This window comes from Streptomyces sp. NPDC023723 (assembly GCF_040639815.1).
Classification (GTDB): Bacteria; Actinomycetota; Actinomycetes; order Streptomycetales; family Streptomycetaceae; genus Streptomyces.
The window spans coordinates 1-56,436 of record NZ_JBFAAP010000028.1 but is presented as its reverse complement, the minus strand read 5'-3'; the positions used below and the strand labels follow the sequence as shown (position 1 = coordinate 56,436).

Annotated in this window: 47 protein-coding genes and 3 pseudogenes (1 of these 50 only partly in view); 24 read left to right on the top strand and 26 right to left on the bottom strand. The window is 73.3% G+C overall.

Annotated elements, in window-relative coordinates:
* The 3 genes from AB0G32_RS25785 to AB0G32_RS25775 all read right to left on the bottom strand — a co-directional run.
* Window positions 1-433: the 5' portion of a SpoIIE family protein phosphatase gene (locus AB0G32_RS25785; protein ID WP_361167761.1), read on the bottom strand. Its footprint begins 1,973 nt before the window's first position; 433 of the gene's 2,406 nt are visible here — the first part of the coding sequence; the start codon lies at window positions 431-433; its stop codon lies beyond the left edge, outside the window.
* Between the two features lie 155 nt (window positions 434-588).
* A complete protein-coding gene (locus AB0G32_RS25780; RefSeq protein WP_361167758.1) occupies window positions 589-3,018 on the bottom strand; it encodes an MFS transporter in 2,430 nt (809 codons plus the stop codon).
* Between the two features lie 162 nt (window positions 3,019-3,180).
* Window positions 3,181-3,624, bottom strand: a complete 444-nt coding sequence (locus AB0G32_RS25775; protein ID WP_361167755.1) for an SRPBCC family protein — start codon at window positions 3,622-3,624, stop codon at window positions 3,181-3,183.
* 171 nt (window positions 3,625-3,795) lie between these two features.
* Here AB0G32_RS25775 and AB0G32_RS25770 point away from each other — a divergent pair, with 171 nt between their 5' ends.
* The 3 genes from AB0G32_RS25770 (at window position 3,796) to AB0G32_RS25760 (ending at window position 7,016) form a co-directional block, all read left to right on the top strand.
* Window positions 3,796-4,827 carry an Rv2578c family radical SAM protein gene (locus AB0G32_RS25770; protein WP_361167753.1) on the top strand — a complete coding sequence of 344 codons (1,032 nt, stop codon included), beginning with the start codon at window positions 3,796-3,798 and terminating at the stop codon, window positions 4,825-4,827.
* Between the two features lie 170 nt (window positions 4,828-4,997).
* Entirely contained in the window at window positions 4,998-6,557 is a 1,560-nt protein-coding gene (locus tag AB0G32_RS25765; protein WP_361167751.1) for an alpha/beta hydrolase, read from the top strand.
* Window positions 6,558-6,617: 60 nt separating this feature from the next.
* Window positions 6,618-7,016, top strand: coding sequence for a RidA family protein (locus AB0G32_RS25760; RefSeq protein ID WP_361167748.1), 399 nt, complete (start codon window positions 6,618-6,620; stop codon window positions 7,014-7,016).
* Window positions 7,017-7,076: 60 nt separating this feature from the next.
* Here AB0G32_RS25760 and AB0G32_RS25755 read toward each other — a convergent pair whose 3' ends face one another.
* The gene (locus AB0G32_RS25755) at window positions 7,077-7,646 is read right to left on the bottom strand and encodes an adenylosuccinate lyase (RefSeq protein ID WP_361167745.1); all 570 of its coding nucleotides are present in this window, start codon (window positions 7,644-7,646) and stop codon (window positions 7,077-7,079) included.
* Window positions 7,647-7,999: 353 nt separating this feature from the next.
* On the opposite strand from AB0G32_RS25755, the gene AB0G32_RS25750 reads away from it, so the two are divergent.
* The 11 genes from AB0G32_RS25750 (at window position 8,000) to AB0G32_RS25700 (ending at window position 21,180) form a co-directional block, all read left to right on the top strand.
* Window positions 8,000-9,802: a 3-hydroxyacyl-CoA dehydrogenase family protein gene (locus AB0G32_RS25750; protein ID WP_361167742.1), complete on the top strand. Its 1,803-nt coding sequence runs from the start codon at window positions 8,000-8,002 to the stop codon at window positions 9,800-9,802.
* A gap of 86 nt (window positions 9,803-9,888) precedes the next feature.
* On the top strand, window positions 9,889-10,689 hold the full coding sequence (locus AB0G32_RS25745; RefSeq protein ID WP_361167739.1) for a TetR family transcriptional regulator: 801 nt from the start codon (window positions 9,889-9,891) through the stop codon (window positions 10,687-10,689).
* Between the two features lie 299 nt (window positions 10,690-10,988).
* Window positions 10,989-12,326 (top strand): crotonyl-CoA carboxylase/reductase, encoded by a 1,338-nt coding sequence (gene ccrA, locus AB0G32_RS25740; protein WP_361167898.1) that lies wholly within the window; start codon window positions 10,989-10,991, stop codon window positions 12,324-12,326.
* 10 nt (window positions 12,327-12,336) lie between these two features.
* The gene (locus AB0G32_RS25735; protein WP_361167736.1) at window positions 12,337-14,364 is read left to right on the top strand and encodes a protein meaA; all 2,028 of its coding nucleotides are present in this window, start codon (window positions 12,337-12,339) and stop codon (window positions 14,362-14,364) included.
* On the top strand, window positions 14,361-15,323 hold the full coding sequence (locus AB0G32_RS25730; protein WP_361167733.1) for a CoA ester lyase: 963 nt from the start codon (window positions 14,361-14,363) through the stop codon (window positions 15,321-15,323). The genes AB0G32_RS25735 and AB0G32_RS25730 overlap by 4 nt, the downstream gene beginning before the upstream one ends.
* A 4-nt stretch (window positions 15,324-15,327) precedes the next feature.
* Window positions 15,328-15,843 carry a MaoC family dehydratase gene (locus tag AB0G32_RS25725; protein WP_361167730.1) on the top strand — a complete coding sequence of 172 codons (516 nt, stop codon included), beginning with the start codon at window positions 15,328-15,330 and terminating at the stop codon, window positions 15,841-15,843.
* A complete protein-coding gene (locus AB0G32_RS25720; RefSeq protein WP_361167727.1) occupies window positions 15,843-17,048 on the top strand; it encodes an acyl-CoA dehydrogenase family protein in 1,206 nt (401 codons plus the stop codon). Before AB0G32_RS25725 ends, AB0G32_RS25720 begins: the two co-directional genes overlap by 1 nt.
* A 173-nt stretch (window positions 17,049-17,221) precedes the next feature.
* Window positions 17,222-17,878 (top strand): phosphatidylserine decarboxylase, encoded by a 657-nt coding sequence (locus tag AB0G32_RS25715; protein WP_361167724.1) that lies wholly within the window; start codon window positions 17,222-17,224, stop codon window positions 17,876-17,878.
* A 70-nt stretch (window positions 17,879-17,948) separates the two neighbouring features.
* The gene (pssA, locus tag AB0G32_RS25710) at window positions 17,949-18,731 is read left to right on the top strand and encodes a CDP-diacylglycerol--serine O-phosphatidyltransferase (protein WP_189418541.1); all 783 of its coding nucleotides are present in this window, start codon (window positions 17,949-17,951) and stop codon (window positions 18,729-18,731) included.
* A gap of 314 nt (window positions 18,732-19,045) precedes the next feature.
* Complete coding sequence (locus tag AB0G32_RS25705) at window positions 19,046-20,956, top strand: hypothetical protein (protein WP_361167721.1); 1,911 nt, start codon at window positions 19,046-19,048, stop codon at window positions 20,954-20,956.
* Window positions 20,953-21,180 (top strand): hypothetical protein, encoded by a 228-nt coding sequence (locus AB0G32_RS25700; RefSeq protein WP_361167718.1) that lies wholly within the window; start codon window positions 20,953-20,955, stop codon window positions 21,178-21,180. The genes AB0G32_RS25705 and AB0G32_RS25700 overlap by 4 nt, the downstream gene beginning before the upstream one ends.
* 53 nt (window positions 21,181-21,233) lie before the next feature.
* Here the strand turns inward: AB0G32_RS25700 and AB0G32_RS25695 are convergent, their stop codons facing one another.
* Window positions 21,234-22,388, bottom strand: coding sequence for a glycerate kinase (locus tag AB0G32_RS25695; RefSeq protein ID WP_361167715.1), 1,155 nt, complete (start codon window positions 22,386-22,388; stop codon window positions 21,234-21,236).
* Between the two features lie 133 nt (window positions 22,389-22,521).
* Between AB0G32_RS25695 and AB0G32_RS25690 the strand changes: the two genes are divergently transcribed.
* From AB0G32_RS25690 to AB0G32_RS25680, 3 genes are read left to right on the top strand one after another with little or no spacing between them, the layout of a single operon-like run.
* A complete protein-coding gene (locus AB0G32_RS25690) occupies window positions 22,522-23,016 on the top strand; it encodes an NUDIX hydrolase (protein ID WP_361167712.1) in 495 nt (164 codons plus the stop codon).
* Between the two features lie 40 nt (window positions 23,017-23,056).
* Window positions 23,057-23,785: a Sir2 family NAD-dependent protein deacetylase gene (locus tag AB0G32_RS25685; RefSeq protein WP_361167709.1), complete on the top strand. Its 729-nt coding sequence runs from the start codon at window positions 23,057-23,059 to the stop codon at window positions 23,783-23,785.
* A gap of 14 nt (window positions 23,786-23,799) precedes the next feature.
* The gene (locus AB0G32_RS25680; RefSeq protein WP_361167706.1) at window positions 23,800-24,165 is read left to right on the top strand and encodes a VOC family protein; all 366 of its coding nucleotides are present in this window, start codon (window positions 23,800-23,802) and stop codon (window positions 24,163-24,165) included.
* Here AB0G32_RS25680 and AB0G32_RS25675 read toward each other — a convergent pair.
* From AB0G32_RS25675 to AB0G32_RS25665, 3 genes are all read right to left on the bottom strand, one after another.
* A complete protein-coding gene (locus tag AB0G32_RS25675; RefSeq protein WP_361167703.1) occupies window positions 24,162-24,644 on the bottom strand; it encodes a methylated-DNA--[protein]-cysteine S-methyltransferase in 483 nt (160 codons plus the stop codon). The two genes, AB0G32_RS25680 and AB0G32_RS25675, sit on opposite strands and share 4 nt — an antisense overlap.
* An 11-nt stretch (window positions 24,645-24,655) precedes the next feature.
* Window positions 24,656-26,128: an AlkA N-terminal domain-containing protein gene (locus AB0G32_RS25670; protein WP_361167895.1), complete on the bottom strand. Its 1,473-nt coding sequence runs from the start codon at window positions 26,126-26,128 to the stop codon at window positions 24,656-24,658.
* Window positions 26,129-26,195: 67 nt separating this feature from the next.
* Complete coding sequence (locus tag AB0G32_RS25665) at window positions 26,196-28,127, bottom strand: heavy metal translocating P-type ATPase (protein ID WP_361167892.1); 1,932 nt, start codon at window positions 28,125-28,127, stop codon at window positions 26,196-26,198.
* Between the two features lie 117 nt (window positions 28,128-28,244).
* Between AB0G32_RS25665 and AB0G32_RS25660 the strand changes: the two genes are divergently transcribed.
* A complete protein-coding gene (locus AB0G32_RS25660) occupies window positions 28,245-28,610 on the top strand; it encodes a metalloregulator ArsR/SmtB family transcription factor (protein ID WP_361167700.1) in 366 nt (121 codons plus the stop codon).
* Here the strand turns inward: AB0G32_RS25660 and AB0G32_RS25655 are convergent.
* The 7 genes and pseudogenes from AB0G32_RS25655 to AB0G32_RS25625 form a co-directional block, all read right to left on the bottom strand.
* Window positions 28,585-29,445 (bottom strand): DUF72 domain-containing protein, encoded by an 861-nt coding sequence (locus tag AB0G32_RS25655; RefSeq protein WP_361167697.1) that lies wholly within the window; start codon window positions 29,443-29,445, stop codon window positions 28,585-28,587. The genes AB0G32_RS25660 and AB0G32_RS25655 overlap by 26 nt on opposite strands.
* 30 nt (window positions 29,446-29,475) lie before the next feature.
* Complete coding sequence (locus AB0G32_RS25650) at window positions 29,476-33,357, bottom strand: glycoside hydrolase family 2 TIM barrel-domain containing protein (RefSeq protein WP_361167694.1); 3,882 nt, start codon at window positions 33,355-33,357, stop codon at window positions 29,476-29,478.
* A 143-nt stretch (window positions 33,358-33,500) separates the two neighbouring features.
* Window positions 33,501-33,905 (bottom strand): annotated as a pseudogene (locus tag AB0G32_RS25645) (ABC transporter ATP-binding protein); the annotation flags it as partial.
* Between the two features lie 322 nt (window positions 33,906-34,227).
* Window positions 34,228-36,006 carry an FtsX-like permease family protein gene (locus AB0G32_RS25640; RefSeq protein ID WP_361167691.1) on the bottom strand — a complete coding sequence of 593 codons (1,779 nt, stop codon included), beginning with the start codon at window positions 36,004-36,006 and terminating at the stop codon, window positions 34,228-34,230.
* A gap of 1 nt (window position 36,007) precedes the next feature.
* Window positions 36,008-36,850 carry an ABC transporter ATP-binding protein gene (locus tag AB0G32_RS25635; protein WP_361167688.1) on the bottom strand — a complete coding sequence of 281 codons (843 nt, stop codon included), beginning with the start codon at window positions 36,848-36,850 and terminating at the stop codon, window positions 36,008-36,010.
* 68 nt (window positions 36,851-36,918) lie between these two features.
* Window positions 36,919-37,461 (bottom strand): PadR family transcriptional regulator, encoded by a 543-nt coding sequence (locus AB0G32_RS25630; protein ID WP_361167685.1) that lies wholly within the window; start codon window positions 37,459-37,461, stop codon window positions 36,919-36,921.
* 96 nt (window positions 37,462-37,557) lie between these two features.
* Window positions 37,558-39,012 carry a glycosyltransferase family 39 protein gene (locus AB0G32_RS25625; protein ID WP_361167682.1) on the bottom strand — a complete coding sequence of 485 codons (1,455 nt, stop codon included), beginning with the start codon at window positions 39,010-39,012 and terminating at the stop codon, window positions 37,558-37,560.
* 155 nt (window positions 39,013-39,167) lie between these two features.
* On the opposite strand from AB0G32_RS25625, the gene AB0G32_RS25620 reads away from it, so the two are divergent.
* Together AB0G32_RS25620 and AB0G32_RS25615 are read left to right on the top strand one after the other, a co-directional pair.
* Window positions 39,168-39,848 (top strand): response regulator transcription factor, encoded by a 681-nt coding sequence (locus AB0G32_RS25620; protein ID WP_361167679.1) that lies wholly within the window; start codon window positions 39,168-39,170, stop codon window positions 39,846-39,848.
* A complete protein-coding gene (locus AB0G32_RS25615; protein ID WP_361167676.1) occupies window positions 39,835-41,304 on the top strand; it encodes a HAMP domain-containing sensor histidine kinase in 1,470 nt (489 codons plus the stop codon). Before AB0G32_RS25620 ends, AB0G32_RS25615 begins: the two co-directional genes overlap by 14 nt.
* Here the strand turns inward: AB0G32_RS25615 and AB0G32_RS25610 are convergent.
* The 3 genes and pseudogenes from AB0G32_RS25610 to AB0G32_RS25600 form a co-directional block, all read right to left on the bottom strand.
* Window positions 41,275-41,823, bottom strand: coding sequence for an O-acetyl-ADP-ribose deacetylase (locus tag AB0G32_RS25610; RefSeq protein WP_361167673.1), 549 nt, complete (start codon window positions 41,821-41,823; stop codon window positions 41,275-41,277). The genes AB0G32_RS25615 and AB0G32_RS25610 overlap by 30 nt on opposite strands.
* A pseudogene (locus AB0G32_RS25605) lies at window positions 41,820-43,229 on the bottom strand (NAD(P)/FAD-dependent oxidoreductase). The gene AB0G32_RS25610 and the pseudogene AB0G32_RS25605 overlap by 4 nt, the downstream one beginning before the upstream one ends.
* A 182-nt stretch (window positions 43,230-43,411) precedes the next feature.
* Window positions 43,412-44,260, bottom strand: coding sequence for an inositol monophosphatase family protein (locus AB0G32_RS25600; RefSeq protein WP_361167670.1), 849 nt, complete (start codon window positions 44,258-44,260; stop codon window positions 43,412-43,414).
* Between the two features lie 159 nt (window positions 44,261-44,419).
* Here AB0G32_RS25600 and AB0G32_RS25595 point away from each other — a divergent pair, with 159 nt between their 5' ends.
* A complete protein-coding gene (locus AB0G32_RS25595; RefSeq protein WP_361167667.1) occupies window positions 44,420-45,484 on the top strand; it encodes a biotin/lipoate A/B protein ligase family protein in 1,065 nt (354 codons plus the stop codon).
* An 11-nt stretch (window positions 45,485-45,495) separates the two neighbouring features.
* Here AB0G32_RS25595 and AB0G32_RS25590 read toward each other — a convergent pair whose 3' ends face one another.
* On the bottom strand, window positions 45,496-46,086 hold the full coding sequence (locus AB0G32_RS25590) for a TetR/AcrR family transcriptional regulator (RefSeq protein ID WP_361167664.1): 591 nt from the start codon (window positions 46,084-46,086) through the stop codon (window positions 45,496-45,498).
* A 227-nt stretch (window positions 46,087-46,313) separates the two neighbouring features.
* Here AB0G32_RS25590 and AB0G32_RS25585 point away from each other — a divergent pair, with 227 nt between their 5' ends.
* Window positions 46,314-47,252: an alpha/beta hydrolase gene (locus tag AB0G32_RS25585; protein ID WP_361167661.1), complete on the top strand. Its 939-nt coding sequence runs from the start codon at window positions 46,314-46,316 to the stop codon at window positions 47,250-47,252.
* Window positions 47,253-47,272: 20 nt separating this feature from the next.
* On the opposite strand, the gene AB0G32_RS25580 is transcribed toward AB0G32_RS25585, so the two are convergent.
* The gene (locus tag AB0G32_RS25580) at window positions 47,273-48,133 is read right to left on the bottom strand and encodes an alpha/beta fold hydrolase (protein ID WP_361167658.1); all 861 of its coding nucleotides are present in this window, start codon (window positions 48,131-48,133) and stop codon (window positions 47,273-47,275) included.
* Window positions 48,134-48,248: 115 nt separating this feature from the next.
* On the opposite strand from AB0G32_RS25580, the gene AB0G32_RS25575 reads away from it, so the two are divergent.
* The gene (locus tag AB0G32_RS25575) at window positions 48,249-48,650 is read left to right on the top strand and encodes a helix-turn-helix domain-containing protein (RefSeq protein ID WP_361167655.1); all 402 of its coding nucleotides are present in this window, start codon (window positions 48,249-48,251) and stop codon (window positions 48,648-48,650) included.
* Window positions 48,651-48,819: 169 nt separating this feature from the next.
* Window positions 48,820-49,485: a hypothetical protein gene (locus AB0G32_RS25570; protein ID WP_361167652.1), complete on the top strand. Its 666-nt coding sequence runs from the start codon at window positions 48,820-48,822 to the stop codon at window positions 49,483-49,485.
* On the opposite strand, the gene AB0G32_RS25565 is transcribed toward AB0G32_RS25570, so the two are convergent.
* The 6 genes and pseudogenes from AB0G32_RS25565 to AB0G32_RS25540 form a co-directional block, all read right to left on the bottom strand.
* Window positions 49,476-51,008 (bottom strand): NCS1 family nucleobase:cation symporter-1, encoded by a 1,533-nt coding sequence (locus AB0G32_RS25565; RefSeq protein WP_361167649.1) that lies wholly within the window; start codon window positions 51,006-51,008, stop codon window positions 49,476-49,478. The genes AB0G32_RS25570 and AB0G32_RS25565 overlap by 10 nt on opposite strands.
* Window positions 51,009-51,075: 67 nt before the next feature.
* Entirely contained in the window at window positions 51,076-52,098 is a 1,023-nt protein-coding gene (locus AB0G32_RS25560; protein ID WP_361167646.1) for a TIGR03842 family LLM class F420-dependent oxidoreductase, read from the bottom strand.
* Between the two features lie 11 nt (window positions 52,099-52,109).
* Window positions 52,110-53,519, bottom strand: a complete 1,410-nt coding sequence (hydA, locus tag AB0G32_RS25555) for a dihydropyrimidinase (RefSeq protein WP_361167643.1) — start codon at window positions 53,517-53,519, stop codon at window positions 52,110-52,112.
* A 27-nt stretch (window positions 53,520-53,546) separates the two neighbouring features.
* The gene (locus AB0G32_RS25550) at window positions 53,547-54,830 is read right to left on the bottom strand and encodes an aspartate aminotransferase family protein (protein WP_361167640.1); all 1,284 of its coding nucleotides are present in this window, start codon (window positions 54,828-54,830) and stop codon (window positions 53,547-53,549) included.
* Window positions 54,827-55,669: a nitrilase-related carbon-nitrogen hydrolase gene (locus AB0G32_RS25545; RefSeq protein WP_361167637.1), complete on the bottom strand. Its 843-nt coding sequence runs from the start codon at window positions 55,667-55,669 to the stop codon at window positions 54,827-54,829. Before AB0G32_RS25545 ends, AB0G32_RS25550 begins: the two co-directional genes overlap by 4 nt.
* 171 nt (window positions 55,670-55,840) lie before the next feature.
* Window positions 55,841-56,436: pseudogene (locus AB0G32_RS25540) on the bottom strand (hypothetical protein); the annotation flags it as partial.

The window sequence follows — 56,436 nt, the reverse complement described above, 5'->3', positions numbered from 1 at the left end:
GCTCCGCCGCGGTCGCCGCGCCGCCGTCCGCCCGCCGCAGCGCGCCCGCGTCGGCGGCGAGCACCAGCAGCCGCTCCGGCCCGGGGCCCACCAGGGGGTACGCCCACCACAGGATGTCGATGCGGCCCTGCTCGGGGACGGTGAGCCGGGCCCGGCCGCAGGACGGGTAGGACAGCCGTCCGCCGAGGGCGGCGGACTCCAGGTCGGGGCCCAGGGAGTCGTAGGAGCCGAGCGGGAAGGGGTCGTCCGTCTCGGGCAGGGCGCCGGAGACGGGCAGCAGGTCGAGGGCCGGGCGGCCGATGGCCGCGTCCTTCGGGAGCGTGAACAGTCGCCGCGCGCCCCGGCTCCAGTGGGAGACCAGTCCGTCCCGGTCCACCACGGCCACGGCCAGCGGGATCCGGCCGGGCGCGGGCTGCTCGGTGCCACGGTCCATGGCGTCAGGCCCTCTCTCCCCGCGGCTCGGCAAGATCTGTGCCGCCCTCACCACCGTAGAGCCGCGGCCTTGCGCGATGTGCGGGGAACCGGAAATCGGCGGCGCGGAAAAGCACCGGCGCGCGCCCCGCGCGCCGGTGGCACGGCACGGTCGGCTCAGTCCTCGTGGCCGAGCTGGAGGTCGCGTTCGGTACGGCCGCCGCCGGCCACCTGGAGCACGGTGGCGACCGGCGGGTAACCGGCGGCGATGACGGTGTACTCGCCGGACGACAGGTCGACGAACCGGAAGGTGCCGTCGGCGCCGGTGGTGAGCGTGTCGACGACGTTCCCGGCGGCGTCCAGCAGGGTCACCCGGGCGTCCTCGACGGGCCGTCCGCCGCCGGCCCGGACGGTGCCCTTGAGCACGGCGCCGCCCGCGAGTTCGATGTCCTGCCGGGTCTCCCGGGACGCCTGGACGGTGACCGGCAGCGCGGCCGGGCGAAAGGCCGGGGCGCTGCCGGCCAGGGTGTATTCGCCGGCGACCAGTTCGGTGATGACGTAGCCGCCCTCGCGGCCGCTGCGGGTCGAGGCGACCACCTCGCCGTGCACGTTGGTGAGGGTGACCATGGCGTCCCGCACCGGGGTGCCGTCGGCGGTGGTGACCGCGCCCGCGAGGCGTCCGGCGCCGCCGAGGACGACGTCGAGTTCGACCGGGCGCTCGCCGACGGTGACGGAGACGGCCTGCGGCTGGTGGCCGCCGGCCGCGGCGATCAGGACGTAGGACCCGGTGCCGGGGGTGGCCAGCGCGTACCGTCCGTCGCCGCCGCTGGCGCCGCGCCCGATCTGCTGCCCGGCGGCGTCGATGAGGGTGAGCGCCGCGCGGGGCACGACGGTGCCGTCGGGGTGCTGCACCGTGCCGCAGACCGGGACGCCGCCGGGGTAGGGCGAGCGGTGCGGGGTGGGGTTCCCCCCGCCCGAGGGGTGGGGGACGGTGGGCGGGACCGCGGCGGGGGGCGGTGCGGTCTCCGTCTCGGTCACGGGCGTGTGGTGGGACACGAGCGGTTTCTCCTTGAGGAAGAAGGCGAGGAACAGGCCGAGGACGAGCACCGGCACGAGGTACAGGAAGATCCGCGGCATGGCGTCGGCGTACGCCTGGATGTAGGCGTCGCGCAGCGCGGGCGGCAGCGAGTGGACGAGTTGCGGGGTGATGGCGTCGGCGTCGGGCAGCCCGGCTCCGGCCGGCAGCCGCTCGGCGAGGGCGTCGGTGAGCCGGCCCGCGAACAGCGTCCCGAAGACCGCCGCGCCGACGCTGCCGCCGATCTGCCGGAAGTAGTTGTTGGCGCTGGTGGCGGTGCCCAGGTCGGCGGGGCGCACGGAGTTCTGCACGGCGAGCACCAGGACCGGCATCACCATGCCGATGCCGGCGCCGAGGACGAACATCCAGACGCTGTACTGGAGCCGGGGCGTGTCCGTGTCGAGGCGGGAGAGCAGCCACATGCCGACGACGGAGAGGGCGCCGCCGAGGATCGGGTGGATCCGGTAGTGCCCGGTACGGCTGATCAGCTGTCCGGAGACGACCGAGGCGCCGACGATGCCGCCCATCATCGGCAGCATCAGCAGCCCGGACTCGGTGGCGGAGGCGCCGTCGACCATCTGGAGGAAGGTCGGCAGATAGCTGGCGGCGCCGAACAGGGCGACGCCCACCACCAGCCCGACCAGGCCGGTGACGTTGAAGACGGAGTCGCGGAACAGCCGCAGCGGGATGAGGGGTTCGGCGGCGAACCGCTCGGCGGCCAGGAAGAGCAGGGTGGCCGCGAGCGCCCCCGCGCCGAGCCCGAGGATGACCTCGGAGTCCCAGTCGTACTCGATCCCGCCCCAGCTGGTCAGCAGCACCACGCAGGTGGAGGCGGCGGCCAGCAGCAGCGCGCCGAGGACGTCGAGCCGGGCCCGGACGCGCGGCTTGGGCAGTTTCAGGACGACGGCGACGACAGCCATGGTGAGCAGGCCGAAGGGGACGTTGATGTAGAAGCACCAGCGCCAGGAGAGGTGGTCGGTGAAGTAGCCGCCGAGCAGCGGTCCGGCGACCGAGGCGAGGCCGAAGGCGGCGCCGATCAGGCCCATGAACCGGGCGCGCTCGCGGGGCGGCACGATGTCCGCGATGATCGCCTGCACGCCGATCATCAGGCCGCCCGCACCGACGCCCTGCACCGCGCGGTAGGCGATCAGCTGGTCCATGGTCTGGGCCCGGCCGGCCAGCGCCGAGCCGACGACGAAGACCAGGATGGCGAACTGGAAGACGCCCTTGCGGCCGAAGAGGTCGCCGAGCTTGCCGTAGATGGGCAGGCCCACGGTGGAGGTGAGCAGGTAGGCGGTGATCGCCCAGGACATCTTGTCCAGGCCGTGCAGCTCACCGACGATCTTCGGGAGCGCGGTGGCGACGATCATCTGCTCCAGCGCGGCGAGCAGCAGCGCGAGCATCAGGCCGATGAAGACCAGCCGGACCCGGCGCGGGCTGAGCGCGGCGGCCGGTGGCGGGGCGGGCGGCCCGGGAGGGTCGGGGGGCGCGACGACGGCCGGCTCGTCCTGCACCAGAGTGATCCCGCCCACGTACCGCTCCCCTTAGTCGCAATTCGTCGCCTGAGCGCACCATTTCCGCTCAGGCGACAACTGCGAACACATGCAAGGGGTTACGGCGTCCGGCGCGGCCGCGCGCAGATCACTCGAACCGGTGAGGCGGCCGCCAACGGCCGCCGCACGCGCGGCTCTTGGCTACTTCTCCACCTCGGCGGCGAGCTTGGCGAGCTCCGCGTCGTAGATCCGGGCCAGGCCCTTGGGGGCGAAGGTCTTCTCGAAGAAGCCGCCGATGCCGCCCGCGCCGTTCCACACCGTGGTGACGACGACGCGTGAGCGGCCCTCGCCGGACGGGGTGACCCGCCAGGTGGTGACCATCGAGGAGTTGCGGTCCTTCTCGACCAGTTCGCCGTCGGAGGGCTCGGTGACCTCCAGCAGGCAGTCGCGGATCCGCTTGCTGGTGGCCTGGAGCTTCCAGTGCACGAGGGTGCCCTCGCCGTCACCGCCCTCGCGGACCTCGTACTCGCTGAACTGCTCGGGCAGCAGTTTCGCGCGGGTGCCGCTGTAGTCGGCGAGCGCGTCGAACACCGTCTCCGCGTCGGCGGCGACGATCCGCTCGGTGGTGGCCTCGACCTGCGCCATCGGGTTCCTCCAGGGCCTGGTGCTGAGGGGTCGGGGCAAGCCAACCACCCCGCCGCCCGGCCACCAAATCGAAGGGCGTTTGACGGCCCGGGGCGACCGCCCGGACCTCGGACCACACGATCAAGGGAACGTATGTTCTATTCTGTGCTCCTGCACTACCGAGGAGGCACCATGCGCTGGGAGAACCTCTCCGAGCCCGGTCATGGCCGGGCGGCGGACGCCGCGCTGTTCGACGCGGACGCGGTCACCACCCGCACCTTCGAGGCGCCGGAATTCCGGGGGATCACCTTCCACGAGGTGCGGGCCCGCTCGATCGTGAACCGGGTGCCGGGGGCCTCCCGAATGCCGTTCGAATGGACGGTGAACCCCTACCGGGGCTGCACGCACGCGTGCGTCTACTGCTTCGCGCGCAAGACGCACAGCTATCTGGACCTCGACACCGGCCTGGGTTTCGACAGCCAGATCGTGGTGAAGGTGAACGCGCCCGAACTGCTGCGCCGCGCCCTGTCCTCGCCCTCCTGGCGGGGCGAGCACATCGCGATGGGCACCAACGTCGACTGCTACCAGCGGGCGGAGGGCCGCTACCGGCTGATGCCGGGCATCATCGACGCGCTGACCGAGCGCGCCAACCCGTTCTCGATCCTCACCAAGGGCACGCTGATCCTGCGCGACCTGGACCGGCTGGAGCGGGCCGCCCGGGTGACGGACGTGGGCATCTCGGTCTCGGTGGGCTTCACCGACCCGGAGCTGTGGCGCACCGTGGAGCCGGGCACGCCCGCGCCGCAGCGGCGCCTGGACGTCGTACGGGCGCTCGGGGCGCGCGGCATCGGCTGCGGGGTGCTGATGGCGCCGGTGGTCCCGTTCCTCGGCGACGACCCCGGCCAACTGCGGGCGACGGTCCGGGCGATCGCGGCGGCCGGGGCGACCTCCGTGACGCCCCTGGTGCTGCATCTGCGGCCCGGCGCCCGGGAGTGGTTCATGGCCTGGCTCGGGCGGCTCCACCCGCACCTGGTGCGCCGCTACGAGCGGCTGTACGCGGAGGGCGCCTACGCCCCGAAGTGGTACCAGCGCCGGATCACCCGGCAGGTGCACGACCTGGCCCGGGAGTACGGCATCGGACCGGCCCGCGCGGGAGCCTCCCGACAGCTCGCGCAACCGGCCACTCCGGTACCACCCGGGCCGACCCAGCTCACCCTGCTGTGAGCTCTCGCTCCGAGATCACCCGAGATCACTGGAGGGCACTGGAGGGCAATAAGCGACCCAATTGGGTCAACTATTGACAGAACATGTTCTTTCGGGAGTGCTCTCCGGGACGATGCGGCGAGGATCGCGGCTTTCGCGCTCCACCGCCGCTCCGTCTCCCGGAGGACCCCATGAGTCATCGCGCAGCCGTGCTGTGCGCCACCGCCGCGCTGCTGGCCGGCGCCCTGACCGCGGCCCCCGCCGCGACGGCCGCCCCCGCACCGGAGCTGGACTGGAGGAAGTGCGGCACGGCCGGCCACCCGACGCTCCAGTGCGCGTCCCTGTCGGTGCCGCTGGACCACACCCGTCCGCGCGGCGAGCGGATCACCCTGGCGCTCTCCCGCGTCCCGCACACCGCGCGCGGGTATCAGGGCCCGCTGCTGGTCAATCCCGGCGGCCCCGGCGGCAGCGGACTGACGCTGGCCGGCTTCGTCGCGGCCACGCTGCCGAAGAAGGTGGCCGCGCAGTACGACGTCATCGGCTTCGACCCGCGCGGGGTGGGCGCCAGTGAGCCCGCCCTGGACTGCCGGCCGGGCCACTTCGACCCGGTGCGGCCCGACTCGCTGCCGGCCACGCCGGCGGTGGAGCGGGCCAACCTCGCCCGCGCGAAGTCCTTCGCCGCCGCCTGCGGCAGGAAGTACGCGCGCGTACTGCCGCATCTCGACACGGTGAGCGCCGCGCACGACCTCGACGCGGTCCGCGCGGCGCTGGGCGCGCGGCGCCTGAGCTACTTCGGCTACTCGTACGGCACCTACCTCGGCGCGGTCTACGCCCGGCTGCACCCGGACCGGGTGCGCCGCCTGGTGCTGGACTCGGTGGTCGACCCCGACGACGTCTGGTACGACGCCAACCTCCGCCAGGACCTCGCCTTCAACGACCGGCACCGCGCGTTCCTCGCCTGGGTCGCCGAGCACGACACCACGTACCGGCTGGGCACCGATCCGGAGCGGGTCGAGACCGCGTGGTACGCGATGCGGGCGGCGCTGGCGAAGCGGCCGGCCGGCGGCACGGTGGGCGCCGCCGAACTGGAGGACACCTATCTGCCGGGCGGCTACTTCAACGGCTACTGGCCGTATCTGGCGCAGGCGTTCGCGGCCTACGTCCACGGCGGGGACGCCGGTCCGCTGGTCGAGGCGTACGAGGACTTCGGCGCCGTGGACGCCGAGGGCGACAACGGGTACAGCGTCTACACCTCGGTGCAGTGCCGCGACGCGAAGTGGCCGCGGGACTGGGCGAAGTGGCGCGCGGACAACTGGCAGGTGCACGCGAAGGCGCCGTTCATGACCTGGAACAACGCCTGGTACAACGCGCCGTGCGCGTTCTGGCCGGCCGGTTCGTCGCGGCCGGTGGACGTGGCCAACGCCGAACTGCCGCCGACGCTGCTGTTCCAGGCCACCGGCGACGCCGCCACCCCCTACGCGGGCGCCGTCACCGCCCACCGGCTGCTGCGCGGCTCCCGCCTGGTCGTCGAGGACGGCGGCGGCAACCACGGCATCACGCTGAGCGGCAACGCCTGCCTCGACGCGCACCTCGCCGCGTACCTGGCCGACGGGACGGTGCCGCGCGGCGCGGGCGGCGAGGCCGACGCGGTCTGCCCGGCACTGCCCGACCCGGAGCCGCTGACGTCGAAGGCGGCGGCGTCCTCCGCACGGGGCGCGACACTGCACGGACTGCTGGGCTTCCGACGCTGAACACCCTGGACGGCCCGGGGGCGGGGGGCTGTTGTCAGACCCCTGGTCCATGATGGACGCATGAGCGAGCCGACCAGGATCCCCGCCCCCGCTGGTGTCTTCCCCGCGGCCCAGTACAGCCATGTGGTGACGGCCACGGGCCGGCTCGTGGCCGTCTCCGGCCAGCTGCCGCTGGACGAGGCCGGCCGGATCGTCGGCGCGGGCGACCCAGGGGCCCAGGCCCGCCAGGTCTTCGAGAACCTGCGCCGCTGCCTGGCCGCCGCCGGCGCCGGCTTCGACGACGTGCTGAAACTGACCTACTTCGTCACGGACATGGCCCACCTGCCGGCCATCCGCGAGGCCCGCGCCGCCCACCTGCCCGACACCCGCCTGCCGGCCTCGTCCGCCGTCCAGGTCGCCGCACTGGTCCGCCCGGAGTTCCTGATGGAGATCGAGGCGCTGGCGGTCGTGGCGCCATGACCTCCCTCCACTGCCGCAGGTGCGGTACGCGGAGGCCAACCAGCCGACGGGCGGGCCCCGTCAGGAAGGCAACCGTTTCAACGCCCGTACCGCCGCCTCCGCCAGTGCCGGGTGGGCCAGGGCCGCGTTGAGGACCGGGGCGGCCCGGGGGTCGCCGAGGGTGCCGAGGCCCTCGACGCAGGCGAGTGCCACCCGGCGGTACGGGTCGTGCGGGCGCAGCCGGCGGCGCAGGGTGGTGATCAGGGCGGGCACGGACTCGGGGGCGTGCAGCTCGGTCAGCAGCCGGACCGGGTGCAGGGCGTAGGCGACGCGCAGCTCGTTGGTGGCGAGCGCGGCGGCGGCGCGGGCGGTGCGGGGGTCGCCGAGCCGGGCGAGGGCGTACGCGGCACTGGCACAGCGCGGCGGGTCGCGGTGGTTGAGCAGCAGTACGAGCGCCTCGAAGGCCCGCCGGTCGCCGGCCACGCCCAGCCGGAACGCGGCCAGCTCCCGGGCCCACAGCGGCTGCCCGGGTCCGGTGAGCACCTCGGCCAGTTCGTCGTGGTCGCCGGCCGCCACCAGCCGGCCGAACGCCGGCGAGCCCCCCGACTCCGCCCGTAAGCGCTCCGTGAGCGTACGCAACTCTTCGTCCATGGCACCGAGGCTAGAGGGGTCCTCGGCGGGATGGGACGTGGATCACCAACCCGGAGGTCTGGCGCGCTCGTTACCCGCAAGTTAAGCTCAGACGAGCGAGTGACCCACTCGTGTTCGTCTCTCGGTGGTCTGGTGACGCGGCCGCCGTGGGAGCAGTGCGACTCGGCCCGGGGACAGGGCCGGTCGGTCCGCCGGGCGTACCCGCCAGTGAGCCCGGTGGCACTCAGTGCCTCGGTATGGACGCCTCCGCGCCCGTGCCGCGCACTCCGCACGCCCGCACCTCTCCCGTACGCCCCCGTACGCCGTCCGGCGTGCCGGGCGCGTTTCCGTCGTCACCTTCCTGGAGTCCCGCGATGGCCACTCCCCGCTCCGCCACTCCCCCGTCCCCGCTCCGGGCCGTCGCCGTGATCGGCCTCGGCACCATGGGCACCGGCATCACCGACGTGCTGGTCCGGGCCGGCCGCGAAGTCGTCGGCATCGACATCAGCGAGGCGCAGGCCGCCAGGGCCGTCGCCGCGCTGGAGACCTCCACCGCCCGGTCCGTGGCCCGCGGCCGGCTGACCGAGCGGGAGCGCGCGGACGCCCTCGCCCGGTTCCGCGTCGCCACCGACCCGCGGGCCGCGGCCGACGCCGACCTGGTGATCGAGGTGGCGCCGGAGTCGTACGAGGTCAAGCAGCGGATCTTCCGGGAACTGGACGGCATCGTGCGGCCCGGCACGATCCTGGCCACCGGCACCAACGCGCTGTCGGTGACCCGGCTGGCCGCCGACTCCGCGCACCCCGAGCGCGTGCTCGGCCTGCACTTCTTCAACCCGGCCCCGGCGATGAAGCTGGTCGAGATCGTCTCCTCGGTGCTCACCGCGCCGGGCGCCGTCGCGGCCGTCACCGACCTCGCGCTGGACCTCGGCAAGGAGCCGGTGGCGGTCGGCGACCGGCCCGGTTTCGTCGCCGACGGCCTGCTGTTCGGCTACCTCAACCAGGCGGCGGCGATGTACGAGGCGCGCTACGCCTCCCGCGAGGACATCGACGCGGCGATGCGGCTGGGCTGCGGCCTGCCGATGGGCCCGCTGGCCCTGCTCGACCTGATCGGCATCGACACCGCGCGCACCGTCCTGGAGGCCATGTACACCGCCTCCCGCGACCGGCTGCACGCCCCCGCCCCGATCCTGCGCCAGCTCAGCGAGGCGGGCCTGACCGGCCGCAAGACGGGCCGCGGCTTCTACACCTACGACGGTCCGGGCGGCACCGTCGTCGTCCCCGACCCGCTCACCCCGGGCGAGAGCGCCACCCGGGCCGCCGGCCGGCCGGTGCGCGCGGTGGGCGTGGCCGGTTCGGGCACGATGGCGTCCGGGATCGCCGAGGTGTTCGCGAAGGCCGGATACGAGGTGGTGCTCGCCGCCCGCAGCGCGGAGAAGGCCGCGGCCGCCCGGGCCCGGATCGGCAAGTCGCTGGCCCGGTCCGTCGACAAGGGTCGGCTGACCGCCGAGGCCGCCGCGCGCACCCTGGACCTGATCACGCCCACCGGCGGCTACGACGACTTCGCCGACGTCGACCTGGCGGTGGAGGCGGTCGCCGAGGACCTGGAGGTCAAGCGGCAGCTGTTCGCCACCCTGGACAAGGTCTGCAAGCCCGGCGCGGTGCTCGCCACCACCACCTCCTCGCTGCCGGTCGTCGCCTGCGCCCGCGCCACCTCGCGCCCGCAGGACGTGATCGGCATGCACTTCTTCAACCCGGCGCCGGCCATGAAGCTGGTCGAGGTGGTGCGGACGGTGCTGACCGCCGACGATGTGCACGCCACCGTCCGCCAGGTGTGCGCCAAGGTCCGCAAGCACCCCGTGGACTGCGGCGACCGGGCCGGGTTCATCGTGAACGCGCTGCTGTTCCCGTACCTGAACAACGCGGTCAAGATGGTGCAGGAGCACTACGCGACCCTCGACGACATCGACGCGGCGATGAAGCTCGGCGGCGGCTATCCGATGGGCCCCTTCGAGCTGCTGGACGTGGTGGGTCTGGACGTCTCGCTGGCCATCGAGAAGGTGCTGCACCGCGAGTTCCGCGACCCGGGGCTGGCGCCGGCGCCGCTCCTCGAGCACCTGGTGGCCGCGGGCTGCCTCGGCCGCAAGACGGGCCGCGGTTTCCGCGAGTACGCCCGCTGACCGGGGCCGGCCCCGGCCGGGGTTCCCCCGTCCGGGGAACCCCGGCCGTGCGCGGCGAGCTGGGCACATGCAGTACGTTCATGTTCATGTCCCAGCCCGCCAAGTCCACACGTACCCCAGCCGCGTCCGACGCGCCGGAGACCGCCGCCGGCGGCCGAGCCGCCGCCCAGCGGCTGAAAATGCGCCGGGAACTGGCGGCCGCCGCGATGGAACTGTTCGCGACGAAGGGGTACGAGGCCACCACCGTCGACGAGATCGCGGCCGCGGCCGGGGTCGCCCGCCGCACCTTCTTCCGGCACTTCCGGTCCAAGGAGGAGGCGATCTTCCCCGACCACGACGACACCCTGGTCCGGGCCGAGGCGGTGCTCAACGCCGCCCCCGCGCACGAGCACCCGCTGGACACGGTGTGCCGCGGCATCAAGGAAGTCATGAAGATGTACGCGGCCCACCCGGACATCTCGGTGGCCCGCTACAAGCTGACCCGCGAGGTGCCCACCCTGCGCGAGGCGGAGATCGCCTCGGTGGCCCGCTACGAGCGGCTGTTCACCCGCTATCTGCTGGGCCACTTCGACGAGCACGTGCACGCCGACGACGCCAACGACGACCCGCTGCTCGCCGAGGTCGCCGCGTCCGCCGTGGTCACCGCCCACAACCACGTGCTGCGCCGCTGGCTGCGGGCGGCCGGGCAGGGCGACCTGGAGGCCCAGCTCGACCACGCCTTCGCCATCGTCCGCAAGACCTTCGGCACCGGCATCGGCGCCGGCCGCACCGTCCCGCCCGCGGCGACCGCCTCCTCCGAGGGCGAGGTGCTGGTGACCGTCGCCCGCACCGACGCCCCGCTGGACGAGGTCATGCGCGCCATCGAGCAGGCACTCAAGGAACGCTGATCACTAACCACTGACCGCTGACCGCTGACGCGAAAGGCGGCCACCCCTGTTGGGGGTGGCCGCCTTTCGCGTACCCATACCACGTTCTGATCGATCATCGCTCATCTGTTACGTAAAGATTTCATCTGAGTCCATTTTCTGGCACCCAGTGCCTTGCGAGGTGACACGGGGTGCCATACGTTGAAGTGGTCCGGGCAGTCCCCGCGGGGCCGTCGTCCCCGCGTCCCGGACGCCTGCGTCACAGGCACCCTTCCGACCCTCAGCAGCAGCACCGCACCGCCGGAGGCAACACCGTGACCGTGAAGGACATCCTGGACGCGATCCAGTCCCCCGAGGCGACCCCCGCCGACTTCGCCGCTCTGCCGCTCCCCGAGTCGTACCGCGCGATCACCGTGCACAAGGACGAGACCGAGATGTTCGCGGGCCTGGCCACCCGCGACAAGGACCCGCGCAAGTCGATCCACCTGGACGAGGTGCCGGTGCCCGAACTGGGCCCGGGCGAGGCCCTGGTGGCCGTGATGGCCTCCTCGGTCAACTACAACTCGGTGTGGACCTCGATCTTCGAGCCGCTGTCCACCTTCGGCTTCCTGGAGCGCTACGGCCGGCTCAGCGAACTGACCCGCCGGCACGACCTGCCGTACCACGTCATCGGCTCCGACCTCGCGGGCGTCGTGCTGCGCACCGGACCCGGCGTCAACTCCTGGAAGCCCGGTGACGAGGTCGTCGCGCACTGCCTGAGCGTGGAGCTGGAGTCGAGCGACGGGCACAACGACACGATGCTCGACCCGGAGCAGCGGATCTGGGGCTTCGAGACCAACTTCGGCGGACTCGCCGAGATCGCCCTCGTCAAGTCCAACCAGCTGATGCCCAAGCCGGACCACCTCAGCTGGGAGGAGGCCGCGGCGCCCGGGCTGGTCAACTCGACCGCGTACCGCCAGCTCGTCTCGCGCAACGGCGCCCAGATGAAGCAGGGCGACAACGTGCTGGTCTGGGGCGCCAGCGGCGGACTCGGCTCGTACGCCACGCAGTTCGCGCTGGCCGGCGGCGCCACCCCGATCTGTGTGGTCTCCAGCGCGAAGAAGGCGGAGATCTGCCGCCGGATGGGCGCCGAGCTGATCATCGACCGCTCGGCCGAGGACTACCGGTTCTGGAAGGACGAGCACACCCAGGACCCCCGGGAGTGGAAGCGGTTCGGCAAGCGCATCCGGGAACTGACCGGCGGCGAGGACGTCGACATCGTGTTCGAGCACCCCGGCCGGGAGACCTTCGGCGCCTCCGTCTACGTCACCCGCAAGGGCGGCACCATCGTCACCTGCGCCTCGACCTCCGGCTACGACCACGCCTACGACAACCGCTACCTGTGGATGTCACTGAAGCGGATCGTCGGTTCCCACTTCGCCAACTACCGCGAGGCGTGGGAGGCCAACCGGCTGATCGCCAAGGGGAAGATCCACCCCACCCTCTCCAAGGTGTACCCCCTCCAGGAGACCGGCCAGGCGGCGTACGACGTGCACCGCAACCTCCACCAGGGCAAGGTCGGAGTGCTCTGCCTGGCCCCCGAGGAGGGGCTCGGGGTGCGCGACGCGGAGAAGCGCGCCGAGCACGCCGACGCCATCAACCGCTTCCGGAACATCTGAGGGTACGTAGATGAGCGAGCGTCAGAAGGACCGGCCGTGGCTGATGCGCACGTACGCCGGCCACTCGACCGCCGAGGCGTCCAACGAGCTGTACCGGCGCAACCTCGCCAAGGGCCAGACCGGTCTGTCGGTGGCGTTCGACCTGCCGACCCAGACCGGCTACGACGCCGACCACGTGCTGGCCCGCGGCGAGGTCGGCCGGGTCGGGGTGCCGGTCGCGCACCTCGGGGACATGCGCCGGCTGCTGCAGGACATCCCGCTGGAGCAGATGAACACCTCGATGACCATCAACGCCACGGCCATGTGGCTGCTGGCGCTCTACCAGGTCGTCGCCGAGGAGCAGGGCGCCGACCTCACCAGGCTCAGCGGCACCACCCAGAACGACATCGTCAAGGAGTACCTGTCCCGGGGCACGCATGTCTTCCCCCCGGGGCCCTCCCTGCGCCTGACCACCGACCTGATCGCCTACACGGTCACCCACCTGCCCCGGTGGAACCCGATCAACATCTGCAGCTACCACCTCCAGGAGGCGGGCGCCACGCCGGTGCAGGAGATCGCGTTCGCGATGTCCACCGCGATCGCCGTGCTGGACGCCGTGCGGGACAGCGGCCAGGTGCCGCGGGAGCGGATGGGGGACGTGGTCGGCCGGATCTCCTTCTTCGTCAACGCGGGCGTCCGCTTCGTCGAGGAGATGTGCAAGATGCGCGCCTTCAGCCGCATCTGGGACCGGATCACCCGTGAGCGGTACGGCATCGAGGACCCAAGGCAGCGCCGCTTCCGCTACGGCGTCCAGGTCAACTCGCTCGGGCTGACCGAGGCGCAGCCGGAGAACAACGTCCAGCGGATCGTGCTGGAGATGCTGGCCGTCACCCTGTCCAAGGACGCCCGCGCGCGGGCCGTGCAGCTGCCCGCCTGGAACGAGGCGCTCGGCCTGCCCCGGCCCTGGGACCAGCAGTGGTCGCTGCGCATCCAGCAGGTGCTGGCGTACGAGAGCGACCTGCTGGAGTACGGCGACCTGTTCGAGGGCTCGAAGGTGGTCGAGGCGAAGGTGTCCGAGCTGGTCGAGCAGGCCGGCGCCGAGATGGAGCGGATCGAGGAGATGGGCGGCGCGATGGCCGCCGTCGAGTCCGGTTATCTGAAGTCGCGGCTGGTGGCCTCGCACGCGGAGCGCCGGGCCCGGATCGAGTCGGGCCAGGAGAAGATCATCGGGGTCAACGCCTTCGAGTCCACCGAGCCCAGTCCGCTCACCGCCGACCTGGACACCGCGATCCACACCGTCGACCCGGCGGTGGAGGACCGGGTCGTCACCGCCCTGCGGCACTGGCGGGAGACCCGGTGGCAGCCGCCGTTCAACCATCCGCGGTGCAGTTCGGCGCTGGACCGGCTGAAGGAGGCGGCGCGCGGCACCGGCAACCTGATGGAGGCCACCCTGGAGTGCGCCCGCTGCGGGGTCACCACCGGCGAGTGGGCCGGGGCGCTGCGTGAGGTGTTCGGCGAGTTCCGGGCGCCGACGGGCGTGTCGGCGGCGCCGGTCGCGGTGGCCGCCGAGGCGGGCTCGGCGCTCGCGCAGGTCCGCGGCAGGGTCGAGGCGACCGCCCGCGACCTCGGCGTCGGCAAGCTGCGCTTCCTGGTCGGCAAGCCCGGTCTGGACGGGCATTCCAACGGGGCCGAGCAGATCGCCGTACGCGCCCGGGACGCCGGCTTCGAGGTGGTCTACCAGGGCATCCGGCTGACGCCCGAGCAGATCGTGGACGCCGCGCTCGCCGAGGACGTGCACGCGGTCGGCCTGTCGATCCTGTCCGGTTCGCACGCGCGGCTCGTCCCGGACGTGCTGGAACGGCTGCGTGTGGCCGGTGCCACAGATATCCCGGTGATTGCCGGTGGCATCATCCCCAGCAGTGACGCCGCGGCGCTGCGGGACGCCGGAGTGGCCGCGGTCTTCACCCCGAAGGACTTCGACATCACCGGCATCATCGGCCGGATCGTGGACGAGATCCGGCACGCGAACAAGCTCGACCCCCTGGAGGTCCCCGCATGACGACCGTCGACCGTCTCCGCCCCCGGCGCTCCTGCCTGGCGGTACCGGGCTCGAACCCGCGCTTCCTGGAGAAGGCCCAGGGCCTCTCCGCCGACCAGGTCTTCCTGGACCTGGAGGACGCCTGCGCGCCGCTGGCCAAGCCGGAGGCCCGGCACACCATCGTCAAGTTCCTCAACGAGGGCGACTGGACCGGCAAGACGCGGGTGGTGCGGGTCAACGACTGGACCACCGAGTGGACGTACCGGGACGTCGCCACGGTCGTCGAGGGCGCGGGCCCGAACCTGGACTGCATCATGCTGCCGAAGGTCCAGGACGCCCAGCAGATCGTCGCCCTCGACCTGCTCCTCACCCAGATCGAGAAGACGATGGGCTTCGAGGTGGGCCGGATCGGCATCGAGGCGCAGATCGAGAACGCGCGCGGCCTGAACAACGTCAACGCGATCGCCGAGGCGTCCCCGCGCATCGAGACGATCATCTTCGGCCCGGCCGACTTCATGGCGTCCATCAACATGAAGTCCCTGGTGGTGGGCGAGCAGCCGCCCGGCTACGACGCGGACGCCTACCACTACATCCTGATGAAGATCCTGATGGCCGCGCGCGCCAACGACCTCCAGGCGATCGACGGCCCCTACCTGCAGATCAAGAACGTGGACGGCTTCCGCGCGGTGGCCGGCCGCGCCGCCGCTCTCGGCTTCGACGGCAAGTGGGTGCTGCACCCGGGCCAGGTGGAGGCGGCCAACGAGGTCTTCTCGCCGTCCCAGGAGGACTACGACCACGCCGAGCTGATCCTGGACGCGTACGACTACTGCACGTCCGAGGCGGGCGGCAAGAAGGGCTCGGCGATGCTCGGCGACGAGATGATCGACGAGGCCAGCCGCAAGATGGCACTGGTCGTCTCGGGCAAGGGCCGGGCGGCGGGCCTGCGGCGCACCTCGAAGTTCGAGATCCCGGAGGGCTGAGGCGATGCGGTTCGGACGCACCTACGAGGAGTTCGAGGTCGGCGCGGTCTACAAGCACTGGCCAGGCAAGACGGTGACCGAATACGACGACCACCTCTTCTGCCTCCTCACCATGAACCACCATCCGCTGCACCTGGACGCCAACTACGCCGAGTCCACGACCGACTTCGGCAAGAACGTGGTGGTCGGCAACTACATCTACTCCCTGCTGCTCGGCATGTCCGTCCCGGACGTCTCCGGCAAGGCGATCGCCAACCTGGAGATCGAGTCGCTCAAGCACGTGGCGCCCACCTTCCACGGCGACACGGTCTACGGCGAGACCACCGTGCTGGACAAGTGGCCGTCCCGGTCCAAGGACGACCGCGGGATCGTGCACGTGGAGACCAGGGGCCACAAGCAGGACGGCACGCTGGTGTGCGTGTTCCGCCGCAAGGTGATGGTGCCCACCGAGACGTACATCAAGGAACGCGGCGGAGAACAGCCGGGCCGCCCCGAGCCGAGGGAACAGGGGAAGAGGTAATGGCGCGACTCGCCCGGACGGCCGGTCTGACCGACGTCCAGCAGGAGATCCTGTCCACCGTCCGGGACTTCGTCGACAAGGAGATCCTCCCGGTCGCCACCGAGCTGGAGCACCGCGACGAGTACCCGCAGGCCATCGTCGACGGCCTGCGCGAACTGGGCCTGTTCGGCCTGATGATCCCCGAGGAGTACGGCGGCCTGGGCGAGTCCCTGCTGACGTACGCGCTGTGCGTCGAGGAGATCGCCCGCGGCTGGATGTCGGTGTCCGGCATCATCAACACGCACTTCATCGTGGCGTACATGCTCAAGCAGCACGGCACCCAGGAGCAGAAGGACCACTTCCTGCCCCGGATGGCCGCCGGTGACATCCGCGGCGCGTTCTCGATGTCGGAGCCGGCCCTCGGCTCGGACGTGTCGGCGATCACCTCCAAGGCGGTGCGGGAGGGCGACGAGTACGTCCTGACCGGCCAGAAGATGTGGCTGACCAACGGCGGTACGTCGTCCCTGGTGGCCGTGCTCGTCCGCAGTGAGGAGGGTCACCCGGAGGGGACCGCCCCGCACAAGTCGATGACCACGTTCCTGGTGGAGAAGGAACCCGGGTTCGGCGAGGTCCGCCCCGGGCTGACCATCCCCGGGAAGATCGACAAGATGGGCTACAAGGGCGTCGACACCACCGAGCTGATCATGGACGGACTGCGCATTCCGGCCGATCGGGTGCTCGGCGGCAGCACCGGCCGAGGTTTTTACCAAATGATGGACGGTGTCGAGGTGGGCCGCGTCAACGTGGCGGCCCGCGGCTGCGGCGTCGCCCAGCGCGCCTTCGAACTCGGCATCGGCTACGCCCAGCAGCGGCACACCTTCGGCAAGCAGATCGCCCAGCATCAGGCCATCCAGTTCAAGCTGGCCGAGATGGCTACCAAGGTGGAGGCCGCGCATGCGATGATGGTGAACGCTGCACGCAAAAAGGACTCCGGCGAACGAAACGACCTGGAAGCGGGGATGGCCAAGTACCTCGCGTCCGAGTACTGCAAGGAGGTCGTGGAGGACGCCTTCAGGATCCACGGCGGGTACGGCTTCTCCAAGGAGTACGAGATCGAGCGTCTCTACCGCGAGGCGCCGATGCTGCTGATCGGTGAAGGGACCGCCGAGATCCAGAAAATGATCATCGGCCGCAGGCTGCTTGAGGAATATCGATTCCAGGGCTAGATGTCCGGATACGGGGTGTTTTCTTGGAGAAGAAGATCACACCCCGTAGGCGTGTCTCGGCCTTCGACTCCACTTCCTGGCTTACCCAGTTGTGGCACGTACCCGCTACGATCGCGAGAAAGCCGCCGTCCCCCGTTTCCGAAGCGCGGCATCATCCGCTACGAAGGTCATCCATGCCCCACAGCCAAACCTCTGCACCCAGCGACCGCCTCGCCGGCGTACGCCTCGCGCGCGGAGCATCGCCGTGGCTCCTGCCGACCGTCGCGACCGCGGCCGTCAGCCTGCTGCGCGCCCGCCGCTCGGGTGCCGCCAAGGCCGTCGCCGTCCCCGCCACCGCGCTCGCGGCGGGGATGCTGTGGTTCTTCCGCGACCCCGAGCGCGAGATCGCCCCGGGCCGGGTCATCTCGCCCGCCGACGGCGTGGTGCAGAGCATCATGCCGTGGAAGGACGGCCGGACCCGCGTCGCCATCTTCATGAGCCCGCTCAACGTGCACGTGAACCGCGCCCCGCTGGCCGGCGCGGTGACCTCGGTCGAGCACGTGCCCGGCGGTTTCGTCCCCGCTTTCAACAAGGAGAGCGAGAACAACGAGCGCGTCGTCTGGCACTTCGACACCGAGCTCGGCGACATCGAGATGATCCAGATCGCCGGCGCGGTGGCCCGTCGCATCGTCCCCTACGTGCCGCAGGGCACCAAGGTCGAGCAGGGCGAGCGGATCGGCCTGATCCGGTTCGGCTCGCGCGTCGACCTCTATCTGCCGGAGGGTGTGGAGGTGGCGGTCGAGGTCGGTCAGAAGACCGTGGCTGGGGTGACTCGCATTGACCGTGATTGATCCGGATACCAAGGCCGGCTGGGTGCCGGAGGCCGCCGACGAGGTCGACGAGGTGTTCGAAGAGGAGGAGATGCCGCTCTCGCTCCGTCTGTCGATAGCGGACACCCTCACCCTCGGCAACGCCACGTGCGGGTTCATGGCGGTGTACTTCACCACCACCGGCATCCTCATTCCGCACCTCCAGGGCAGCCAGGAGACCGGCATGGCGCGGCACAGCGCCGCGACCGCCGTGATCCTCATGCTCTGCGCGGCGGTCTTCGACCTCTTCGACGGCCTGGTCGCGCGCAAGCTGCGGTCCTCGCCGATGGGCGCGGAGCTGGACAACCTTTCCGACCTGATCAGCTTCGGCCTGGCGCCGGCCTACTTCGTCCTCGTCTACGGCATGGTCGCGGACGACGCGCACCAGCGCCTCGCGGCGGTCGGGGCGATCGTGGTGCTGCTGGCGGTGGTGCTGCGGCTGGCGAGATTCTCCTGCGTCACGGTGAAGGACGGCACGTTCCAGGGCATGCCGTCGCCGTTCGGCGCGCTGACCGTCGTGTCGATCGTGCTGCTCGAGCTGCCGTTCGTGGCGACCGTGCTGGCGATCGTCGGGACCGCCTGGCTGATGGTGAGCCGGGTTGAGTACCCGAAGCCGCGGGGGCGTCTCGCGGTGGCGATGCTGTCGTGGATCGTGCTGTCGATGGGGCTGCTGGCCGGGTGGGCGTTCGACGCGCCGAGCGGGCAGCTGCTGCTCCAGACGGGCTGTGCGTTGCAGCTGGTCATGGGCGCGGTGATTCCGCTGTTCGCGACGGCTCGGCGGGTGAACAACTTCCGTGACAACCGGCGGGAGGCGCGGGCGGCGCAGTTGCCGTAGCGCTTCGTCGTCTTCCCGTGTGGCCCCGGACCCGAGTGGTCCGGGGCCACACGTGTCCCCGGGCATCGCCGCGCCACCTTCCGCCACGCGCGGTGAGGGCCGCGTTACGGGAAGTCATGACGGGCCGGTGGTCCGGTCGCCATGATGGATGAGCGGGAGGGGCGGGGGCGGGGGGACGGGGGCGGAAAAGATCTTCGTCGACTTCTCCGGAAAGTGTCGGGAGAACGGCCGCCGGCGCGACTACTTCGCGGACAGCGCGTCGGAGGCGACGCGCGCGGGACCGCCGAAGGGCGGGGAAGCGAGCGGTGAGGGCCATGAAGGCTGCCGAACAGCGTCTGGTCGAGCGGTACTGCAGGGGGGACAAGGAGGTGCGGGACCGGATGGCCCGGCAGCTCCGCGTCGGGCCGGACGGCGGGACGGCCGAGGAGCGCCACGAGGCGGCACGTGTCCTCGTCGCCTGCACGCGCAGGGGCGACAACGCGGCCTGCGGACTGCTGATGGCGCGGTTCGAGGGAGTACTGCGCCGCCAGGCGGCGAAATACGTCGGAGGGCGATGGCACCTGATCGAAGACGCCGTCGCGGACGCCTTCTCCGCCCTGGCGACCGGCCGCCAGGAGATCGACAGTGTGGAGGCATGGCTGCTGACGGCCGTCAGGTACCGGGCGCTCGCCGCCGTCCGCAGGGCGGAGCGCGAAAGGCCGACCGACCCCGTGCTGCTGTCCGTACGGGCGGGGACGGCCGCTCAGGCGGAGCAGGCGCCCGGGGAGCTGCTGATGGCCTTGCAAACGCTGAACGACACCAAGCGGTTCCTCTCCGAGCGGGACCAGCGACTGCTCGACGAGCTGTGGACCGAGCAGGACAGCGGCACGCCGACGCGGGAGCTGGCGGCGGAACACGGCCTCTCCGAGGACACCTACGGCACCCGGCGCAGGCGGGCCCGGACGCGGGCGCAGGAGGCCATGCTGGTCCTGCACCTGTTGTCGGCGCCGGAGCTGCCGGACTGCGCGGAACTGCGGAACATCCTGGCCGCCGACAAGCAGGCACGCCGTCTCCTCGCCGGTGCCGTGTGCCTGGGGACGGCGGAGGTACTGATCCGGCCGCTGCTGCGCGCCAAGGTGGCCGCCCACCTGAGCGACTGCGACGCCGAGGACGCCTGCGCGGGCCGCCGCAAGAAGTGGTCGAAGATCCCCGTCGTCCTCCTGGTGCCCTCCGCGGAGCTACGAGACCGGATGCGCGCCGTCTGCGACGAACTGGCCCGGGAACCCGCGACGCGGTCGGTCAGGGCGGCCCGGCCCCGGCGGGGACGGTCCCCCGAAGGTGTCCGGGCGGTGTCCCCGTCCCGGCGGTCCCACCGGCTGGCGAAGACGATCGGCGCGTGTGCCGTCGCCGGACTCGCCGTGGTGGCCCTGCGCGCACAGCCGGCGGACCTGAGCGGGCTGCCCTGGCCGGAGGCCCTGCCCAGGCCGGACGCGCTGAGCGGTCCCGCGACGACGGCCGAGGCCGACGGCGGGCGGGAAGGCGGCGACGACGGACCGTCCGGAGAGCAGCGGACCCCCGGCGGCACCGGCGACGGGAAGGGCCCCCGGGACGGCCACCGGTCGGGCGAGGACGACGCGCCGGACGGCGGCGAGGACTCCGGCCCGGCGGGCGAAAACCCCAGCGGCTCCGGTGACCCCGGTGACTCCGGTGACTCCGAGAGCCCTGGCGATCCCGAGGGCCCTGGCGATCCCGACCCCGGTGACTCCGACCCCGGTGACTCCGAGAACCCTGGCGATCCCGGCGACCCCGGCGACCCCGGTGGCGGGAGTGGCGGCGGTGTCACCGAAGAGCCGCAGGACACCACCGGCCCCACCGTCTGGCTCGCCGGGCCGGCCACCGACGCGGTCGGCCAGCAGGTCCTCGGCAGCGGCGACGTGATCATGGAGACCTGCGGGCCGGCCGGGACACCCACGACCTACAGCGTGCGGGTCGGTGCCTGGGACCCCTCCGGAGTCGCCCGCGTCTTCCTGGTCGTCCGGCACCCCTCCGACGGGACGTTCTTCTCCAACGACGGAGTGGCCGACGGCGACGCCGTCCGGTTCGACGTACCCGCCTACCGGACCGGGCCCAGGCCCTCGCGTACGGTCCCGTTGAGCGTCTCCGTCCTGGCCAAGGACAACCGCGGCAACATCACGGACACCGGACTGGCGACGGTCACCCTGCACGAGTGCGGAGAGCCCGGATGACGGACCGACGCTGCGGGCACCCGCCCGCCACGCCCCCGGCACCCACCCCGTTCCTGACCCTGCACACCGCCGTCGTGCTCGTCGCGGCGGCTCTGATCGGCCTGGTCGTCGGCGGCCTCACCTTCCTCGGCGGCACTCCCACCGCGGGCGCCGCCCTGGCCGGGCTGATCGCCGGCGGGGCCGGCGTGCCGGCCCTGCGCACGTTGATCGGTACGAGTGAGTGAGACGTGCCGGGGGCCGGCCCGGGCCGGCCCCCGGCAGCCGGCCGGGACGCCGGTCAGACCAGGAAGTCCCGCGCGATCCGCTCGGCGACCCGTTCCAGGATGGGCCCCGCCTCCGCGATGCAGGTCGCCACGTCCGGCTCCTCCTCCGTCAGCGGATAGGCCCGCCGGATACCGACCCGCCCCAGCGTCTGCGGCGCCAGCGCCAGCCGCCCGCACACCGCGACGACCTCCTTGCCGGCCGCCCGCGCCGCCGCCGCGACCCCGGCAGGGGCCTTCCCGTGCGGGGTCTGCGCGTCCAGCGACCCCTCCCCGGTGATCACCAGCTCGGCCCGCTCCAGCGCCGGGGCGAAGCCCAGCACGTCCAGCATCACCTCGATGCCGGGCCGGAACCGCGCGCCCAGCAGCAGGGCGCCGTAGCCGATGCCGCCCGCCGCGCCCGCGCCCGGCGCCCCCGCGCACTCGGCCGCCCGCGGCCCCACCGCCTCTTCCAGCACCTGCGCGAAGTGCGCCAGCGCCGCGTCCAGGGTCTCCACATCGTCCGGCGAGGCGCCCTTCTGCGGTCCGTAGACGGCGGCGGCGCCCTTCGGCCCGGTCAGCGGATTGTCGACGTCACTGGCGAGGACCAGGTCCACGGCGGACAGCCTCGGGTCCAGACCGGACAGGTCCGCCGAGGCGACCTCTGCCAGACCGCCGCCGCCCGGCGGCACCGGCTCCCCCTCCCCGTCCAGGAACCGCGCGCCCAGCGCCGACAGCATCCCGGCGCCGCCGTCCGTGGTCGCGCTGCCGCCGACCCCGAACACGATGGTCCGCGCGCCCGCGTCCAGCGCGGCCCGCAGCAGTTCCCCGGAGCCGTACGTGGACGCCGTCAGCGGTGCGAAGACCCCGGCCGGCAGCCGCTGCAGCCCGCTCGCCTCGGCCATCTCCACGATCGCCGTACCGTCGCGAAGCGCGAACGCCGCCGGCACCTCCGCGCCCAGCGGCCCGGCGACCCGTATCTCCCGGCGCTCGAACCCGGCGGCGACCGCGGCGGCCACCGTGCCGTCCCCGCCGTCGGCCACCGGCAGTGCCTCCACCCGCACGTCCGGCACGACACGGCGCAGTCCGGCCGCCACCCGCTCGGCGACCTCGACGGCCGTCAGCGACCCCTTGAACTTGTCCGCGGCGACGAGAACCCGCCGGGTCCCGCCGTCCACCGCAGCCTCAGCCACCCTGATCTCCCCTTGCTCATCAGGCCTCGCGCACGTCAGCGCACGTCAAGGCAGTCGCGCCGTTGTGACCTTAACCGCAGCGCCCCCTCGGCGTCATGCCCCGCCGCCGCCCCGGCCGGTTACCCTGCGGTGGATGACCACTCTTGATTACGCCACGTACATCGCCGGCCTGCCCCGCGTGCTGGCCGGCGCCGCCGCCCTGATCCGGGACGCCGAGGGCCGGGTGCTGCTGGTCGAGCCCAACTACCGGGAGGGCTGGGCGCTGCCGGGCGGGACCGTCGAGTCCGACGACGGGGAGACGCCCCGCGAGGGCGCCCGGCGGGAGACGGCCGAGGAGATCGGCCTCGACGTCACCCTGGGCCGGCTGCTCGCGGTGGACTGGGTGGGCGGGACGGACCGGCCGCCGATCGTGGCGTACCTCTACGACGGCGGGGTCCTGGCCGAGGACGACTTCAAGGCCATCCGCCTCCAGGAGGCGGAGCTGCTCTCCTGGCGTCTGGTGTCCCGGGAGGACCTGTCCGCCCACCTGCTCGGCGCCACGCACGGCCGGGTGCTGGCCGCGCTGGACGTGCTGGCCGACGGCTCGGGGACGGCGGAGCTGGAGAACGGGCGCCGGGTGGACCGATAACGGCTCGCGTCCGTCGCGCGCGGCGCCCTACGCTCGCCGCATGACCGGCAAGCCCCTCGTCGCCCTGCTCACCGGCGCCGGTGTGTCCACCGACTCCGGCATCCCCGACTACCGCGGCCCGAACGGCCTGTGGCGGCGCGATCCCGAGGCCGAGAAGCTCGTGACCTACGAGTACTACATGGCCGACCCGGAGATCCGGCGGCGGGCCTGGCTGATGCGGCGGGACGGCGAGGCGCTGGCCGCCCGGCCCAACGCCGCGCACCGGGCCGTCGCCGGGCTGGAGCGGGTCGGGGTGCCGGTGCGGGTGCTCACCCAGAACGTGGACGGGCTGCACCAGCTCGCCGGGCTGTCCGCCCGCAAGGTGCTGGAACTGCACGGCACGGCGCGCGGCTACCGCTGCGCCGGGTGCCCTGCCCGGGGGCCGATGGCGGACGCCCTGGCGCGGGTGGCGGCCGGCGAGGCCGATCCGCCGTGCCGCGCGTGCGGGGGCGTGCTGCGGCCGGCCACCGTGATGTTCGGTGAGCGGCTCGATCCGGTGGTGCTCGGCGCGGCCGCGGCCGTCGCCAAGGCGTGCCAGGTGTTCATCGCGGTCGGCAGCAGTCTCCAGGTGCGGCCCGCCGCCGGGCTGGCCGGGGTCGCCGCCGACCACGGCGCGCGGCTGGTCGTGGTCAACGCGGAGCCGACGCCGTACGACGACCGGGCCGACGAGGTGGTGCGGGAACCGATCGGCACGGCGCTGCCGGAACTGCTGCGGAAGATTGCCGGGTAGCCCAGAATCCCCCCATGACCTCAGCGATCCGGCACACGACCATCAGCAGCAACGACGCCTACCGGCTGGCCGCCTTCTGGGCCGAGGTGCTCGGGCAGCCCCTGCAGGAGGACGATCACCCCGGCGATCCGGAGGCCCTCATCGAGGGCGCCGGTCTGCTGTTCGTCACCGTGCCCGAGGCCAAGGGCGCCGCCCGCAACCGGGTGCACCTCGACCTCCGGCCGCAGGACCGGACCCGGGACGAGGAGGTCGAGCGGCTGCTCGGTCTGGGCGCCACGCTGGTGGACGACCGGCGCGAAGCGGACGGGACCGGCTGGGCGGTGCTGGCCGATCCCGAGGGCAACGAGTTCTGTGTGGAGCGCGGCGCCGCCGAACGCTAGAAGAGACCCGCGCCGCGTTCGAAGTCCAGCAGTTGCCGCTTGCGCGCCACTCCGCCGCCGTAGCCGGTGAGGCTGCCGCTGGCGCCGATCACCCGGTGGCAGGGGACGATGATGCCGACGGGGTTGCGGCCGTTGGCGAGGCCGACGGCGCGGGAGGCGGCGGGGTTGCCGAGGGCGGCGGCGAGTTCGCCGTAGGTGCGGGTCTCGCCGTAGGGGATGGTGCGCAGGTGGTCCCAGACGGTGCGTTGGAAGGGTGTCCCGCGCAGGTTCAGGGCGAGGGTGAAGTCGCGCAGTTCGCCGGCGAAGTAGGACGCCAGTTGGTCCAGGGCGGCGCCGAACGGGCTGTCGTCGCGGGCGCCGAAGGTCTCCTCGGGCGGGCGGTGGCGCTGGTCGGTCATGTAGAGGCCGCACAGGGCGCCGTCCTCGGCGACCAGGGTGAGGGGGCCGTAGGGGCTGTCGGTGACGGTGTGCTGTCGCATCGGGAGGGTCCTCATACCGGCAGGAAGTTGATCGGGTGGTCGTCGGTCGCCCACAGGTACTGGACGGCGTACGCCCGCCAGGGCCGCCAGCCGGTCGCGCGGGCGGCGAGGGCGGCCGGGGTCGAGGGCAGGCCGAGGTGCTGGGCGGCGCGGCGGATGCCGAGGTCGGTGGGGAGGAAGGCGTCGGGGTCGCCGAGGGCGCGCAGGGCGATGACGTCGGCGGTCCAGGGGCCGAAGCCGGGCAGCGCGAGCAGCCGTTCGCGGGTGGCCGGCCAGTCGCTGTCCACGCCGAGGGCCAGCGAGCCGTCGGCCAGGTGGCGGACCAGGGTGGTGAGGGTGGCGCGGCGGGTGCGGGGCATGGCGAGGGTGCCGGGGTCGACCTCCGCCAGTGCCTCGGGGGTGGGGAACAGGTGGGTCAGGCCGCCCTCGGGGTCGTCGACCGGGTCGCCGTGCGCGGTGACCAGCCGGGCCGCGTGGGTGCGGGCGGCGGCGGTGGAGACCTGTTGGCCGAGGACCGCGCGGACCGCGAACTCCGCCGCGTCGACGGTGCGCGGGACGCGGCGGCCGGGTGCCTTGTCGACCAGGGGGGCCAGTACCGGGTCGGTGCGCAGCTGGCCGTCGACGGCGGCCGGGTCGGCGTCCAGGTCGAGGAGGCGGCGGCAGCGGCTGATGGCGACGGGCAGGTCGCGCAGGTCGGTGAGGGTGAGCCGGCAGGCGATGTGGTCGGGGGTGGGGGCCAGCGCGACGATGCCGTGGCCCCGGGGCAGGCGCAGGGTGCGGCGGTAGGCGCCCGTTCGCCACTCCTCCACGCCGGGGACGGCGGTGGCGGCCAGGTGGCCGAAGAGGTTGTCGGGGTTGAACGGGGTGCGGAACGGCAGGCGGAGGGTGAGCGCGCCGCCCGGGGCGCCGCCGGTGCCTTGTTCCGGGGCGCGGGTGCGGAGTTCTCCGGGAGTCAGGGCGAAGACCTCGCGGACCGTGTCGTTGAAGGTGCGCACGGAGGAGAAGCCGGCCGCGAAGGCGAGGTCGGCCATCGGCAGCCGGGTCGTCTCGATGAGCAGCCGGGCGGTCTGGGCGCGCTGGGCGCGGGCCAGGGCGAGCGGGCCCGCGCCCAGCTCGGCCCGCAGCTGGCGTTCGATCTGCCGGGTGCTGTAGCCGAGCCGGGCGGCGAGGCCGGGCACGCCCTCGCGGTCGACCACGCCGTCGGCAATCAGCCGCATGGCGCGGGCGGTGAGGTCGGCCCGCCGGTTCCACTCCGGGGAGCCGGGGCTGGTGTCGGGGCGGCAGCGCTTGCAGGCCCGGAAGCCCGCCTGCTGGCAGGCGGCCGCGCTCGGGTGGAACACCATGTTCGCCGGCTTGGGCGGCACCACCGGGCAGCTCGGGCGGCAGTAGATCCCGGTGGTCAGGACGGCCGTGAAGAACCAGCCGTCGAACCGCGCGTCCTTGGACCGGACGGCGCGCAGGCAGCGCTCGGTGTCGGTGTGCATCCCCATCTGCATACGTCCAGCATGGTGCACCGGGTCCGGCCGTTCCGGCGGGAATCCGACATCGTGCTCACGCGTCCTCGGCGGTCCCGGATCGCCAGGCGGACTCGCGCAGCAGCCGCAGCCCGTTCAGGCCGACCAGGACGGTCGAGCCCTCGTGGCCGGCGACGCCGAGCGGCAGCGGCAGGTGGCCGATCAGGTCCCACAGCACCAGGACGGTGATGAAGGTGCCCGCGATCACCAGGTTGCGCACCACCATGCGGCGGGCGGCGCGGGACAGGCGGACGACGGCCGGTACGGCGGTCAGCTCGTCGCGGACGATCACCGCGTCGGCGGTCTCCAGCGCCAGGTCGGAGCCGGCCCGGCCCATCGCGACACCCGCGTGGGCGACGGCCAGGGCGGGCGCGTCGTTGACGCCGTCCCCGACGAACAGCACCTTGCGGCCCTCGTCCTGAAGCCCCCGCACGGCGTCGGCCTTGTCCTGCGGGAACAGGTCGGCGCGCACGTCGGTGAGGCCGGTGGCCTCGGCGACGCGGGCGGCGGCGCGGGCGTTGTCGCCGGTCAGCAGGGTCGGCGGGGTGCCGTTGAGGGCGGTGAGCGCGGCGGTGGCCCCGGCGGCGTCGGGGCGCAACCGGTCGGTGAGGACGAGGGTGCCGACCGGGGTGCCGTCGCGGGTGACCTGGACGGTGGTGGCGGCCTCGGCGGCGGTGTCCGCGCGGCCGACGGTGACCGTGCGGCCCGCGACGGTGGCCGTCACGCCGTGGCCGGGGGTGGCGGTGAAGTCCTCGGCGCCGGCGAGGGCGAGGGAGCGGGTCCGGGCGGCGGCCACCACCGCGCGGCCGAGCGGGTGCTCGCTGGGCAGTTCGGCGGCGGCGGCGAGCGCGAGCAGCGCGTCCGCGTCGAGGCCGGCGCCGGGCAGCGGGCGTACGGCGGTGACCTCGGGGGTGCCCTCGGTGAGGGTGCCGGTCTTGTCCAGGGCGGCGGCGTCGATCTCGCCGAGCCGTTCCATCGCGACCGCCGACTTGACCAGGACGCCGTGCCGGCCGGCGTTGGCGATGGCGGACAGCAGCGGCGGCATGGTGGCCAGCACCACCGCGCAGGGCGAGGCGACGATCATGAAGGTCATGGCGCGCGGCAGGGCGTCGGTGAGGCCGGCGCCGAAGGCGAGCGGGAGGCCGAAGACCGCGAGGGTGGCGACGACCACGCCGACCGCGTAGCGCTGCTCGATCTTCTCGATGAACAGCTGGGTCGGCGCCTTGGTGCGGGACGCCTCCTCGACCAGGGCGACGATCCGGGCGATGACCGAGTCGGCGGGGTCGCGGGCGACGCGGACCCGCAGCGCGCCGGTGCCGTTGAGGGTGCCGGCGAAGACGTCGTCGCCGGGGGTCTTCAGGGCCGGGAGGGACTCGCCGGTGATGGTGGCCTGATCGACCTCGCCTGTGCCGTCCAGCACCGTGCCGTCGGCGCCGATCCGCTCGCCGGGGCGGACCAGCAGCGTGTCGCCGACGGCGAGGCCGGCGGTCGGGACGGTCTCCTCGGTGCCGTCCGCGCGCACCCGGGTCGCGGTGCCGGGGGCGAGGTCGAGCAGGCCGCGTACCGAGTCGGCGGTGCGGGCGGTGGCCAGGGCCTCCAGGGCGCCCGAGGTGGCGAAGATGACGATCAGCAGGCCGCCGTCGCGGACCTGGCCGATCGCCGCCGCGCCGAGCGCCGCGACGATCATCAGCAGGTCGACGTCGAGGGTCTTCTCGCGCAGTGCGCGCAGGCCCGCCAGGGCGGGTTCCCAGCCGCCGGCCAGGTAGGCGACGGCGTACAGCGGGCCGTACGCCCAGGCCGGGGTGCCGGTCAGGTCGAGGGCGAGGGCGGCCAGGAAGGCGAGCAGGGCGACGAGCGCCCAGCGGGCCTCGGGCAGGGCGAGCACCCGGGTGCGGCGGCGGAGCGCCGGGCGGCTGGGGGCCGCCGTGGGCGTGGTCGGGGCGAGGGTGGTGGACACGCCGCACACCATACAGGAACACATGAAGACTCATTCATTCGTTCATATGAATGGCCTCGTGAATGGCCTCTCTGAATGGCCTCCCGAGTGGTCACCCGTGTGGCCGCGGGCGGTGCGTAGGATGGCGGCATGGGTCACGGAGCCGCCGGCAGCACGCGCAACGCCGCACGCGTACGGCTGGACGCGGACAACGTCGCCAAGGTGGCCACCACCCTCCAGGCCCTGTCCACTCCGTCCCGGCTGCTGATCCTGGCCCGGCTGCGGGAGGGGCCGCTGCCCGCCACCGAGCTGGCGGCGGAGGTCGGCATGGAGCAGTCGGCGTGCTCGCACCAGTTGCGGCTGCTGCGCAACCTGGGTCTGGTGGTGGGCGAGCGGCGCGGCCGGTCGGTCGTCTACGCGCTGCACGACGACCACGTGGCCGAACTCCTCGACCAGGCCGTCTTCCACGTGGAGCACCTGCGGCTGGGGCTCAGCGACGCGGAGCCGGCCGGCTGAGCAGGTCCCGCATGGTCTCGGCGGCGCGGACCGCCGCGTCGGCGCAGCAGTTGTTGAACAGCACGTGCAGTTCGTCGGCCCGGTCGGCGGCCCGCCGCAGCCGGGGCAGCCAGGCGGCGAGTTCGGGCACGTCGTAGGCGTACCGGAAGCGGTCCTCCTTGCTGCCCCTGCCCCATGCCGGGCTGCGGCCGTGGAACCGTACGACGGCCAGGGCGCGGTGGGTGACCGGCAGGACGGGCGGCAGTGAACCGGGCAGCCCCTGCGCCATGTCCACGCCGACCGCGCTCGCGCCGAGGGCGGTGAGCAGCGCGGCGGTGTCCTCGGCCCGGTCCGCCGCCCACCAGCCCGGGTGCCGGAACTCCACCGCGAGCGGCCAGCCGGCGGTGCGCCGGGCGGTCGCCGTGAGCGTCTCCTCGGCGGCGGTGCCCGGCGCGAACCAGGGCGGGTACTGGAACAGCACGGCGGCCAGCCGCCCGGCCCGGCGCAGCGGTTCGACGGCGTACGCGAACCGGTCCCACACCTCGTCGAGAAGGGCCGGGCCGCGCTCGGCGCCGCGCAGGTCGGCCGGGAGCGCCTCGGGCCGGGTCGGGTGCCCGGTGAGCAGCGAGAACGCCTTGACGTCGAAGCGGAAGCCCTCGGGGGTGCGTTTTACCCACAGCTCGCTGTTGCGGCGGCTGGGCAACGCGTAGTACCCGGCGTCCACTTCGACGACGGGCAGCTTGGCGGCGTAGTGCCGCAGGCGCCCCTCGGCGTCCCGCCGTCCGCGCGGATACCAGCCGCTCGCGACCAGTTGCCGGTCCGTCCAGGAACACGCGCCGACCCGTACGTCACTCATGGGAGCCCGGTTACCCGGGCTCCCGGGCCGTCACTCGGCGGCCGTGGGGCGCCGCGCCAGCTCCGGCGCCTGCCGCACGTCACTGATCGGCCGCAGCCGGTAGGTGTACGCGTAGTCCCGGTCGGCGAAGAGTTTGAACTCGTCGTGGGTGTGCGCGCCCCAGCTGTTGTCCCCGCCGACGCCCATCTGACGGTGGTTCAGCCGCAGTACGACGGCGTCCCGCGGGGTCAGCTGGTAGTCGTGCCGTACGCCGGTCGACAGGTCCTCGGGGGTGAAGTGCGAGGCGTTGACCTCGAGCAGCGGTGCGCCGGTGGCGAGCAGCCCGGCGCCGCGCGCGTCGGTGAGGGCGACCCAGCGGACGTCGGTCTTGTTGCCGTTCTCCTGCGGGCGGATGTAGGGCGTCCACTGCGCGGCGACGGTCCCGGAGTACCGGCCGACGTCGGTGCCGGTGTTGCGGTCCCAGTGGTTCTCCTCGGGGCCGCGTCCGTACCAGTGCAGCCGGTCCAGGCGGCGCGGCAGGAAGAGCAGGCTGCCGACCTCGGGGAGGTACGGCAGGTTCGCGGCGCCCGGGTGCAGCGTGTGGTCGACCTTGATCTCGCCGTTGCCGAACACCGTGTAGGTGGTGGAGTACCCGGACTCGGTGGTGGTGGGCAGGGTGCCGGTCACCTTGATCTCGACCGCCCGGTCGCCGAGCTCCCGCACCTCGACGCCGGTCACCTTCCGGCGGGCGCCCGCGTCCCGCCAGGTCTGGTTGCGGGTGTGCTGGCCGTTGCCGTGGTCGTTGTCGGTGGGCGCCCGCCAGTAGTTGGGCACCGGTCCGGCAGTGATCAGCCGGGTGCCGCCGGACCGGTAGGAGGTGATGGTGCCGCTGCCCTTGTCGACGGTGACGGCGAAGTCCCGGCCGGTGACGGTGATCTCGTCGGCGCGCTCGCGCGAGCGCAGGGCGGGGACGCGGGCCGGCGGTACGGGGGTCACGGCGGGGGTGTCGGCGTCGAGCGGGAGCTGGACCCGGGCCACCTCGAAGCCGGCCTTCGCCCAGGGGGTCGGCTCCCTGGTGGTGAAGGAGAGCTGGAGGAAGTACTCGGTGCCGGGCGCGGGGTCGTCCGGCAGGGTCACCGGCAGGGTGATGTCCTTGCTGGACAGCGGGGCGACGGCCAGTTGGCCGCGGGTGAGCCGGCCGTGCCGGACGACCTCGCCGTCGGCGGCCAGTTCCCAGCGGGCGTCGAACTCGCCCAGGTCGGTGAACAGGTACTCGTTGACGAGGGTCACGGCACCCGGGCCGCCGGACCGGGCCCGTACGTCGACGGCCTGGTAGACGCGCTTGACCTCGGCGGCCTTGCCGGTGTGGCGGCGGTCGGCGATGAGCAGGCCGTCGGCGACGAAGGCCCCGTCGTTGGGGTTGTCGCCCCAGTCGCCGCCGTACGCCAGGAAGGTCTTCTCGTCCGGCCGCTCCCGGTCGGTGTCGACGTCGTCGGCGTCGAACCAGAAGCGCACGCCGTCGTCGTCGGACTCGCGGCCGTCGTCGGCGAGTTCGGCGGCGCCGAGGGCGCGGGCGTAGACCCGGGCCCGCCGGATCGTGCCGCTGAACTCGCGGGTCTGGTTGTCGGCGTCGGTGGCGAGGGCGAGCGGCGCGGTGTTCACCTCGGGGCGCCGGGTGGTGGCGCGGGTGGCCCGGACCGTGCCGTCGACGTACAGCGTCAGGGTGCCGGCGTCGGCGTCGAAGACCCCGGCGAGATGGTGCTCGCGGCCGGTCCAGTCGTCCGGCAGCGCCCAGCTGGCGGTGATCCACTGGCCGCCGGAGTAGATGAAGAACTCCAGGCTCCTGCCGTTCTGCTTCAGGGCGTACTGGGTGTCGCCCTTGGCGATGACGGGCTGGTGGTAGCCCAGGTAGTGCGGGGTGACCCAGGCCTCCAGGGTGAGGGAGCCGGTGAGGTCCAGGCGCTCGTCGCGGGCGAACAGGGTGCCGCCGGACAGGCCCGCGTCCTCGTCGAAGGAGCCGCTGGGGTTGATGATCTCGCCGCGCAGCCGGGCCGGGCCACTCTCCCTGAGCCGGGTGCGGGCGGGGACCGGCCAGGTCAGCGACTGGTCGACGAAGTCCCAGATCCAGCCGCCCTGGAGCACGTCGTGGGCGCGGACGACGTCCCAGTACTTCTTGAAGTTGCCGGTGGAGTTGCCCATCGAGTGGGCGTACTCGATCATCACGTACGGGCGGGTGTCGGAGGTGTCCCGCGCGCGCTGCTCGACCCGCTGCGGGGTGTCGTACATCTCGGAGCGGATGTCGCTGATGCCGGGGCGGTCGTCGCCCTCGTACTGGATGACCCGGGTGGGGTCGTAGGAGCGGATCCAGTCGTGCATGGCGGTGAAGGTGGAGCCGGTGCCCGCCTCGTTGCCGAGCGACCAGATGACCACCGAGGGGTGGTTCTTGTCGCGGTGCACCATGTTCTGGGCGCGGGCCACGCAGGCGGCGCTCCACTCGGGGTGGCGGCCGGGGTACTGGTCGCGGATGCCGTGCGTCTCCAGGTTGGTCTCGTCGACCAGGTAGAGGCCGTACTCGTCGGCGAGTTCGTACCACAGCGGGTGGTTCGGGTAGTGCGAGGTGCGGACGCTGTTCATGTTGAGCCGCTTGATGAGGGTGATGTCCTCGACCAGGTCCGCGCGGCTGAGGGCGGTGCCGCGGTCCGGGTGCATCTCGTGGCGGTTGGTGCCGCGCAGCGAGACCGGCCTGCCGTTGATCCGCATCAGGCCGTCCTTGAGCGCGAACTCCCGGAAGCCGACCCGGTGCGAGAGGGTCTCGGTCACCTTTCCGGCGGGGTCGCGCAGCCGCAGCACGGCCGTGTAGAGGTGCGGCTGCTCGGCCGACCACAGCTGCGGCGCGGATACGGCTCTGGTGGCGCGTACGGTGACGTCCTGCCCGGCGCCGGCCGTGCCGAGGTCGGCGGCGGTGCGCAGCGGCCGGGACCAGACGGCGTGGCCGCGGGTGTCGTAGAGCTGGGTCTCCACGGTGTAGCGCCCGGCGTCACCGCCGCCGTAGGCCCGGACGCTGGCGGTGACGGCCAGTTCGGCGTCGGTGTACGTGTCGTTCAGCGGGGTGTCCAGGCGGAAGTCGCGCAGGTGGACGGCCGGGGTGGAGTACAGGTAGACCGAGCGGAAGATGCCGCTCAGCCGGATCATGTCCTGGTCCTCCAGCCAGTCGCCGTCGGCGTAGCGGTAGACCTCGACGGCGATGTGGTTGGTGCCGGGCTGGAGGTGGTCGGTGATGTCGTACTCGGACGGGGTGTAGGAATCCTCGTCGTAACCGGCCAGTTCGCCGTTGATCCATACGTAGTGCGCCGATTTGACGCCTTCGAAGTGCAGGAAGGTGCGGCGGCCCGTCCAGTCCCCGGGGACGGTGAAGGTGCGGCGGTACTGGCCGACCGGGTTGCGGCGGGTGGGCGCGGCGGGCGGCTGCGGTTCCTCGCCCAGGCCGTTCGGGCCCCAGTAGGGGTAGGTGATGTTCAGGTAGATCGGCCGGTCGTGGCCGTGCAACTGCCAGACGGACGGCACCGGGATGGTGTCCCAGTCGCCGTCGTCGAGGTCGGGGCGGTGGAAGTCGGCGTCCCGGTCCTCGGGGCGGTCGGCGTAGGCGAACTTCCAGGTGCCGTCGAGGGAGCGGCGGTACGGCGAGTCGGTGCGGTCGGCGGCCAGGGCCTGCCGGACGTCCGCGTACGGCATGAGGGTGGTGTGCGGCGGCTCGGTGCCGAGCCGGAAGACACCGAAGTCCTGCCACTGCGGCGGGCTGTCCTGGGCGGCCGCGTGGGCCCTGAGCGGGGGTGCGGACAGGGCGAGCGCGCCGAGGACGGCGGCGCCGCCCTCCAGGAGGCGGCGGCGGCTGACGACCGGGGGCACGACGGAGGAGAGAGGCGGGTGCGGCATGACCGTGGCCTTCCGTGGGATTCGGTGGGCGGCTCAACGCACGGTGCGCGGACGGCGGTTGCTCGGGAGGTGCGTGGCAACTGCCGGTGAGGGAGCGACTACTGAAACAAACACGGTCACCCTAGGACCCGGACACAACCGAATCAATCACCCCGTCGGACTTTGTGCGGTCCTGGGGGAGACGGCTGGTCCGGTGGCCGGTGCGCGGGCCAGTCGACCGTGCGGTCGCACCAGCGGCCCAGCAGGACCCGGTCGTGGCCGGCGGCCGGCAGGCCCGCGCCGGTCGCGGCGCGGTACTCCTCGACCACCGCGATCAGCGCGGCGGTGGTGGACGCGTCGAGCATCGCGGTCATCTCGTCGCACACCAGCCGGCGCGGGCGCGGCACCGGGGCCCGGGCCGGACAGGCCCGCTGCGACTGGCCGTCGCTGACCTCGGGCGGGCGGCGGCCCGGCAGGTCGCCGGTGAGGCCGACGGCCAGCTCGGTGACCCGGCCGGTGAGTCCGGCGCGGCGGCCGGTGGCGCGCAGCGGTTCGGCGGTCAGGTCGGCCGTGGCCGGGGGTCGGCGGCCGCCGCCGGGCAAACTCGGCGACCTGCCCGCCGGCTGTGCCTTCGCTGCCCGCCGCCCGCAGCGACCGCGCCACCGACGCCTGCGGCACCCCGCCGCAGCGGTCCGGCACGGTCGCCCGCCACCATCCGCACCCCACCGCGGGTGGCGGGGGCCGGGCGGGCCGAAGAACGCGGGGGGACTCGGCGCCCTTCGCGTCACCGCCGCCCCCGGTCGGGGGCGAGCAGGCGCCGACGCCCACGGCCAGTGCGGCTGCGGCGGCGCCTCGAGCGGGGGTGGCCCGCACCTCCGAGTACCGCGGCGGTCAGGCGGGTTCGGCGTTCAGGGTGGGGCCGGCGGGGCCCCGGGTGTGGACCCAGGCGGGCAGGGCGGTCAGCGCGCCGACCGTCAGCAGGACGGCGAGCGCGGCGCCGAGCAGCCATGAACCGGGGGGCACGACGACGGTGCGGCTGAACAGGTTGTAGAGCACGAGTCCGACGGGGGTGCCCACCGCCACCCCGAGCGCGCCCGGCAGAACTTGGGCGGTGCACAGCGCCATGACCACCTGGCCCGGCGTGGCGCCGAGGGTCCGGGTGACGGCCAGGGCGCGCCGGGCCCGCACCGCCGCGCTCCAGCCGAGGAACACCGTGTTGAGCACCGACAGGGCCACCAGTACGCAGGTGACGCCGGTCACCGTCTGGACGGTCACGATGTCCCGCAGCCCGCCGGGGTTGGACACCCCGTAGGAGACCTTCACGTCGGGGACGGCGTGCAGGGTGAGCAGCGCGGTGACCATGACGCTGGTGGCGCCCGCGCCGACGGCGGTCAGCGCGGCGCGGCCGGGGCGGCGGGCCAGCAGCCGGACGCCGACCAGCAGCGCGGCGGGCAGGTACGCGGACACGGCGGTCAGCCGCGGGTGGCGGACGAGCTGGTGGGCCGGGTCGGCCAGGGTGTCGACGGTGCTGGTGCGGGCGGCGCGCACGGCGGGGCCGAGCGTCCCGGCGAGGGCGACCACGACGGCGAGGAAGACCGTGCCGACCACGGTGTCGGTGGCCGGCGGACCGACGCTGTTGATCAACCCGGCGCTGGGGTCGGCCAGTTCGGGGGCGAGCAGGGACGCGGCGGTCAGCCCGAGGGCGGTGGCCAGCAGGGTCAGCAGCAGGTGCTGCGCCAGCAGTACGGCGGCGACGGCGGCGGGCGTCGCACCGACCGCCTTGAGCAGTCCGGCCCGCCGGTTGTCGCGGCCGGCGCGTACGGCGGTGAGCGCGGCGAGGGTGACGATCGCGGCCGCGGCGAGCAGCCAGCCCCCGACGACCAGGGCGGGCCGGGCGAACATGATGAACTTGGCGTCCTCGTCGAGGACGTTCTGCCAGTAACGGACGTTGACCCAGTCGCCGCCCCGGTCGCCCTCCGGGAAGGCGGTGGCGATCCACCGGGTGGTCGCGGCGGGGTCCGCCAGCTTCAGGTGGATCAGGTGGACGCCGGGCGTGTCCCCGGCCGCCGCGCGGGTGTCGGCGGTGGTGAGCCAGACCTTGCCGCCGTAGTCGGACGGTCCGGGCTCCTGCGCCCAGTCGCTCCCCGGGTACACGCCGGTGGCCACGCTGAGGGCGATCCCGACCACCGGGTAGTCGCGGCCACCGATGGTGACACGGTCGCCGACGACCACCCCGAGCACCTGCGCGAAGCTGCGCTCGACCACCACGCCGCCGGACCGCACCCAGCTGCCGGAGGTGACCAGCGGCCGGTCCACGGCGGACGGTTCGGCGTCCCGTCCTTCGACCGCCGACCGCGCGTCGCGGCCGTGCGCCCGGACGACGGTGTCGAAGGTGAAGACCGGGTCGGACTGCGCGACCACCCCGGGCGTCCGCGCCAGCCGTTCGGCCACCGCGGCGGGGTCGGTGGCCGTCGTGATCGCCGTGATGTCGGGACCGGCGGTGGCCGCGCGGGTCTTCAGGTAGGCGGTGCCCAGGGCGTCGTCGGCGGCCATGCCGAGGGCCAGGGAGGCGGTGGCGGCGGTGACCGCCAGCAGGAACATGGCGGCCTCGCCGGGGCGGCGGCGCAGGTCGCGCGCGATCAGGCGGCAGAGCAGCAGCAGGCGTCCCATGTCAGTCCTCCCCCCAGTCCAGCAGCGAGCCGAGGCCCGCGCCGCCGGGGCGGGGGGCCGTGGCGCGGGGGGTGGTGGGGGAGGTGGCAACACCGGAACCTATGGAGCCGGTGCCGGTGCCGGTGCTGGTGCCGTCTGTCAGACGGGTGTCGTCCGTCAGGGTTCCGTCGCGCAGGGCGACGACGCGGTCCGCCGTGGCGGCGACGCGCTCGTCGTGGGTGACGACGACCAACGTCTGTCCGGCCGCGCCGAGTTCGCCGAAGAGCCGGAGGATGTCGTGGGTCGCGGCGCTGTCCAGGTTTCCGGTGGGCTCGTCCGCGAGGACCACCAGCGGCTCGTTGACCAGGGCCCGGGCGATGGCGACCCGCTGCCGCTGCCCGCCGGACAGCTCCGCGGGCAGATGCCGGGCCCGGTCGGCGAGCCCGACCCGGTCGAGGAGGGCCGCGGCCCGGTCGCGGGCGGCGCGCGGCCCGGCGCCGGCGAGCAGCGCGGGCAGCTCGACGTTCTCCGCGGCCGTCAGCTCGTCCATGAGGTGGAAGCCCTGGAACACGAAGCCGACGGCCCGGCGGCGCAGCCTGGCCAGCGCGCGTTCACCGAGGTCGTCGACGCGCCGCCCGCCGAGCCACACCTCGCCGTCGGTGGGCCGGTCCAGTCCGCCGAGCAGTTGCAGGAGCGTCGACTTTCCGCAGCCGCTGGGGCCGGTGACGGCGAGCGTCTGCCCGGCGGGGACGTCGAGGTCGACCGCGTCGACGGCCCACACCAGGCTCTCGTCCCGCCCGTACGTCCGCGACAGGCCGACCGCCCGGAGCGCGGGCCCGGACCCGGCCCCCGCGCCGTCGCCCACGCACCCTTCCGGCCGTCCCCGCCGGCTTCTCCCCCGCGACCGGTTCCCGGTCCACCGACCGTCTCTCGTCATCCGGCCCCTCCGCCTTTCCCACGTGGGGCGCGGGCGGACCAGGTCCGCGCGCACGCCTCCAGCCAGCGCAGCTCGGCCTGCAACCGGAGGGCGATGCCCTCCAGGAGCAGTCCGGCCTCCGAGTCGGTGTCGTGCGCGAGGACGGCGCGCTGGGTCTCGGCGAGGCGGTGCAGCAGCTCGCGGCGCCGCGCGTCCACGAGTGCCAGCGGGTCGGCGCGGCGGGACTCGGCGGCGGCCACCAGCTTCAGGTGGAACTCCGTCACGTCCGCGCGCGGCCCGGCGCCCTCCGCCAGCCACGCGGTCACCCGCTCGTGCCCGGCCGCGGTCGGTGCGTACACCTTGCGCCGCGGGCCGCGCACCGGCACGTCCTCGCGCTCCTGGACCACCAGGCCCGCCTTCTCGAGCCGGGTGAGCGTCACGTAGATCTGCCCCGCGTTCAACGACTCCCCCACCGGCCCGAGCGCCGCCGCCAGCCGTCTGCGCAGGTCGTACCCGTGCGACGGCTCCTTGACCAGCAGCGCCAGCACCACGTCCTGCACGGACCGCCCTCCTTCACGACCCGCCTATAGATAGCGGTTATCCAATGGACCGTCAAACCCGGCGCCTGCGCACCTGTCCCCTCCGCACCCGTCACCTCATCCCCCCGGCGAGAGGGCGTGGTCCCGGACATAGACGGTGATCCGCGCCCCGTTGACCGGGGTCGTCCGGTACTCGTGGAAGTGGCGCCGCAGGGTGCTGGTCTTCGCCGCCTCCCGCGGGTCGGCCGGCCGGCGCACACCCACCGCGCGGACCGCGACGATCCGGTCGAAGTCCAGCATCCGGGCCGCGATGTCCCGGGCGGGCAGCTCGACCCCGGCCAGCGTGTTGGACGAGACAGGGTCCTGGGCCAGGGCGAGATCGGTCAGCCCGCGGGTGTCCTCGGGGGTGGCCGCGGTCAGGATGCGGTGCTGCCCGGAGAGGTAGAGCAGCCCGTCGCCGGGGCGGCCCGCCTCGCGGACGGCGGCGCCGATGGCGGTGACGTCGTTGCTCCGGCTCTGCGGCGTCCGCAGCGCCAGGCTCGGCTGGACGAGCGCGGCCAGTGCTGCGGCCGCCGCGAGCCACGCGTAGCGCGAGGAGCGCCGCAGCCGGAGGAAGCAGTCCATCCAGGCGCCCAGCAACAGGGCGGCGCCGATATTGCCGTAGAGCACGTACCGGTCGACGAAGAGCGGCTTGACGGGTGAGGTGATCAGCAGCAACAGGCCGGGGAGCACCAGAATCGGCAGGGCCAGCACGGCGAGCCGCACCGGGCCCCTCGTCCGCAGGGGCGCCCGGGCACACAGCAGGCCCAGGACCGCCACCACCAGGAAGTAGCGGAACCGCACCGGTCCGACGATCCAGGACACCTGCTCCGACTGCCCCGCGCTGCGGATCACCAGCGGCAGCAGCCCGGCCACGACGCCCGCCGCGGCCGCGCTCCAGGCCGTCAGCACCGGTCGTGGCACCCGGGAGACGAGCAGGGTGACACCGTGGGCGACCAGCGCGAGGACCGCGAACTCGTGGAGCAGGCAGGCCAGCAGCATGGTGACGCCGTAGACCGCCCACCGCCACCGGGCGCGACGCGCGACGCCGGCCACGAGTGCGTAGGTGGCCCAGGTGACCAGGGCGCAGACCAAGGCGTACGAGCGGCCTTCCTGCGCGTACTTCTGCACCTGGGGAAGGAGCGCGAACACCAGCCCGGCGAGCAGTCCGGCCCGGGGGCCGGCCAGCCGCAGCCCCAGCAGTCCGACTCCGCTCGCCGCCACCGACATGGCCAGCACGGACGGCAGCCGCAACGTCAGCAGCCCGGCGCCGAAGAGACCAAAGAGCTCGTGCATCACGGCGTAGTGGAGGGCATGGACCAGGTCGATGTGCTGGGCGGTGTGCCATATCTGCGACAGGTCGCGGCGGGCGAGCTGACAGGTGACGGACTCGTCCCCCCACATGGTGTTCTGCCTGCGAATGCCCCAGAGCCCCAGCGCCAGGGTCAGCAGCAGGGGTACGCCGACGACGGCTGCGGCCGGGCTCGGTGATCGCCGGCGGACGGCGGCGGGAGGCGGGACCGTCCTGGCCACGGTCGGGGCACGTTGGTCTAGGGACATCGGCGACGGGGCCTTTCAGCGACGGCGAGGGAACCGCGCCAGCGTGCCGGGACCTGGTTGACCGGATGCTGATCCAACCTGACCGGACGATCAGGAAGACGGGCCGGCGCTGTGCGAGGCTGCCCCGCATGCGCATCCTGGTGGTCGAAGACGAGGTGGACCTCGCCCATACCCTGCACACCGGCCTGACCGCCGAGGGCTACAGCGTCGACCTCGCCCATGACGGCCGGCAGGGCCTGTGGATGGCCCGGACCGGCGAATACGCCCTGGTGGTACTGGACTTGATGCTGCCCGGACTGAACGGCTACAAGGTCTGCGCCCAACTGCGCCGGGAGGGCAACGCGACCCCCATCCTGGTGCTCACCGCCAAGGACGGCGAGTGGGACCAGGCCGAGGCCCTGGACACGGGGGCCGACGACTACCTGGCCAAACCCTTCTCCTACGTGGTGCTCGTCGCCCGGCTGCGGGCCCTGGTCAGACGAGCCGCCGCGGTCGCCCCGCCGGTCCTCGCCGTGGGCGACCTCTCGTTGGACGTGGCCGGCCGGGTCTGCCGCCGGGCCGGGGCCCGGGTGGACCTCACCCCCCGGGAGTTCGCCGTGCTGGAGCTGCTGGCCCGCCGGGCGGGCCAGGCGGTCTCCAAGACCGATCTGCTCTACCACGCCTGGCCCGACGAGGCCCAGGATCCCAACCTGGTGGAGGCGCGCGTCAGCGCCCTGCGCAAGAAGGTGGACGCCGCGTTCCACCGGCAGTCCCTGCAGACCGTGCGGGGTACCGGCTACCGATTGGTGGACGACCGTGACCGCGACTGAGCCGGGACGCCGCTGGTGGCCGCGTTCGGTACGGGCCCGCACGGCCCTGGCCGCCGCCGCGGCCACCGCCGTCGTCCTGGCCGGCCTCGGCTGGTGGGTGCACCACGACGTCTACCGCCAGGGCACCCGGATCGCCGAGAAGCAGGCCGAGACGCAGGTGTGGGCGCTCGCCGATCAGCTGAACGAGGGGGTGGTTCCCCGGCGCAGAGGCGGGGCCGCGCCGTACGAGGTCGTCGCGACCGGCCGACGCGCCGCTGTCTCCTTCGGCGGCGGCATGGAAGACCTCGATCCCGGCACCCGCCATGTGCTGCCCGCCCCCTCGGCGGCCGAGGCGCCCGACGTCCTGACGATCCGTCCCCTGCGCATACCGGTGCGCGGCGGCGGCGACTCCAGGGACCGGCTCCGGATGGCCGGCGGGACCTACCCGGTCCTGTCCACCGACATCAGCGCCGGCCGGCTGAGCCGCGACCAAGTCGCCGCTCTGGGTGTCGCCGACGACGCCACGCTGCGGGCCTATGTGGTGGTGCTCCCGCACACGGCCGAGGACATCACCGAGACCACCGACCGCGTGCTGCTGCGGGCCGGGCTCGTCGGCCTCCTGCTGATCGCCGCCGCCGCCTACTTCGCCGTCCGGGTCGCGCTGCGGCCGGTCGAGGCCATCCGGGTGCTCACCGCCTCGGTCACCGCCGGCGACCCGCGCGAACGCGTCACCGTCCCCGCCACCGGACACGAGATCACCGCCCTGGCCACCACCATCAACACCACCCTGCAACGCCTCGACAACGCCGCCGCCCAGCAGCGCCGGTTCGTCGCGGACGCCGCCCACGAACTGCGCAGCCCGCTCACCACCCTGCTGGCCAGCCTGGAAGTCGCGCTCGCCTACCCGGACCGCACCGACTGGCCCGCCGCGGCCACCACCGCCGCCCGGCAGACCCGCCGTCTCCAGGCCCTCGCCGAGGACCTGCTGCTCCTCGCCCGCCTCGACACCCGCACCCCCGCGGCCGGCCCCGGCACCGTCGACCTGACCGCCCTCGCCGCCCGGCTCGCCGAGCAGTACCCGCTCACCGGACGGCCGTTGGCCCTCACCTGCGACAGCACCGCCCCCGCCCCCGTGCACGGGGACCCCGACGGCTACGAACGGCTGCTGCGCAACCTCGTCGACAACGCCGTCCGGCACGCCGCACACCGCGTCCAGATCACCGTCCGCGCCGAGGACGGCTGGGTGGTCCTCACCGTGCACGACGACGGACCGGGCGTGCCCGCCGAGGACGCCGAGCGCGTCTTCGAACGGTTCGTCCGGCTCGACGACGCCCGCTCCCGCGACCACGGCGGCACCGGCCTGGGCCTCGCCATCGCCCGCGACCTGGCGCACCGCCACCAAGGCACGCTCACCCTCGCCCCCCGGACCCTCGGCGCGTGCTTCCGGCTACGCGTCCCCCGGGTCCCCGGCCGCTGATCGCCGCGGCCGGCCGAGCTCGGCGGCGAACGCGGCGTGCGCCCGGTCGTCGAAGAGCACGAACCGGACCTCCGCCACCTCGGTGTCCGCGTCCCGCACCGCCGCCAGGGCGATGCGCGCCGCGTCCGGCACCGGCCAGCGGTAGACACCGGTGGAGATGGCCGGGAACGCCACGGTACGGGCGCCCAGTTCGTCGGCGACGCGCAGGCACTGCCGGTGGCAGGCGGCGAGCAGGCCGGAGCGGTCCTCGGTGGCGGACCAGACCGGGCCGACGGTGTGGATCACCCAGCGGGCGGCCAGCGCGCCCGCGGTGGTGGCGACCGCCTGTCCGGTGGGCAGACCTCCGCCGTACCGCGAGGCGCGCAGGTCGCGGCAGGCGTCGAGGATCGCCGGGCCGCCGCGGCGGTGGATGGCGCCGTCGACACCGCCGCCGCCGAGCAGCGAGGAGTTGGCCGCGTTGACGATCGCGTCGGCGTGCTCGCGGGTGAGGTCACCCCGGACCAGGGTGATGCGGGTCATGGCTGCCGCAGTCTGCGCCAGACGGCCTTCGCCGCGTTGTGCCCCGACATGCCGTGCACCCCGGGGCCGGGCGGGGTCGCCGAGGAGCAGATGAAGACGGCCGGATGCGGGGTGGCGTACGGGAACAGGGACGGCTTGGGGCGGAGCAGCGCCTGGAGGCCGGAGACCGCGCCGGAGGCGATGTCGCCGCCGACGTAGTTGGCGTTGCGGGCGGCCAGTTCGGGCGGGCCGGCGGTGGCGCGGGCCAGGACGCGGTCGCGGAAGCCGGGGGCGAACCGCTCCAGTTGGCGTTCGATGACATCGGTGAGGTCGCCCCGCCAGCCGCTGGGGACATGGCCGTACGCCCAGAAGACCTGCTTGCCGCGCGGCGCGCGGGTGGGGTCGGCGACGCTGGGCTGCACGGTGATCAGGAACGGCCGCTCCGGGGCGCGGCCGGCCCGGGAGGCGTCGTGCAGGGCGGTGCCGATCTCGGCGCTGTCCGCGCCGACCTGCACGGTGCCGGCGACGCGGGCCTCGGGCGCGGTCCACGGGACGGGGCCGTCCAGCGCGTAGTCGATCTTGAAGACGCCGGGGCCGTACCGGTAGCCGTCGTAGGCCCGGCCGAAGCCGGCGATGCGGGCCAGCGCGGTGGGCGAGGTGTCGAAGACGTAGGCGCGGGCGGGCGGCAGGTCGTCCAGCCGCTTGACCTCGTAGTCGGTGTGCACGGTGCCGCCGAGGTCGGTGAGGTAGGCGGTGAGGGCGTCGGAGATCGCCTGGGAGCCGCCGCGGGCCACCGGCCAGCCGCGGGCGTGCGCGGCGAGGAGGAAGACCAGGCCGATGGCGGAGGTGGCGAGGCCGCCGAGCGGTGCCATGACGTGCGCGACCAGACCGGCCAGCAAGGTCTTGGCCTTCTCGTCGTGGAAACGGCGCATCAGTCAGGTCGACGGGGGCAGACCGGTGAGGCCGAAGCGGGCCAGGGTGACCGGGTCGCGGGGCAGCGCGGTCAGCGGCAGCGACATGAAGTCCCGGACCAGCGTGTCCCAGTGCGGCAGGAAGGGTTCGACCAGTCTGCGGTAGGTGCCCGCGTCGCGCGGTCCCAGGGAGGCGGCGGTCTCCCCCACCGAGCGGGCGAGCACGGCGGCCGAACCGTCCAGGGACGGGTGGGCCATCGGCAGGTCGGCGTGCAGCCACTGGAGGCCGTAGCGGTCCAGGGGCAGGGCGCGGAAGGCCGGTGAGTTGATCCCGAGGGGGTGGGCAGCGGCGCACGGGTCGTGCCGGAAGCCGGGCAGGGTCAGCTCCTCGGTGCGGGCACCGCCGCCCACGGTGCTCCGGGCCTCGAAGACGGCGACGGAGAAGCCGCGCCGGGCCAGCTCCACGGCAGCGGTCAGCCCGTTCGGCCCCGCACCCACCACGACCGCATCGAGCATCGACGGCACCTCGGACCCCTTCGTCAGCCGATGGCCACTCGGACCAGGATAGGCCCCGGGTCTTCGCGGGCCCCGGGCACCGGTGCCCACTGGACCGGCCCGACCGACCCGACTGGCCCGACCGGCCCGAGCCCCGGGCCGGTCGGGGCGCGGGCCACCGGGCCGGTCGGGGCGCGGGCCCGTCAGGCGGCGCCGCCGGACAGCACCGCGATGGTCCGGCGGGCGGTGGCCGCGTCGCGGGCCGCGGTGAACGGCAGGTCGTTGCCGCCCGTGACGCGGAACGGCTCGCCGGTCAGGGTCAGGTGCGTACCGCCGGCCTCCTCGACCAGCAGCAGCCCCGCCGCGTGGTCCCAGGCGGCCTCCCAGCCGAAGACGGTGGCCTCCAGCTCGCCGCGGGCGACGGCCAGGTACTCCAGTCCGGCCGAGCCGCAGGGGCGCGGTGCCAGGCCCGGGACGTCGAGGGCGCGCAGGACGCGCTTTTGTTCGTCGGTGGTGAAGTCCGGGTGGGAGGTGGCGATCCGCAGGTCGCGGCCGGGCTCGGGCGGACCGGCGTACAGCCGCTCGCCGTCCAGGAAGGCGCCCCGGCCGCGTATCGCCGTGGCGAACTGGTCGCGGGCGGGCGCGTGGGTCCAGGAGGCGAGCAGCTCGCCGTGGTGGGCGAGGGCGACCAGGGTGCAGAAGCCGCTGTCGCCGTGGACGAACTGCCGGGTGCCGTCGACGGGGTCGACGATCCACACCGGCGCGTCGCCGCGCACCGCGTCGTAGCTGGCCGGGTTGGCGTGCACCGCCTCCTCGCCGACCACGACCGAGCCGGGGAGCAGGGCGATCAGGGCCTCGGTGAGGTACTGCTCGGCGTCGCGGTCGGCGTCCGTCACCAGGTCGTGCGGTCCGGCCTTCTGGTCGACCTCGTGCGCGGCGAGCCGGCGCCAGCGCGGCATCACCTCCTGCGCGGCCGCCTTGCGGACGGCCTCCTCCACGTCGTCGGCGTGCCGGGCGAGAAACTCGTCGATGGTTTCGTTGTTCTCGATCATGCCTCCATGAGAGCACGCGGCACTGACAATCCCCTCCCGGGCGGTGTGCACCGGGTGGAATCGGGACGAACACCGGGTGCGCCCGGGAGCCCTCGGTGCCCGCCGGGCCGGTGTGCGGGCGAGTTACCGTTGATCGGGAAAACGGCACGTGGAGGAAAGATGCACGGGGAGTACAAGGTCCCGGGTGGCAAGCTGGTCGTCGTCGATCTCGACGTGGCCGACGGCGCGCTGCGCGACGTCCGGGTGTCGGGCGACTTCTTCCTGGAGCCGGACGAGGCCCTGCTCGCCATCGACCGGGCCCTCGAAGGCGCCGCGGCCGAGACCGACGCCGCCGGCCTCGCCGCCCGTGTCGACGCCGCCCTGCCCGAGGGCACCGTCATGTACGGCCTCACGTCGGAGGGCGTGGCCGTGGCGGTGCGCCGCGCCCTGGCCAGGGCGACGGACTGGACCGACTACGACTGGCAGCTCGTCCATGACGCCCCCCAGTCCCCCGCCCTGCACATGGCCCTCGACGAGGTCCTCACCGCCGAGGTCGCCGCCGGCCGCCGCGGCCCCACCCTGCGGGTGTGGGAATGGGGCGGGCCCGCGGTGATCATCGGCAGTTTCCAGTCGCTGCGCAACGAGGTCGACCCGGCGGGCGCCGCCCGGCACGGCATCAGCGTCGTGCGACGCATCTCCGGTGGGGGTGCCATGTTCGTGGAGGTCGGGAACAGCATCACCTACTCGCTGTCGGTGCCCGCGCCGCTCGTCTCCGGCCTGTCCTTCGCCGAGTCCTACGCCTACCTGGACGACTGGGTGCTCGGCGCCTTCGCCGACATGGGCATCAAGGCCTGGTACCAGCCCCTCAACGACATCGCCACCGACGCCGGCAAGATCGGCGGCGCCGCCCAGAAGCGCGTGGTCGCCACCGACGACGGTCCCGGCGCCGTCCTGCACCACGTCACCATGAGCTACGACATCGACGCCGACAAGATGCTGGAGGTCCTGCGCATCGGCAAGGAGAAGATGTCGGACAAGGGCACCAGGAGCGCCAAGAAGCGCGTCGACCCCCTGCGCCGCCAGACCGGCCTGCCCCGGGAAGCGGTCATCGACCGGATGCTGGCCTCCTTCCGCAACCGCTACGGACTGGCCGAAGGCCACGTCACCGCCGAGGAGATGGCCCGCGCCAAGGAGCTCGCCGAGACCAAGTTCAGCAGTCCGGAGTGGACCGCCCGGGTGCCCTGACCGCCGGCACCTCAGTCGCTGGCGCCGAGAGCCCGCGCGAGTGCGTCGAGGGTCACGTCGACGACGGCGCGCAACTGCTCCGTACTGGTTCCGGCCCTGCTCATGACGGCGAGGGACTGGTTCACGGCCGCGAGGTGGGCCGCGAAGGACTCGGCCGCCGCGTCGGACAGCCGGCCGGCCGTCAGCGCGGTGCGCAGCCGGGCGTGCTGGAAGCCGATCGCCTCCCGCGCCCGGGCCGCGACGCCCGCGCTCAGCACCGGGGTGGCCATGACGGTCTGGGCCACCAGGCAGCCGTCGGGCAGGCGGGGGTCCGCGATGCGTTCCAGGGTGACGTCGAAGAACGCCCGCGCGGCCGCCAGCGGCCGGTCGGCGGCGCAGGACAGCGCGGCGTCGTACTTGTCTCCGTAGCGCGTGGTGTACCGCTCCAGGCAGCGCAGGAAGAGCGTGTCCTTGTCGCCGAGGGAGGAGTAGATGGAGCTGCGGTTGAGCCCGGTCGCCCGGGACAGGTCGTCCACCGACGTGTCCGCGTAACCGGCCCGCCAGAACTGGACCATCGCGGCATCCAGCGCCGCGGCGACGTCGAACTGCTTCTTGCCCGCCATGCCGCGCCTCCCTCCTGTCGGCCTTCCGGCTTACCCGGCCTTCCCGGCCTTCTCGGTGGAGACCACCATACCCATCTTGAACTAATCAGTTCAAGATGGGTTAGGGTGCAGCCATGCCCGCCGCGCTCGTCGTGGCCGCCGCGCTCGTGGGCCGCGCCCCCGGCCGGCCCCGGCGCACCGGATCGACCGGCACGCGCACGCACACCTGACACCAGTGGAGGAAAGTCATGGCCGACCCCGCGCACACCCCCCGCGTCCCCGGCAACCCGGTCCGCGACCTGCCACTGCCCGACCTGGCCGGTTTCACCCACCGCTGGGTCGACGCGGGCGGCGTCCGGCTGCACGCGGTCGAGGGCGACCGGCCGGACGGGCCGCCCGTCGTGCTGCTCGCCGGGTTCCCGCAGACCTGGTGGGCATGGCGCAAGGTGATGCCGAGCCTGGCCGGCCGGTTCCGCGTGATCGCGATCGACCTGCCGGGCCAGGGCCACTCCGAACGCCCGGACATCAGCTACGACACGCACACGGTCGCCGCGCACGTGCACGCCGCGGTCGAGGCGCTCGGTGTCCCGGCCTACTGGCTGGTCGCCCACGACATCGGCGCCTGGGTCGCCTTCTCCCTCGCCCTGAAGTACCGGAGCGGGTTGCGCGGCCTGGCGCTGCTGGACGCCGGCATCCCGGGCATCACCCTCCCCGACGCCGTTCCGACCGACCCGGCGCGGGCCTGGAAGACCTGGCACTTCGCCTTCCACCTGGTGCCCGAGCTGCCCGAGACACTGCTCGCCGGCCGCGAACGGGAGTACGTCGGCTGGTTCCTGAAGGCCAAGACCCTCGCCGCGGACACCTTCGACAACGCCGAGATCGAGCGGTACGCCGCGTCGGTGGCCGCCGACGGCGGTCTCCGTGCCTCGCTGGCCTACTACCGGGACGCCGCCGAGTCGGCACGGCGGAACCACGAAGCGCTGCAACGGCAGCGCCTGGAGCTCCCGCTGCTCGGCATCTCCGGCAGCCACGGCTCCATCCCCGACATGGCGGCCTCCCTCAAGCCGTGGGCCGACCGCGCCACCGGGATCGTCGTGCCGGAATCGGGCCACTTCATCCCCGATGAACAGCCCGCCGCCGTCGCCGCCGCGCTGACCGACTTCGTCACCGGGAACGCCGCCGCCTGACCGGCCACTTGGACGAGTGATCAAGCACCCCTCCGGTCCGGTGGCACGGGGTGACCCGCCAGGAACGGGCGCAGGAGGGCGAGGAGCCGCCGCGGGCGGTGCAGCGGGATGATGTGGCCGCAGTCCTCGACGATCCGACCGGTGAGGTCGTCGGTGACCGGACCGAGCTGGCGTTCCAGCGCGGCGCCGACCGGGTGCGCGCCGATCGCCAGGGTCGGCACGGTCAGCAGCGCGGCGGCGACGGCCCGTTCGATCTGGGCCGCGCTCTCGTCCAGCGCGCGATAGGAGGAGAAGGCCCGGCGCAGCGCGTCGCGTCCGGTGTAGGCGTGCACGAAGCGGTCCCGTACGTCGGCCGGCACGCCGTCGCCGAGGGTGCCCGAGGTGAGGAAGAAGTCGACGTACCGGGCCTCGTTGCCCGCCAGCACCGATTCCGCCAGTCCGGGCACGCGGTGGAAGCCGAACCACCACGGGGCGCCGTGCGCGAGGAAGTCCTCGGCGCCGGGCAGCCGGCCGATCAGGGACTCCATGAGGACCAGCCGGCGCACCAGGTCCGGGCGGCGCACGGCCAGCAGGAACGCCGGGGGCGCACCGGCGTCGATGCCGGCCACCGCGGCGCCTCTCGCGCCGAGCGCCGCCAGCAGGGCGGCGGCGTCCTCGGCCAGCGTGCCGGCGTCGTACCCGGCGGCGGCCGGGCCGCTGGCCCCGAAGCCCCGCAGGTCGGGCGCGATGACCGTGTACCGGTCGGTGAGGCCGGCCAGCACCTCCCGCCACACCTCCCAGGTGTGCGGGAAGCCGTGCAGCAGCAGGACGGGCGGTCCGCTGCCGTCCAGGGCCACGTTCAGCTCCACTCCGTTGACGGCGATCCGGCGCAGCTCGGGCATGTCGAACTCCAGAAAGCAGGAGGTGGCGGGCGGTAACCAAAGGAGACAAGGCAACCGTAGGGAACTACCATCGGGTTGCCCAGACGGCACTTTCCCGACAGGTGGTGAGCCCGGCGTGACCACGTCCCGGCGCGGTGACCTCTTCGATCCGCTGTGCCCGACCCGGCAGTTGCTGGACCGCATCGGCACCAAGTGGACCTCGATGGCGATCAAGGTGCTCGCCGACGCGGCCCCCGGCGAGGTGCGGTTCGCGGATCTGCGGCGCCGGATGCCGGGCATCTCGCAGAAGATGCTCTCCGTCACCCTGCGCGGCCTGGTCGGTGACGGCCTGGTGGACCGCCGGGTGGAGCCGACCGTGCCGCCCGCCGTGCACTACCGGCTGACCGACCTCGGCCGCTCCCTGGAGGAGCCGCTGTCCGCGCTGCGCGCCTGGGCCGAGCGGCACATGGCGACGATCGACGAGACGCATCGCCGGCAGGAGGAGACGGCGAACGGGCCGAGCCGCAACGGGAGTTGACGTCTCGGACGGCGGTCGCCCGCCGCCCCTGACGGTCCGTGCGGGGCCGTCTGCGTCACCGCGCGGGCACGGAGCGAGTTCACCCTTCCGCCCCACAGGGAGACGTGTGAGACTGGCGTCCCGTCCGCTGTGCGGACCCCTCCGCACCGTCCCCCACGAGAAGTGCGCCGTGTCCTCGCTACCCCTGCCGCTCGCCCTCACCGCGCGCCTGGCCCCGGTCGCCGTGCTCGCCACGGCGGGCTGGGTGCTGTCGTCGCCGTCCGACACCACCTCGGCCGCCGGCCCCGAGGCGACGGCGACCGCCTCCGGCACACCGACCGCCTCCGCGTCCGCCAGCCGGGCGGCGACGAAGACGTACGCCAGTGCCCCCGGTCCCTGCGCGAGCCTGGCGAAGAAGACGATCACCTCGCTGGTGCCGGGCGCCAAGACGGCCGGCAAGGAGATCGCCTCCACCGACGCCGCGGTGCGCCGCACCTGCTCGTGGAACGCGCTCAAGGGGTACGACTACCGCTGGCTCGACGTCTCCTTCGAGGTGACGGAGTCCGACGAGGCGGCCGCGAAGACGTACCAGGAGCGGATCACCGACAAGAGCGGCGGCGGCGCGGTCGAAGGGCTCGGCGACGCGGCGTACTCCGTCGTCAACCTCACCACCGAGGACAAGCAGCAGACCCGGGAGGGCACGGTGGTGGTCCGGGCCGCCAACGCCCTGGTGGTCATCACCTACAACGGCAGCGACTTCGAGTCGAAGAAGGCACCGGACACGGACACGATCAACAAGGGTGCCATCAAGGCCGCCAAGGAGGCCGTGGCCTCCCTGGCGGACGGTCAGGGCTGACCCGCCCCGCGCCGGCGGCCGGCCGTCAGCGCGAGGTAGACGGCGAGGGAGGTGCCGAGTCCGACGGCCCAGCCGTAGTCGGCGAGCGGCTGGAGGAACGGGATCAGGCTGTCCACGGGGAACGGGCCCGCCTTGTTCCCGTCCGCGTCCAGCGTCGAGTAAGAGCCGCCCACGGCGAGCAGGCCGCCGGCCACGAACGCGGCGACGGCCCGCCAGTTCCAGCCGCCCGAGTACCAGTACCGCCCGTGCGCGACATACAGGTCGGCCAGGTGCAGTTCGGTGCGCCTCACGATCCAGTAGTCGGCGATCAGGATTCCCGCGACGGTGCCGAGCAGACCGCCGACCACACCGAGCCAGGTGAAGATGTACAGCTCGGGCGTCGAGGTCAGCTTCCACGGCATGGTGACGACACCGAGCACCCCGGTGATGATCGCGCCGGTGCGGAAGGTGATGCGTTTCGGCGCGAGGTTGGCCAGGTCGTAGGCGGGTGAGACGACGTTCGCGGCGACGTTGACGGAGATCGTCGCCACGAACACGGTGATCAGCGCGAAGAGCAGACCGAACACGTTGTCGGTCTTGCCGGCCAGCTCGACCGGGTCCCAGATCGCCGCGCCGTACACCTGCTGCGAGCCGGAGGTGACCAGGACCGACAGCAGCGCGAAGAGGGTCATGGTCGTGGGCAGGCCGAGGCTCTGCCCCCACACCTGCGCCCGCTGGCCCCGGCCGAAGCGGGTGAAGTCGGGGATGTTCAGGGACAGCGTCGACCAGAAGCCGATCATGCCCATCAGGCCGGGGAAGAAGACCTTCCAGAAGTCGGCGCCCCAGCCGACCTTCGACGGCTCGTGCAGCAGTGGGCCGAAGCCGCCCGCCTTGCCGGCGATCCAGACCAGCAGCACCACCGCGCCGGCCAGGACGAACGGGGCGGCCCAGTTCTCGAACCGGCGCAGCGTCTCCATCCCCCGGTGAATCAGGGCGAGTTCGATCACCCAGAAGACCAGGAAGCACAGCCACAGGGTCCACGGGTAGCCGCCGACCCGCCCGGCGTCCGCCCAGCCGCCGAAGATCTTGCCGAGCAGTACGAAGATGCCCTGGCCGCCGATCCAGGTCTGGATGCCGAACCAGCAGCAGGCCACCGCCGCCCGCAGCAGCGCGGGCAGGTTGGCGCCCCGGACGCCGAACGAGGCGCGGGCCAGCACCGGGAAGGGGATGCCGTACTTCGGCCCGGCGTGGCCGGTCAGCAGCATCGGCAGCAGCACGATGACGTTCGCCAGCCCGATGGTCAGCACCGCCTGCTTCCAGTCCATGCCCAGCGCCACCAGCCCGGAGGCCAGCGTCCAGGACGGGATGCAGTGGGCCATGCCGATCCACAGCGCCACGAAGTTGTACGTGGTCCAGCGCCGCTCGGCGAGCGGGACGGGCCGCAGGTCGTCGTTGGCGTAGCGGCTGCCGGCCGGGTAGGCGCCGGCCGGCAGCTCGACGGCGCCGGTGGAGGCGGGGGCGGGTATCGGAGCGGTGTCGGTCATGGGCAGGCCAATCGGGCGAGGGGACGGGAGAGGCCGTGCGGGTGCGGGACCGGTGGGGTGCGCGGGGTCAGCCGTCGACGGCCGGGATCACCTGTGATCCGTAGGTGTCGATGACGGATTCCCGGGCGTCGTGCATGGCGTAGAGGGCGAACTGGTCGACGCCGAGGGCGCGCAGCGCGGTCAGCTTCTCGATGTGCCGTTCGACCGGTCCGATCAGGCAGAACCGGTCGACGATCTCGTCCGGCACGAAGCCGGTGTCCGGGTTGCCGCTGCGGCCGTGGTGGGCGTAGTCGTAGCCGTCGCGGGCCTTGATGTAGGCGGTGAGTTCGGCGGGTACGGCGGCGGAGTGCTCGCCGTACCTGGCGACCAGGTCGGCCACGTGGTTGCCGACCATGCCGCCGAACCAGCGGCACTGCTCGCGGGCGTGGGCGAGGGCGGCGGGCGAGTCGTCCTCGGTGACGTAGGCGGGCGCGGCGACGCACACCGTGACCTCGGCCGGGTCGCGGCCGGCGGCCACCGCCGCGTCCCGCACCGCCCGCACCATGTACTCGGTGAGGTAGAGGTCGGCGAGTTGGAGAATGAAGCCGTCGGCCTCCTCGCCGGCCAGCTTCAGGGCCTTCGGCCCGTACGCGGCCATCCAGACGGGGAGTTCGGCGCCGGGTCCGATCCACGGGAAACGGACCACCGTGCCACCGCCGAGGTCGGCCTCCGCTCCGCTGCCGAGCGCCCGGATGACCCGCATGGCGTCGCTGAGCCGGGCCAGTGTGGTCGGCGGCCGGCCGGCCACCCGCATCGCGGAGTCGCCGCGGCCGATCCCGCAGACGGTGCGGTTGCCGTACATGTCGTTGAGGGTGGCGAAGGTGGAGGCGGTCACCTCCCAGGCGCGGGTGCCCGGGTTGGTGACCATCGGGCCGACCTTCAGCTTCCGGGTGTTGGCGAGGATCTGGCTGTGGATGACGAACGGCTCCTGCCACAGCACGGCGGAGTCGAAGGTCCAGCCGTAGCGGAAGCCGTTTCGTTCCGCCCGTTTCATGAGGCTGATGACACGGGCGGCCGGTGGGTCGGTCTGCAGGACGAGTCCGAAGTCCATGGGCGCGGCTCCTAGTTCAGGTACTGGCAGGTGGAGCGCGGGGTGTAGACGCCGTGGCCCTTGCGGCCGGTGTACTCCCGCTCGGTGATGACCGGCTCGCCGCGCGAGAGGACGGTGTCGACCCGGCCGGTGATCCGCCTGCCCTCGTACGCCGAGTAGTCGACGTTCATGTGGTGGGTGGCGGCGGAGATGACCTGTTCGGCGGCCGGGTCGTAGAGCACGAGGTCGGCGTCCGCGCCCGGCGCGATGGTGCCCTTGCGGCCGTACAGGCCGAACATCCGGGCCGGTGCGGCGCAGGCGATCTCGATCCAGCGGCGGCGCGAGATGTGCCCGTCGACCACGGCCTGGTGCAGCAGGTCCATCCGGTTCTCCACGCCCGGCAGCCCGTTGGGGATCTTGGAGAAGTCGCCGCGGCCCAGTTCCTTCTGGCCGGTGAAGCAGAACGGGCAGTGGTCGGTGGAGACCACCTGGAGGTCGTCGGTGCGCAGTCCCCGCCACAGCGCCGCCTGGTGCTCGCGCGGCCTCAGCGGCGTACTGCACACGTACTTGGCGCCCTCGAAGTCCGGCTCGGCCAGGTTGTCGGTGGACAGGAACAGGTACTGCGGGCAGGTCTCGCCGAAGACCGGCAGCCCCTCGTCGCGAGCCCGGGCCAGTTCCGCGACCGCCTCCACCGCCGAGACGTGCACGACGTACAGCGGTGCCCCGGCGACCTGGGCGAGGCGGATCGCGCGGTGGGTGGCCTCGGCTTCCAGGAGGGCCTTGCGGACCTCGCCGTGGAAGCGGGGGTCGGTCTCGCCGCGGGCCAGGGCCTGCTGCACCAGGACGTCGATGGCGATGCCGTTCTCGGCGTGCATCATGATCAGGCCGCCGTTGTCGGCGGCGCGCTGCATGGCGCGCAGGATCTGGCCGTCGTCGGAGTAGAAGACACCCGGGTAGGCCATGAACTGCTTGAACGAGGTCACCCCCTCCGCCACCAGCAGGTCCATCTCCTTCAGCGTCTCCTCGTGCACATCGGAGACGATCATGTGGAAGCCGTAGTCGATCGCGCAGTTGCCCTCCGCCTTGGCGTGCCAGGCGTCCAGGCCCGCGCGCAGCGAGCCGCCCTTGGACTGGATGGCGAAGTCGACCACGGTGGTGGTGCCGCCCCAGGCGGCGGCCCGGGTGCCGGTCTCGAAGGTGTCGGCGGCGAAGGTGCCGCCGAACGGCATCTCCATGTGGGTGTGGGCGTCGACCCCGCCCGGGATGACGTACTTGCCGGTGGCGTCCAGCACCCGGTCGGCGGTGAACGCCTCGGCGGCCGGGGTGCCGGTGGCGGCGAGGGCGGCGATCCGGCCGTCCTCGATCAGGACGTCGGCGTGCACCTCGTCGGCGGCGGTGACGACCAGACCGCCGCGGACGACGGTACGGCTGCTGCTGCTCATGCGGTTCCCTCTCTCAGGGCCGGGCACTTACAGACTGCTGAGCGCGCGCTCCAGGATCGCGGCGCCCTCCTCGGCCTCCGCGACGGTCAGGGTGAGCGGCGGGGCGATGCGCAGCGCGCTGGTGTCGTGGCCGCCGCCCTTGCCGATGAGCAGTCCGCCGGCCCGGGCCTCCTCCAGTACCGCCGAGGCGGCCCGCGGGTCGGCCTCGTCGGTGCCGGGCCGGGTCAGCTCGACGCCGATCATCAGGCCCCGGCCGCGCACCTCGCGGACGTGCGGCACCCGGGCGGCGACGGCCCGCAGCCGCTCGATGAGCAGTCCGCCGACCCGCCGGGCGTTGCCCTGGAGGTCGTGTTCGAGGAGGTAGGTGAGGTTGGCGAGACCGGCCGCCATGGTGATCTGGGTGCCGCCAAAGGTGGCGATGCTGTTCGCGTCCAGGCAGTTCATGATCTCGGCGCGGGCGACGACCCCGCCGATGGACATGCCGTTGCCGATGCCCTTGGCGAACGTCACGATGTCGGGCGGGCCGCCGCGGCCGTGCGCCTGCCAGCCCCAGAAGTGGTCGCCGGTGCGGCCCCAGCCGGTCTGCACCTCGTCGGAGATCCACAGGATGCCGCGTTCGTGCAGCACCTCGCGGAAGGCGGCGTACAGGCCGTCCGGCGGGGAGGTGAACCCGCCGACGCCCTGCACGGGTTCGGCGATCAGCGCGGCCGGCGGGCGGGTGTGGCCGAGCAGATCCGTCAGGTCCGCGACGCACGCCGCGATGAACTCCCGGTCGTCCAGGTGCGCGTAGGGGCCCCGGGTGCGGACGCCGCCGTGCACGTAGAGGGTCTGGAGCGGGGAGAGGGAGGTGGGTGACCAGCCGCGGTTGCCGGTGATGCCGACGCTGCTGAACGAGCGGCCGTGGTAGCTGTTGCGCATCGCCAGGACCGTGTTGCTGCGCCGGTACGCCGTCGCCAGCAGCAGAGCCGTGTCATTGGCCTCGGTGCCGGAGGTGGTGAAGAAGACCCGGGCCTCGGGGATGCCGCTCACCTTGGCGATCCGCTCGGCGAGTTCGACCATCGGCCGGTTGAGGTAGAGGGTCGAGGAGTGCAGGAGGCGGCCGGCCTGTTCCGCGACCGCCTTGGACACCTCGGGCAGGGCGTGCGCGGTCATGGTGGTGAGGATGCCGCCGAAGAAGTCCAGGTACTTGCGGCCGGCCGCGTCCCACACGTGCCGGCCCTCGCCGTGGGTGATCTCCAGGGGGTCCTCGTAGTACAGGGCGAGCCAGTCGGGCAGCACGGCCCGGTGGCGGCCCAGCAGGTCGTGGGTCACGGCCGCACCAGCCCCTCGTAGGCGTCGGGGCGGCGGTCGCGGTAGAAGGCCCACTGCTGCCGCACCTGTTCGACGAGGCCGAAGTCGAGGTCGCGGACGACCAGTTCCTCCTTGCTGTCGCTGGCGGTGTCACCGACGAACTGGCCGCGCGGGTCGACGAAGTAGGAGGTGCCGTAGAAGTCGTTGTCGCCGTACTCCTCCTGGCCGACGCGGTTGATGGCGGCGACGAAGTACTCGTTGGCGACCGCCGCCGCGGGCTGCTCCAGCCGCCACAGGTGGGCCGAGAGGCCGCGGTGGGTGGCGGACGGGTTGTACACCAACTGGGCGCCGTTGAGGCCGAGTTGTCGCCAGCCCTCCGGGAAGTGCCGGTCGTAGCAGATGTAGACGCCGACCCGGCCCACGGCGGTGTCGAAGACCGGCCAGCCGAGGTTGCCGGGCCGGAAGTAGTACTTCTCCCAGAAGCCGTGCACCTGCGGGATGTGATGCTTGCGGTAGGTGCCGAGGACGGTGCCGTCGGCGTCGATCACGGCGGCGGTGTTGTAGTAGAAGCCGGACTGCTCGACCTCGAAGACGGGGGCGACGACGACCATGCCGGTCTCGCGGGCGAGGGCCCGCATCCGGCGGACGGTGGGGCCGTCCGGCACGGGTTCGGCCCAGCGGTAGTGCTCGGGGTCCTGGACCTGGCAGAAGTAGGGGGCGTTGAAGACTTCCTGGAACCCGATGATCTTCGCGCCCCGCCGGGCCGCCTCGCGGGCGTGCTCCTCGTGTTTCGCCACCATGGACTCGGTGTCCCCGGTCCAGGTGGCCTGGACCAGAGCGGCACGTACGACGTTGGCCATGAGCTGCTCCTTCGACGCGACGTCAGAAGCCTCTACGCCCGTAGAACAGGCCGTAGAAGGACGAAAGTAAGCCTCCCGGACGAGCTTGCCAAGACCATCGTCGTCAAGGCGCGATGTCGATCGGGTTTCACACTCCGGTGGACGAGCGGGCTCCCCGGCAGGTCAGCCCGGTCAGCCCGCCAGTCCGGCCACCCGCAGGGCGTGTACGAGATCCCAGTGCCGTTCGTCGCCGACGCCGAGGGCGGCTTCGAGCAGCAGCGGGACGAGGCGCGGCGGGTCGGGGGCGACGCTGGGCGCGGCCTGTTCGGGGGTGCGGACCCGGACGTAGGCGCCGAGCAGGACCCGGGCCGCGCGGTGCCGGCCGGCGTCGACCAGGCCGAGGACGCCCCGGCCGATCTCGTCGGCCGGCCGTACGACGCCCTGCCGCAGGATCTGCTCGGCGTCGTCTTCGCGGCCCGCCCCGGCCAGCGCGTCGGCGGCGTCGACCAGCCGGTCCGCGGGCAGCGCGGCGGCCTCCCAGAGCAGGGTGGCCCAGTCCGCGCCGAGCCCGGCGTCCCGCAGCGCGTCGGCGAACAGGGGCAGGCGTACGGCGGGCCACTGCGCGGCCTCGGCCAGCAGTCCGTGTGCCTCGCCGCTGCGTCCCGCGCGGCGCAGGTACGCCAGCCGCCGGACGGCTTCGGCGACCACCTGCCGGTCGGCCGCGCCGGCCCCTAGCAGCGCACACACCTCGGCACAGAGCCGGGGCAGGTCCTCCCTGGACAGCGGCC

Excerpts from the sequence above, each read along its gene's own strand:
- AB0G32_RS25685 (WP_361167709.1), top strand. The coding sequence starts at position 23,057 with ATGACCGGCAAGCCCCTCGTCGCCCTGCTCACCGGCGCCGGTGTGTCC.
- AB0G32_RS25650 (WP_361167694.1), bottom strand. The coding sequence starts at position 33,357 with ATGCCGCACCCGCCTCTCTCCTCCGTCGTGCCCCCGGTCGTCAGCCGC.
- AB0G32_RS25565 (WP_361167649.1), bottom strand. The coding sequence starts at position 51,008 with ATGACCGACACCGCTCCGATACCCGCCCCCGCCTCCACCGGCGCCGTC.
- AB0G32_RS25545 (WP_361167637.1), bottom strand. The coding sequence starts at position 55,669 with ATGGCCAACGTCGTACGTGCCGCTCTGGTCCAGGCCACCTGGACCGGG.
- AB0G32_RS25775 (WP_361167755.1), bottom strand. The coding sequence starts at position 3,624 with ATGGCGCAGGTCGAGGCCACCACCGAGCGGATCGTCGCCGCCGACGCG.
- AB0G32_RS25610 (WP_361167673.1), bottom strand. The coding sequence starts at position 41,823 with ATGACCCGCATCACCCTGGTCCGGGGTGACCTCACCCGCGAGCACGCC.
- AB0G32_RS25765 (WP_361167751.1), top strand. The coding sequence starts at position 4,998 with ATGAGTCATCGCGCAGCCGTGCTGTGCGCCACCGCCGCGCTGCTGGCC.
- AB0G32_RS25725 (WP_361167730.1), top strand. The coding sequence starts at position 15,328 with ATGCGGTTCGGACGCACCTACGAGGAGTTCGAGGTCGGCGCGGTCTAC.
- AB0G32_RS25760 (WP_361167748.1), top strand. The coding sequence starts at position 6,618 with ATGAGCGAGCCGACCAGGATCCCCGCCCCCGCTGGTGTCTTCCCCGCG.
- AB0G32_RS25705 (WP_361167721.1), top strand. The coding sequence starts at position 19,046 with ATGAAGGCTGCCGAACAGCGTCTGGTCGAGCGGTACTGCAGGGGGGAC.
- AB0G32_RS25735 (WP_361167736.1), top strand. The coding sequence starts at position 12,337 with ATGAGCGAGCGTCAGAAGGACCGGCCGTGGCTGATGCGCACGTACGCC.
- AB0G32_RS25745 (WP_361167739.1), top strand. The coding sequence starts at position 9,889 with ATGTCCCAGCCCGCCAAGTCCACACGTACCCCAGCCGCGTCCGACGCG.
- AB0G32_RS25655 (WP_361167697.1), bottom strand. The coding sequence starts at position 29,445 with ATGAGTGACGTACGGGTCGGCGCGTGTTCCTGGACGGACCGGCAACTG.
- AB0G32_RS25680 (WP_361167706.1), top strand. The coding sequence starts at position 23,800 with ATGACCTCAGCGATCCGGCACACGACCATCAGCAGCAACGACGCCTAC.
- AB0G32_RS25770 (WP_361167753.1), top strand. The coding sequence starts at position 3,796 with ATGCGCTGGGAGAACCTCTCCGAGCCCGGTCATGGCCGGGCGGCGGAC.
- AB0G32_RS25590 (WP_361167664.1), bottom strand. The coding sequence starts at position 46,086 with ATGGCGGGCAAGAAGCAGTTCGACGTCGCCGCGGCGCTGGATGCCGCG.
- AB0G32_RS25640 (WP_361167691.1), bottom strand. The coding sequence starts at position 36,006 with ATGGGACGCCTGCTGCTGCTCTGCCGCCTGATCGCGCGCGACCTGCGC.
- AB0G32_RS25580 (WP_361167658.1), bottom strand. The coding sequence starts at position 48,133 with ATGCCCGAGCTGCGCCGGATCGCCGTCAACGGAGTGGAGCTGAACGTG.
- AB0G32_RS25750 (WP_361167742.1), top strand. The coding sequence starts at position 8,000 with ATGGCCACTCCCCGCTCCGCCACTCCCCCGTCCCCGCTCCGGGCCGTC.
- AB0G32_RS25755 (WP_361167745.1), bottom strand. The coding sequence starts at position 7,646 with ATGGACGAAGAGTTGCGTACGCTCACGGAGCGCTTACGGGCGGAGTCG.
- AB0G32_RS25660 (WP_361167700.1), top strand. The coding sequence starts at position 28,245 with ATGGGTCACGGAGCCGCCGGCAGCACGCGCAACGCCGCACGCGTACGG.
- AB0G32_RS25700 (WP_361167718.1), top strand. The coding sequence starts at position 20,953 with ATGACGGACCGACGCTGCGGGCACCCGCCCGCCACGCCCCCGGCACCC.
- AB0G32_RS25675 (WP_361167703.1), bottom strand. The coding sequence starts at position 24,644 with ATGCGACAGCACACCGTCACCGACAGCCCCTACGGCCCCCTCACCCTG.
- AB0G32_RS25720 (WP_361167727.1), top strand. The coding sequence starts at position 15,843 with ATGGCGCGACTCGCCCGGACGGCCGGTCTGACCGACGTCCAGCAGGAG.
- pssA (WP_189418541.1), top strand. The coding sequence starts at position 17,949 with ATGCCGCTCTCGCTCCGTCTGTCGATAGCGGACACCCTCACCCTCGGC.
- AB0G32_RS25670 (WP_361167895.1), bottom strand. The coding sequence starts at position 26,128 with ATGCACACCGACACCGAGCGCTGCCTGCGCGCCGTCCGGTCCAAGGAC.
- AB0G32_RS25665 (WP_361167892.1), bottom strand. The coding sequence starts at position 28,127 with ATGGTGTGCGGCGTGTCCACCACCCTCGCCCCGACCACGCCCACGGCG.
- AB0G32_RS25600 (WP_361167670.1), bottom strand. The coding sequence starts at position 44,260 with ATGATCGAGAACAACGAAACCATCGACGAGTTTCTCGCCCGGCACGCC.
- AB0G32_RS25715 (WP_361167724.1), top strand. The coding sequence starts at position 17,222 with ATGCCCCACAGCCAAACCTCTGCACCCAGCGACCGCCTCGCCGGCGTA.
- AB0G32_RS25730 (WP_361167733.1), top strand. The coding sequence starts at position 14,361 with ATGACGACCGTCGACCGTCTCCGCCCCCGGCGCTCCTGCCTGGCGGTA.
- AB0G32_RS25560 (WP_361167646.1), bottom strand. The coding sequence starts at position 52,098 with ATGGACTTCGGACTCGTCCTGCAGACCGACCCACCGGCCGCCCGTGTC.
- AB0G32_RS25585 (WP_361167661.1), top strand. The coding sequence starts at position 46,314 with ATGGCCGACCCCGCGCACACCCCCCGCGTCCCCGGCAACCCGGTCCGC.
- AB0G32_RS25595 (WP_361167667.1), top strand. The coding sequence starts at position 44,420 with ATGCACGGGGAGTACAAGGTCCCGGGTGGCAAGCTGGTCGTCGTCGAT.
- AB0G32_RS25620 (WP_361167679.1), top strand. The coding sequence starts at position 39,168 with ATGCGCATCCTGGTGGTCGAAGACGAGGTGGACCTCGCCCATACCCTG.
- hydA (WP_361167643.1), bottom strand. The coding sequence starts at position 53,519 with ATGAGCAGCAGCAGCCGTACCGTCGTCCGCGGCGGTCTGGTCGTCACC.
- AB0G32_RS25690 (WP_361167712.1), top strand. The coding sequence starts at position 22,522 with ATGACCACTCTTGATTACGCCACGTACATCGCCGGCCTGCCCCGCGTG.